Source organism: Actinospica sp. (assembly GCF_035552695.1).
Taxonomy (GTDB): domain Bacteria; phylum Actinomycetota; class Actinomycetes; order Streptomycetales; family Catenulisporaceae; genus Actinospica.
Map to the genome: position 1 here is coordinate 1 of NZ_DASZKT010000079.1, position 55,134 is coordinate 55,134.

Consider the following 55,134-nt stretch of genomic DNA (forward strand, 5'->3'; position numbering starts at 1 on the left):
GTCCGGCCTGGGCGGCGAAGACGATGCGTAGGTGCGACCGAGGAATCGTGGCCGGATCAGGGAGCGGGTCGAGGGCCGAGTCTGGCAAGGCCGAGGAGGGAGTCGCCCTGGGTTTGGGCGGCGACCGCCGAGAACGCCGCCAGGCGAGAGCCATCGACCCGCGAGCCCGGCCACCATTCTTCGGTCGTCCTGTGGACGTTTGGGCAGACCGGGGCACCCCTGACGGGTGACGAGAGCTTGACGGGAGGCACCCGGACGGGAGACGGTTCCTACCATGAAGGGCGAGCCCAGTTGCCCGCGGTGCGGGAATCGCGTCCATGCTCCCGGAGATCCCTCGGCGCACCTGCCGGTGGTCCCGGATTCCCTCGTGGGTGCGGTGCCTGACACCGTGCCCGAGGATCTCGCGACGCTGCCCGCCGCAGCGCTCCCGCTGGGCGGCAACGCCTCGGTCGACCTGTGGCACTGCGAGGTGCACGGCGCCGTCCACCCGGTGCAGCCGGTGCTTCCGCCGGACGCGGAGGGCCTGGCCGAGGTGATTCAGCACTCGCAGGTGCCGCTCTGGCTGCCCTGGCCGCTGCCCGGCCAGTGGCGCTTCTCAGGACTCGCCTACGTCGGCGACCGGCTGGACGGCGCGCGGGCCACCGTGGTCGCGATCAGCGGGCCCTCGCCCTTCGGCGGCGAGGGCGACCTGCTGCTGATCGCCGAGGAGATGGGCATCGGCATCGGCGCCCGCTTCGCCGGACTGCCCGGGCCCGATCCCGGCCCGATCTTCGAGGACACCGCGGCGCACGCCAAGGTCTTCGCGGCCGGCCGGCCCACCCCGATGTGGACGGTGCCCGGCACCGGCGACCGCGCGGTGTTCGTCGGCGAGGCGCGCGGGATGTGGCTGTGGATGGTGCTCTGGCCCGCCGTCGACGGCGCCGTGATCTACGACGACGTGGTGCTCACCGACCTGCGCGACGCCCTCGCCGAGATACCGCACCTGCCGCTCGGCACCCTCTCGTCGCGTTTCTTCGGCTGACTCGAAGTGAGCTGGCGTCGGTCTCCCGGTAACCTGGGCGAATGCGGATCGACCTGCACACGCACAGCAGTTGCTCGGACGGCACCGACACGCCCTCCGAACTGATCGCCAACGCCGCCGCGGCGAAGCTCGACGTGCTCGCGCTCACCGACCACGACACCACGGCCGGCTGGGACGCGGCGGCCTCGGCGGGGGAGCGGCACGGCGTGCGCGTCGTGCCCGGCGCCGAGATCTCCTGCCGCTTCGGCGGCAAGGGCGGGATCCAGGTGCACCTGCTGGCCTACGGCTTCGACCGCGGCGCCCCCGAGTTCGCCGCCGAGCGCGCCCTGCTGCGCGACGACCGGGAGCACCGGGCCGAGCTGATCACCGAGCGCTGCCGCGAGCTCGGCGCGCCGATCACCTGGGAGCAGGTGCAGCGGATCGCGCGCGGCGCCGCGATCGGCCGGCCGCACGTGGCCAGCGCGCTGGTCGAGGCGGGCGTGGTGCCGAGCGTGGACGCGGCCTTCTCCAGCCTCTGGCTCGCCGACGGCGGCCGCGCCTACGTGGAGAAGTACGCCCTCGACCCCGTGCACGCGATCCGCCTGGTGCGCGACGCGGGCGGCAAGACGGTCTTCGCGCACCCCGCGGCGGCCAAGCGCGGCCGGACCGTGACCGAGGCGCAGATCGCCATGCTCGCCGACGCCGGGCTGCACGGCCTGGAGGCGGACCACCCGGACCACGACGAGCCGACCCGCGAGCGTATGCGGGCCCTGGCCCGCGACCTGAACCTGGTGGCCACCGGATCCAGCGACTACCACGGCACCAGGAAGACGGTCGTCCTCGGACAGTGCACCACCGATCCGGAGGCGTTCGCCGCGCTGTTGCCCGACTACGCCTGAGCGCTCGTACACTGCTCCGCAGCGCCGGATCTCCTGCCGATTTCGGGGCGATCGGCCTCCGGTCCCTGTTCCACAGCGCCGGATCTCCTGTCGATTTCAAGCGAACGGCCCCCGATCCCCGGGCCGAATCTCTGGAAACTCCTGCCCTTCCGAGTAAAGGCCCTCATGTTCAACGCGACCCTGTTCGGCACCAGCCTCGTGACGCTGTTCGTCATCATGGACCCGCCCGGGACCGTGCCGATCTTCCTGGCGCTGACCTCGGGCCGCTCGAAGAAGGACCGGCGGTCGCTGGCGCTGCAGGCCGCTTCCGTGTCCCTCGGCGTGATCGCCTGCTTCGCCGCCTTCGGCCAGCAGATCCTCAAGTACCTGGGCATCAACGTCGAGGCGCTGGAGGCCTCGGGCGGGCTGCTGCTGCTGCTCGTCGCGCTGCAGCTGCTGACCGGCAACGCGGACGAGCCCTCGGAGACCACCGACGTCAACGTGGCCCTGGTCCCGCTCGGCACGCCGCTGCTGGCCGGTCCCGGCGCGATCGTGGCCGTGATCGTGTTCGTGCAGCAGATCCACAAGTTCGGCGACTTCCTGGCGGTGGCCGCCGCGATCGTGGCCATCCACATCGTCATCTGGCTGACGATGCGTTACTCGGTGTACATCCTGCGGCTGATCAAGGACTCCGGGGTCACGCTCGTCACCCGGATCGCCGGTCTGCTGCTCGCCGCGATCGCCGTGCAGATGGTCGCCAACGCCGTGCACTCGTATCTGATCGCCTGGCACGCCGTCCACTGACTAGGATTCTGCGCATGGTCGACGACGACTCCACGGAAGGGCGGCGCGCCGAACTCGAGATGCGCGCCTCCGACACCGACCGCGAACGGGTGGCCGATCGGCTGCGCACGGCGGCCGGGCACGGGCGGATCACGATCGACGAGCTCGAGGAACGGCTCGACGCCGCGTACGCGGCGAGGACGTACGGCGAACTCGTACCGCTGACGGCCGACCTGCCGACGGAGGACGCGCGCCCGGGCCTCGCACCGGCACCGGCTCCGGTGCGCTCGAGCGCGCTGGTCGTCGGCGAGCAGCAGCGCCATGACCGGGCGACCGCGGTCGCGATCATGTCCGGGTCCAAGCTCGGCGGGCGGTGGATCGTGCCGAGGCGGGTGCGGGCCCTGGCGTTCTGGGGCGGCTCGGTGATCGACCTGCGGGACGCGCGCTTCGAGACCGGCACCACCGTCATCACCGCCACCGCGATCATGGGCGGCGTGCAGATCCTGGCGCCGGAGGACGTGCACGTGAAGGTCACCGGGGTCGGCATCATGGGCGGCTTCGCGGAGAGCCGGTCGAACGCGACGGGCCTGCGCGAGGCGTCGGTGGTGGTCGAGGTCCGCGGCCTCGCGTTCTGGGGCGGCGTGCACATCAAGCATGTGGAGCGAGACAAGAGGGAGATCGAGTCCTGATGGAGCTGCGAGACGCGATCCGGTACCGGCGGATGGTGCGCACCTTCGACCCCGCGCGGCCGGTCCCGCGCGAGGCCCTCGAGCGCATTCTGCACGCGGGCACCCGGGCCCCCTCCGCGGGCTTCTCCCAGGGCCAGGCGTGGCTGGTGCTCGCGGGCGAGGACCTGGCTCGGTTCTGGGAGTTCGGCATCGGCGGCGCGGGCGAATCCGCCGCCGCCACGGCCCCGCTGGTGCTCGTCCCGTTCTCCTGCAAGGACGTGTACCTCGCCCGCTACGCCCGCTCCGACAAGGGCTGGACGGACCGCGACGAGGCGCGCTGGCCGGTGCCGTTCTGGCACATCGACACCGGAATGGCCGCGATGCTCCAGCTGCTGACGGCGGTGGACGAGGGCCTCGGCGCCTTCTATTTCGGCATCATCCCCGAGCAGGTGCAGCCCTTCCGCGACGCGTACGGCGTGCCGCCGGAGTACGAGCCGATCGGTGCCATCGCGATCGGCTACGACGCCGAGCCCGAGAAGCGTGACCTGCGTTCGCGCCGTCGTCCGATCGAGGACCTCGTGCACTACGGCAGTTGGGGCGGCAAGCAGCAGTGACGGAAGCGGTTGACGCGGAGTCAGAGCCGGAATCCGGCGGGGAGTCGGGCGAGCAGTCGGACGCGGCGTCGGCGGCCGTCCGGGACTCCAAGTTCCTCTCCGGCGTGCTGCGCCACAACCCCGGAAAGATCGGCATCGAGCTCGACGCCGCGGGCTGGGTCGACGTCGATGTGCTGCTCGCCGCGCTCAAGCGCCGCGGCCGCCGGATCGGCCGGGCGCGCCTCGACTTCGTCGTCGAGCACAACAACAAGAAGCGGTTCGAGTATGACGAATCCGGCACGCGGATACGCGCGAGCCAGGGCCACAGCGTCCCCGTGGAGCTCGGCTACGAGCCGACCGTCCCGCCGGAGACGCTCTATCACGGCACTGCGACCCGCTCGCTGGATTCGATCTTCGCCGAGGGCCTGGTGCCCGGCAGCCGGCACCACGTCCACCTCTCGATGGACGTCGAGACCGCGACGAAGGTCGGTTCCCGGCACGGCAAGCCCGCGGTCCTCCGCGTCGCCGCGGCACGCATGCACGCCGACGGCCAAGTATTCTTCCGCAGCACGAACGGCGTCTGGCTCACCGAGCACGTCGCGCCGGATTATCTGACCCCGGCGTCCCCCACTTCCGTCAGCCCTCTCGCTTAGCCTGAGAGGCATGCCAGATCGCAACGCAGCACGACCCGCCGTCCCCGCCCGCATCAGCCTGGTCACCCTGGGCTGCGAGAACCTGCGGACCCTCACCGAGTTCTACGTGAGCCTCGGCTGGCCGCGGGTCGTGCCCGCGGACGAGGGCGTCAGCTTCTTCCGGCTGGCCGGATCGATCCTCTCGCTCTACCCCGAGCCCGACCTCGCCGCCGACGCGATGATCCCGCTGGAGCGCTCAGCCACCGAGTTCCGCACCCGCTCCAGCCTCGCCATCAACGTCGCCTCCGCCGCGGAGGTCGACGCCGCGCTGGCCAAGGTCGCCGAGGTCGGCGGACGCGTCGTGAAGCAGCCCCAGGAGGCCGTCTGGGGCGGCTACTCCGGCTACTTCGCCGATCCCGAGGGCAACCTCTGGGAAGTCGCGCACAACCCCTTCTGGCCCCTCGACGACCGCGGCCTGCCGGTCATTCCCGAGTCTGAATGATCTTCGCCGCCTCCTCGACCCGCGCGTGATACTGCTTCCACCAGGCCTCGTCCTGGTCCGGGATGTTCGGGAAGCGCACGTTGAGGCCGGCGGATTCGTCGATCTGCTCGCGCACGATGTCGGCGTGCCCGCCGTGCCGGTTGATCTCGGCGATGACGTGGACCAGGATCCGCTGCAGGGTCACCGCGGCCCGCTCCTCGGGCCACCACGGCACCCGGCCGGGCGCGTCCAGGTCGAGCGCCTCGATGGTGGCGTCCGCGTGCTCCCAGACCCGCTGGTAGAGCCCGAGGATCTCCGCCGTCGACTCCTCGGCCGTCGCCCACATGTCGGCGTTGACCTCGGCGCCCTCCACGAACCAGGGCAGCGGCTCGGGGAACGGCCGGTCGAACACGATCCCGAAGTACTCCGCGCTCACGCTCGCCACGTGCTTCACCAGTCCGAGCAGGTTGGTGCCGGTCGGCGTCAACGGCCGCCGCATGTCGTACGGGGACAGGCCCTCCAGCTTCCACACCAGCGCCTCCCGGGCGCTGACCAGGTAACGCCGCAGGACCGCCTTCGGCTCATTCGCCGCGACTTCGCTATCGCTCATGCCGGCGAGTCTGCCAGCCGGCACCGACAATCGGCGCTCTTCGGCCGCGCGTGAAATCAATGCGACACGCCCGAAAGTCGCCGATAATAGTGATCTTCATACCACTGAAGTAGGGTGCGGGGCCACGAAGTCCGTCCACGGCTTGTACTGGCAAAAAAGGATCCCCGGGTGCGCATCGGTTTCTTCAGCGACCGCTACTTACCATTCACCGATGGAATTGCCTGCTCCATGGAGGACGCGCGCCGCGAACTCGAAGATCTTGGACACGAGGTCTACATTTTCGCGCCCAGCCCTGATCGGCGGTACTGCGAGCAGGCGCCGCGCGTCACCCGCTTCCCCGCCGTGAAGGGCATCTGCTTCGACGACTACCGGTTCAGCGTCTTCTATCCGCCGCGCACCCGACGGCAGGTCGACAAGCTCGAACTCGACCTGGTCCACTTCCACACACCCGGGCAGATCGGCATGTTCGGGGCCTACTATGCGCGGCGATACGACCTGCCACTCGTCACGACGTACCACACGGATCTGTACGAATACGTCACGCATTACCCGGGCGTGCTGCCGGGCGTGGTCGCGCTCTCGATTCTGGCGCCGTACGTCACCGGCGGCGGCTCCGGAGAGCGACGGATATCCAGGTCCTGTGTGCGGCCGGAGCGCAGCATCGACCGGTGGAACCAGAAGGTCGTGGAACGCGGCATGACCCTGATCCACAACAGCTGCGACCTGGTCATCACCCCGTCGGTCAAGATGACGGCGCAGCTCGGCGGCTGGAACACCACCAGCCGGATCGCCACGCTGCCCAGCGGCGTCGACGAGATCCCGTCGACCGCGGCCGGTGTGGCGGCGGCCCGGCGGGAGCTCGGAATCGGCGAGGACGAGCAGGTCGTGCTGTACGTCGGCCGGATCGGCAGCGAGAAGAACCTCAGCCTGCTGATCGACGCGTTCACGCACGTGGCACGGCGCGGCGATCGCGCCCGCCTGGTGCTGATCGGCCCCGGCGACGAGGACGACAAGTTCCGCGCTCAGGCCGCCGCCACCGCGTGCGCCGACCGGATCACCTTCACCGGCCGCAAGAACCGCGCCGACCTGGGCGCGTACTACAGCCTCGCGGACGTGTTCGCCTTCCCCTCGACCTGCGACACCCAGGCGCTGGTCGTCAACGAGGCCGCGTGGGCCGCGACGCCCGTCGTCATGGTGGATCGGAACATCAGCCAGATCGTCGAGGACGGAGTCAGCGGCCTGTTCGCGGACGGCACACCCGAGGACTTCAGCGAGAAGATCAGCGTTCTGCTCGACGATCCGCAGCGCGCGGTCGCGATGGGCCGGGCAGGCCGCGAGCGTGCCGCGAAGCTGACCGCCCGCACCCAGGCCGCCAAGCTCTCCCGCCTCTACGAGGAGACGGCGAGCCGGTACGCGCCTACGCTCGAGACGTCCGGGGTCGAAGCCGACGTCGAGGTTGAGGTCGAGGAGGCCCGAGCCGCCGCCTGAGCGTCACCGGCCCGGACGCCAGCGGTTGCCCGGGCGCGCCGGGCGTGGTGCGCTGGGTCCGAACACGACCAGCGAGGATGTGCGATGGTACTGCCGGTCAGGCCGCCTATCGAGCCGATGCTCTCCAGGTCCGCTGCGACGGTGCCGACCGGTCGGTACCTCTACGAACCCAAGTGGGACGGATTCCGCTGCCTGGTGTTCCGCGACGGTGACGAGATCGAGTTGGGCAGCCGCGGCGGAAATCCGCTGACGCGCTACTTCCCGGAGCTGGTCGGCTTCCTGGCCGAGGCGCTGCCGCCGCGCTGCGTGCTGGACGGGGAGATCGTCGTCGTGCACGGCAGCCGGCTCGACTTCGACCGGCTCACCGACCGCATCCATCCGGCCGAGTCGCGGATCCGGCTGCTGGCCGAGGAGACGCCGGCGACATTCGTGGCCTTCGACGTGCTCGCGTCCGGCGACGAGGACCTGACGGGCCGCCCGCTGGCCGAGCGGCACGAGGTGCTGACGCAGCTGTTCGCGCCGCATCCGCACGTACGCGTGTCGCGCGCCACCGAGGACGTCGACCTGGCCAGGACCTGGTTCGACAGCTTCGAGGGCGCCGGACTCGACGGCGTGGTCGCCAAGCCGCTGGACGACGCGTATCAGCCCGGCGTACGCGCGATGGTGAAGGTCAAGCACGAGCGCACGGCCGATGTCGTCGTGGCCGGTTATCGGCTGCACAAGAGCGGCCCGGTCGTCGGATCGCTCATGCTGGGCCTGTACCTCGAGGACGGCGTGCTCAACTACGTCGGCGGCGCGAGCGCGTTCACCATGGCCCGGCGCGCGGCACTCGTCGACGAACTCGCGCCGCTGGTCGTCAACGAGGGGGAGGACCATCCCTGGCTCGGCGAGGACGACGGCGCGCATCGGCGCCCTGGCGCGCTCAACCGGTGGAACGCGGGCAAGGACAGGTCCTTCGTGCCGCTGCGCCCTGAGCGGGTCTGCGAGGTGCGCTACGACCAGTTGCAGGCGGACCGGTTCCGGCACAGTGCGCGCTTCCTGCGGTGGCGGCCGGACCGGCAGCCCGAATCGTGCGGCTACGACCAACTGGACCTGCCCGCCGCCTACGATCTCGCCGACGTGCTCGGACCCGGCGCTTAGTCGGCGCTTGGTCCGAGCGGGTAGCTCGAATGACTGGTCCGAGTGGCTGGTCCGAGCAGCTAGTCCGCGTGGCGTGCCTTGGACGGCTGCACGCGCTTGGGCTCCCCGGGCATCTTCGGGAACTCGGGCGGATACGGCAGGTCTCCGAGCCCGCGGTCCCGCTCGTCCCGCTCGGCCATCTCCAGCAGCGCGTCCAGGGTCGCCGGCGCGTCGTCGATGCCCTCGTGCGCGTCACCGCGCTCGGCGATCAGCCCGGGGACCGTGCGTACGGTGAAGTCCTCCGGGGTGACGTCGGGCAATTCCGGCCAGCGCACCGGCATCGAGACCCGGGCGTCCGGCACGGCGCGGGTGGAGTAGGCGGCGGCGAGCATCCGGTCACGGGCCATCTGGTTGAAGTCGACGAAGATCCGCGCGCCGCGCTCCTCCTTCCACCAGGACGTCGTGAACAGCTCGGGACGGCGCCGTTCCAGTTCGCGCGCGAACGCGATGACCGCGCGCCGCGTCTCGATGAACGACCAGCGCGGTTCGATGCGTGCCAGCACGTGCAGACCGCGGCCGCCGGAAGTCTTCACGAACGGCACCATGCCCAGCTCCGTGAGCAGCGCCTGCGCCTCGGTCGCGGCCTCGACCGTCTCGGCGAAGTCCGAGCCCGGCTGCGGGTCCAGATCCACGCGCAACTCGTCGGGATGGTCGGTGTCCTCACGCCGCACCGGCCACGGATGCAGTTCCAGCGCGTTCATCTGCACCGCCCACAGCACCGTCGCCGGCTCGGTCACGCAGACCTCGTGACCGGTGCGCCCGCTCGGAAAAACCACCTCCGCCGTCTGCACCCAGTCCGGAAGGCTCTTGGGCGCGTGCTTCATGTAGAACGAGCTCCCGCCATCCAGTCCGCCCGGAAAGCGATTCAGCGCCATCGGCCGCCCGGCGAGCGCGCGCAACAGCCCTTCAGCCACCGCGATGTAGTACTCGGCGAGCTCGAGCTTCGTAATCCCGACAGCCGGGTAGCAGACCTTTTCCGGCGACGAGATGCGCACCTGGCGCCCCGCGACCGTGACGAACACTTCGGTGCTGGCCATGACCGCAGGCTAAGCGCTCCGGCCTGTCTGCGCACGCGGAGTTCGCCTTCCGGGGTGGACGGCGCGGCTTCCGCAGCGCCTCCGGGGCGCATCAGCCTTACGCTTTCGAGGACGGCGGCCGACCGCTTCCGTCCCGCTTCCGAAGCGCTAAGGAACAAGCCTGATGACCACTCGAGCCGTATCCGACCCGGCCCTCGTCGAGATCGATTCCGGCCTGGTCCGGGGACGGCGCGAAGGCGGGCTGCTCGCCTGGCGTGGCATCCCGTACGCCGAAAAGCCTTGTGGCCCGCTGCGTTTGCGCGCACCGCAGCCGGCCGAACCGTGGGAGGGGACGCTGGAGGCGGGCGCGTACGGCCGTTCCCCGATGCAGCAGACCGGGGGAGCGCTGCTCGCCGCGCTGGGTCCCGTGCCGAGGAACGGAACGACAAGCGAGGACTGCCTGACGATCAACGTGCTGCGGCAGGAGCAGGAAACCGACGCACGGCGCCCGGTCATGGTGTACATCTTCGGCGGCGCGAACGCGATGGGCACCTCGGCCACCGCCACCTACAGCGGACGGGACCTTGTCGCCAATGGGGACGTCGTCTTCGTCACCTTCAACTACCGCGTCGGGGTGTTCGGCTTCGTCGACTTCACGGCGTTCGCCACGGAGACCGAACCGATCGAGTCGAACCTGGGGCTGCGCGACCAGGTCGCCGCCCTGCAGTGGGTACGACGCAACATCAGTCGGTTCGGCGGCGATCCCGAGAACGTCACCGTATTCGGAGAGTCGGCCGGCGCGATCGCCGTGACCACGCTGCTGACCCTGCCCGCCGCGGCAGGGCTCTTCCACAGCGCCATCGCCGAATCCTCGGCCCCGGGCGCCATCGCCAGCCGCGAACAGGCGGCCGAACGAGCCGCACGCCTCGTCGAAGCCCTCGGCGCCACCCGCGCCGACGCGGCCGACGTACTGCGCCGCACCCCGGCGGGAGAACTGATGGACACGGCCACGCGGGCGTTCGCCGACGACACGAAGCGAACCCCGGGCCAACTGGTCTACAGCAGCGTCGTCGACGGCGAATTCCTACCCGACCACCCGATCAACGCCTTCGCGGCCGGCAGGTCGCACCCCGTGCCGCTGATCATCGGCACCAATGCGCGCGAAGGCTCCGTCTTCGCCAAGACACGCGACAACGTGCTGCCGACCACGCCCGAACTGCTCGACAGGTACTTCGAGCTCACCGACCCGGCGGCCCGGGACCACGTCGCCGCACGCTACCCGGGCTACCCGTCCAAGAAGCGCGCGGTCGAGATGTCAGGCGACCTCTTCTTCTGGTATCGCTCGGTCCAAGTCGCCGAGGGTCACAGCCAGGTCGCGCCCGTCTGGATGTACCGGTACGACCACACCACCCCGCTGCTGCGGCTGCTGGGCCTCGGCGCGACCCACAGCGTCGAACTCGCCGCCGTGTTCGGAGTATCAGCCCCCGGAGTCCCGAGGGCCCTCACCCTCCTCGGCGGACGGCGGTCACTGGCGAAGGTCTCGGAGCGCGTGCAGAGAACCTGGCTCCGCTTCGCCACCGCGAACGGCGTCGCCGACGCATGGCCGCAGTACATCCCGGAAACGCGCACCACCCTCGTCATCGACACCAACGATCGGCTGGAGAACGACCCGAACAGCGAACGACGCCGCGCTTGGGACATCCACGCGGACGTCGTCGCATAGTCCGTAGTCGCCACACGTCAGGGTTGCTTGCCTTCGTCGATCCAGCGCTGGAATGTCTCGACGTACTCCGCGGGCCACGCTCCATCGCAGGGCATGGTGCCGGCACGCACTCGCTGTGCGATCGCATCGGCATGTCGGCTGACGTCGTCGTGGGCCCACAGGTCGAAGGCGCCGCGCATCGACTGACGGTCGAACCGCCGAAAGAGCGGCTTGATGTGCTGCTCGAACCGGACGGCTTCGGCGGGTGCGGGCAGGACGGGCTCGTCAGGTCCAGATTCTTCCCCCGCGCCCTCGCGGTCCCCATCCGTGTGTGGCGCTAGGGCGGAGATGCGCGATCCGGGCGCGCCGGCCGCGGTCTGCCAGTCCCAGTGCGGCATCGGCATGTTCTGCGGGGGCTTGGATTCGGTCTGCGAGTTCTCGACCGCCAGGCGCGAACCCCACTCGATGTAGGCGCCGAAGGCCGAGCGGAACTCCGCGTCGTTGGGCAGACCGGCCTCGCGGGCGGACTGCTGGATCAGGGCGACCCAGCGGGCCCGCTGCTCCTCGGTCAGGTGCTTGCCGACGTGCTGGGAGAGCATGCGCGGATAGCCGCCGTATTCGCTGCTGTAGCTCTTCGGACCGCAGAAGACCTCGGCGAGCCAGGCGGCCACTCGCTCGGGGTGGTCGGCGGACATGGTGGCGAACAGCGGCGCGAGCAGCGGGTCCTGGGGCACGTGCTTCTCGTAGAACAACCGGGTCATCCTGACGAGGGCGGGCAGGCCGCCGGCCCACTCGAAGATGCTCGGCTCGTGATCGGCATCCGGTACCGGATCGCGGAACTCGACGTAGTAGTGCGCGCCGCTGCAGAACGGTTTGTTCTGCGAATGTCCGCAGCGGCACAACGCATAGTGCTCGCGTGAGGCGCCCTCGGCGCGCGGGTGGTCTTCCCCGTCGTGGCCGGTCAGCTCGATCGCGCCGGTGATCCGGTACGGGCCGTCCGCGGTGACCGTGATGGTCGGCTCGCGGGTGCCATGGTGGTCGGTCTCCTGGCGTGCCTCGTGCCCGTCTACGGCGTAGGACAGCGCTCCTGACGGGCAGTCACGCACCGCGCGGATGATCTCGTCCATCCGACCGCCGCTGGGCGTGACGAAGGGCTCGCTGCCGCTGTGGAACACGGTGTCGAGCCGGTCGGTGCAGTAGCCGGCGTGCTGGCAGATGCCGCGGTTGTCGAGGACGGTGACCTGCTGGCCGACGTAGGTGTCGCGCCGGTCCGGCACCCGGTCGGGGTCTTTCGCATCGGTGAAACCGGTCCTGGCGTGGGCGCCGTCGCAGAACGGCTTGTGCCCGGATCTCCCGCAGCGGCACAGCGCGGTCTGGGGCGTAGTCGCGATCGGCACGCCGAGCCCGTCAAGCACCCGCCGAGCGTTGGTGACCAGGTACGGACCGTTGGCCGCGACCTGGATACCGGCGGCCAAGCCGGACTGCAGAGCTTCGAGTTCTGCGAGGCGTTGTGTCGCGACAGTCTCGTCGGCCAAGCTCAGAGCCAGGCCCTGGAGCGCGGCGGTGGCTTCCGCAAGAGCCGCGTCGTGCACGGCCCGGACCCGAAGCCGGGTCGCCATCCCGGCCAGCCGCCACAGTTCCGCGTCGACCTCGGCCGACGCGGGCAGGTCGCCGCCTCCGACGGCAGCCTGCGGCGGCTGCGCCGCGGCGGTCTGCCCGAGCGGTCTCAGGACACTGTCACGCAGCCGCGTGCCGATCTCCTCGAGCCGCTCATCCTCGTGCGGCTGGAGCCGGGACGCCAGCAGCGACCCCGCGGCCAGCAGCGACTCCCGTACCCGCGCGTGCTTGATGTCGTTCTCGGTCTCGTGGGCCATAGTCTCCCTCTCATGGCGCAACTTTCAATACAATACTGTATTGTATTGCCTTCTGGAATGATAGCCTCCCGAGCGTGGCAACGGCTGGAGAACACCGCGGGCGGGCCCGGGACCCGGAGATCGACACGCGGATCCTGACCGTGGCGAACCGGCACCTGGCCGGCGTCGGGTACGAGGCGATGTCGCTGACCGCGGTGGCCCGCGAGGCCGGCACCACGCGCCAGGCGCTCTACCGCCGCTGGCCCACGAAGGCCGCGCTGGCCGCCGCCGCCCTCGAGATGAGCGCGGACGCCGGGCCCGCGGCGTCCTCCCGCGACCCGCTGGCGGACCTGGCGGCCGAACTCTCCGACTTCCAGCGCGGCGTCTCGCGCCCGGGTCGGCTCTCCCTGGTCGGCACGATGCTGCAGGACAGCACCGCCCCCGCGCTGCGCGCCCGCTACCAGGCCCAGATCATCGCCCCGCGCCGGGCCCGCCTGCTGGGCATCCTGCGCCGGGCCGGGACGTTGGGCCTGATCGACCCCGAGGCCGACCTTGAAGTGGCCATCACGCTGTGCACCGGCTCCTGGTACGCGCGCGCCCTGGCCGGTCTCGAACCGCCGGAGAACTGGCCGCAGCGCACCGCCGCGCTGGTCTGGCGCGCCGTCGGCGGGAGCCTGGAATCAACGAACCGTCAGGAAAGCTAGTACACGCACGCCGCGCGAGATCATTCTGGTCCACGATGGGCCCATGACCGATCTCATCGACCTGGCCGGCAAGACGATCATCGTCACCGGTGCCTCCTCCGGAATCGGCGCGGCGACCGTGCGTCGACTGCATGCCGCCGGTGCCCATCCCGTACTCGCGGCGCGGCGCGCCGACCGGCTGGCCGCGCTGAGCAAGGAACTCGACGGCGCGCTGGCCGTCCCCACCGACGTGACCGACCCCGCGCAGGTGCGCGACCTGGTCGCCGCCACCCTCGACCGGCACAAGCGCATCGACGGACTGGTCAACAACGCAGGCGCCAGCATCGCCGGACGACTCGACCAGGTCGATCCGGTCGAATTCGGCCAGATCCTGCAGCTCAACACCGTCAGCCTGCTGACGATGACTCAGGCCGTGCTGCCCGCCATGCGAGAACAAGGCTTCGGACGCATCGTGAACGTCAGCTCCGGCACCACCCGGTACACCGCCGTCGGCCACGGCGCCTACGCGTCGACCAAATCAGCGGTCAACATGCTCAGCGCCGTGCTGACCCAGGAACTGGCCGGCGACGGCATCGCCGTGTCGCTGCTGCTGCCCTCGATCACCGCCACCGAATTCGGCGACAGCATGTTCACCCTCGGCGCGTCGCCCCGACCGGGCTTGGTGGTGCAGAGCGCTGACTACGCCGCCAGCGTGGTGCTGCGAATGCTGCGCACCGGCGAGGAATCCTTCGACATCCCGCACGGCCCGGAACAGCCGGACGTCGCTCGGGTGCCCGACCGGTCCGCCTGATCACTCATCAGGCTGCGGGCTTGGCCGCGTCGATGATGGCGCGGAGATAGGCGATGGCGGCGTCGTGCCGCTCGGGCGACGGCAGGTGCGTCGTGAACGCGATGAAATGGGCGGCGATCACCGCCTGCACGGCTGCCAGGCACAGCTCCATCGTGGGGTGATCCTCAGGCAGCCCGACCTGGGCGATGAGCGCTGCCCGGCCCACCTTCGTGGCCTCGGCCAGGCGCGCATTGGCCAGGGCGAGCAGGTCCGGGTTCGCCGCCCACATCGCATCGGTGAGCCCCATGAGCTCCGGGTCGAAGAGCTGCTCCTCCTCCGAGAGCCACCCGTCGAGCACCTCGGCCAGGTCCGTGTCCGAGGCCGCCGGCAGGGCGCCGGTCAGCCGCGCGGCGATCTCGTCGGCGAAGGACGTGGCCAAGTCCAGCTTCGACGGGAAGTAGCCGGTGACCGTCCGCACGGCCACCTCGGCCTCCTCGGCGATATCGGCCAGCGTGGTGTGCTCGAAGCCGCGTTCGGCGAACAGCCGCATGGCGGTGCGCTGAATCAGCGCGCGCCGCTTCGCCTTCGACCTTTCGCGCAATCCGGGGGCACGGTCCGGCGCGGGGCTCGGAGGGGTCGGAGAGGCCGGTGGCATGCGGCCATCCTAGGCCATGCGGCAAACTTGCCAGCAAAGGCAAAAATGCCTAGTGTGGCAAGCATTGGCCCTGGGAGTGCGGGCAGCGTCGCCCGCAGCGCATCCGGCCCTGTCCCCGTGCGAGGAGTTGCGACGCGATGTCCGTCTACCTTTACCGATTGGCCCGCTGGTGCTTCCGGCGACGCTGGGCCGTGCTCGGCACCTGGCTCGTCGCGGTGCTCGCCACCGTGGTGATCGCCCAGGCCAGCGGCGGTAAGACCAGCAACACCTTCACCATCCCGGGCACCGAGGCGCAGCAAGTCGTCTCCGTGCTGCAGCAGAAGCTCCCGGCCGCCTCGGGCGGCTCGACGCAGGTCGTGTTCGCCGCGCAAGACGGTTCGGTCTCCGACGCGGCCAACACCGCGGCCATCGACAAGGCCATTGCGCAACTGCACAAGCTGCCGCAGGTCGTCGCCGTCACCAACCCGTTCCAGACCAAGTCGATTTCGCCGGACGGCAAGGTCGCGCTCGCCACCGTCGCCTATGACGTCGCGGCGTCAGACGTGAAGGCCAGTACGGTCAACGATCTCGAACCGGCGGTCTCCGCGGCCCAGCACGCGGGGATCGAAGTCGAGTTCAGCGGCGGGGTCTACCCGCAATCGAGCTCTGGCGCGGACTCCGAGGTCCTCGGCCTGCTCGTGGCCCTGCTGGTGCTCATCCTCACCTTCGGCTCACTGCTCGCGGGCGGCCTGCCGATCATCACGGCGCTGTTCGGCGTGATCATCTCGATGATGGGGCTGACCGCGCTCTCCGCCGTCGTCCAGATCGCGTCCGCCTCCACCTCGGTGGCGACGATGCTCGGCATCTCCTGCGGCATCGACTACGCCCTGTTCATCCTCTCCCGGCACCGCGCCTACCTCGTCGAGGGCTACGAACCGGAGGAGGCGGCCGGACGTGCCGCGGGCACCGCGGGCAGTTCGGTCGTCTTCGCCGGTCTGAGCGTGGTCATCGCGCTGTGCGGACTGGCCGTGGTCGGCATCCCCTTCCTGACCGTGATGGGCCTGGCGGCGGCCGGAACCGTGCTCGTCGCCCTGCTGATCGCGCTCACCCTGCTGCCGGCCGCGCTCGGCTTCGCGGGCAAACGCGCCGCGCGCTTCTCCCGCATCCCCGGTCTGCGTCGCGCCGAGAAGGCGACCGTCACCTCCGTGACCGAACCGGCCAGGCTCACCGGCACCCGCTACGCCGCCTGGGTGGTGCGCCACCGCTTCCCTGTGCTGATCATCGGCGTGCTCATGCTGCTCGCCCTTGCCCTGCCGGCCCTGCACATGGACCTCGGCATCCCCGGCGCGAGCTCCGAGCCCACCAGTCAGACCGACCGCCGCGCCTACGACCTGACCACCGGGCACTTCGGCCCAGGCTTCAACGGACCGCTGACCATCCTCGCCGAGAACGTCACGAGTTCCGCCGAGGCCCAGCAGGTCGCCACCGCACTCGGCGATCAGCCCGGCGTGGCCGCCTCCACCGTCTCGACCGTCACCGACGGCATCGCGCTCATCAGCGTCGTTCCGACGACTGGACCCAACGACCAGTCGACCACGAACCTGGTCAACCACATCCGCGCCGACCGCGCGCGGTTCGAGGCCGGCACCGGCGCCCGCATCCTGATCGGAGGCGCCACCGCCACCAACATCGACGTCTCCAGCAAACTCGGCAGCGCCCTGCCCGTCTTCCTGATCACCATCGTCGGCCTGGCGTTCCTCCTGCTGACCTTCGCCTTCCGCACGATCCTCGTCCCGCTCAAATCCATCCTCGGCTTCCTGCTCTCCGCGGCCGCCGCCCTCGGCGCGCAGGTCGCCGTGTTCCAGTGGGGCTGGTTCAAGAAGGTGTTCGACATCGAGCCGAGCCAGACCCTCAGCTTCCTGCCGATCATCCTGCTCGCGGTCCTGTTCGGGCTGTCCAGCGACTACGAGGTCTTCGTCGTCTCCCGGATCAAGGAGCACTTCACGAAGACCGGCGACGCCCGCGAGGCAGTCGTGTACGGCACCGGCCGCTCCGCCCGTGTCGTCACCGCCGCGGCCCTGATCATGACGGCCGTCTTCGCGTCCTTCATCTTCACGGACAACCCGACCACCAAGGCGATCGGCTTCAGCTTCGCCATCGGCGTCCTGCTCGACGCCTTCGTCGTCCGGCTCACTCTCGTGCCCGCGCTCATGGCCATCGTCGGCGAACGCATCTGGTACCACCCCAAGTGGTACGCCAAGCACGTCCCCGACCCCGACCTCGAGGGCGAAAAACTCGAGGAGAAGCTGGGAGGCCGGCCTCACGCCCCCGTGTCGGCCGACGGCCCGGCGCCGGCGGTGACGGGATAGGAGACGAACGCGAAGCGCGTGGAGTCGGGACTCCAGCTATTGACATTGATGGTGCCCTGCCCGCCGAACAGCGGCACCCGGGCCAGCGGCGTGGACCAGTCCGCGACATCGACGAGGACGAGCTCCACGCCGAGGTTCTCCGGGTGCCCCTCGGTGCCGGCCGGAAACTGCAGGTATACCGCGAGGCATCCGTCCGGCGAGACGTGCGGGAACCAGTCGACGGTGTCGGTGGAGGCGAGCCGCTCGACCTTGTCGGTGGAGGGATCCGCACTCGGCACTCTGGCCAGTTGAGCGTGTCCCGGCCTGGGCGCCCAGCGTTCGGTGTTGAAGTAGATCCATTCGCCGTCGGGAGACCACTCGGGCCCGTCGACGTGGCCCGCACCCGTCTCCAGCACCGTGACAGGGCCGCCGTCAGCGGGAATCAGCGCGAGCCTGGACGGCCCGCCCGAGGCGTCGATCCGCACGAAGCCGAGCGTCGTGCCGTCCGGTGAGACTCCGTGCAGATAGTGCCACACGCCGTCCTCGCTGGTGACCTGACGTACGCCGCCGCCGTCCAGAGACCCGCGGTAGATGTGGCCATCCTCCGCCGACATGAAGATCGAAGCGCTGCCGGGATCGAGCACGTGGTCGTTGTTGATGGCCGGCAGGCCCTCATAGGCGATGCGGCGGGGTTCGCCGGGGGAGTCGAGCGGAAACGCCCACAGCCCGCCGCCCCCGTTGAGGTAGAGCGTCCCACCGTTGCCGCCCCAGTTGGGTGCTTCGAAGAGCATGTCGTCGAACTCGGCGACGACCGTGTCCGTGCGCGATTCCACATCGAACACGTGCAGGCGGCACTTCTGACCCGGTGTCAGGACCCGCCCGAGGGCAGCAGTGGTCATATCTCGGCTCTCCTGTCAGTCCTGTGTGTCCGCCGGCAACAGGTGCTCGACGGTGGGTTCGCCTTCGGCCAGGTCGTCCGCTCGCTGCTGGAACTCGGCGTCGGCGCCGGTCAGTCGGCTTTCGTGTTGGTGGAGGTGTTCTTCCCACGAGGGCAGTTCGAAGACCTCGACGAACAGGTCCGCGTCGGCGCCGTCGCGGTAGGTGCTCCACCGCGTCGCGCCGGTGCGTCGCCGCGAGAGTCCGACCAAGTCCATCGCCTCGAGGAACGCCGCATGGTCCGGCTCGGCGACCCGATACCGCTTGACCACGAGCACCGGACCGCCGTCGGGTTCGGGTTCGAATACCAGGTTCGGGGTCGGCCAATGCGCACTCGTGGTGCGGTCCAGCTTCCCGGTCAGCGCACGCAGCGGCAGCCAGCGCACGCTCAACGCCGTCGCGCCCAGGAGCGCCGCGGCCGCCGCGAGGACCGGTTCGCTGCCGAACGGACCGGCCAGCGCTCCCCAGGCGAGCGAGCCGAGGGCCTGGCCGCCCATGAACACGAGCAGGTAGGCGGCGAGAGCGCGGGCGCGCACCCACGCGGGGAGCGAGAGTTGCAGCGCCGAGTTGAGCGTCGAGAGCGAGACCAGCCAGGCGACGCCTGTCAGCACCATGACGACCGTCACTACCGCCACGTTGGAGACGACGCCGAGGATCAGCGTGCCGCCGCCGAACACCAGCGCAGAAGCCACCAGCAGCCGGTTCGCCGAGAGGTGGGTGCGCAGCCGAGACAGGTACAGCGCGCCGAGCACGGCTCCGACGCCCAATGCCCCCAGCAGCAGGCCGTATCCGCCCGCCCCGAGACGTAGCCGGGAACTCGCCACGACCGGCAGCAGCGCCCACAGCGCGCTGCCGGGGACCACGAACAGCGCCGAACGAATCAGGATCCGCCGCACCGAAGGCGCGTTGCGCACATACCGGGTGCCGGCGTGCAGCGCGGCCAGCGCACGCTCGGGCCGCGCCGTTCCCGCCTGCGGCCGGCGGTGCCACATGGCCACGGCCGCGACCACGCCGAGGAAGGACACTGCGTTGATCGCGAAGACCGCCGCCGGACCGGTCGCGGCCACCAGCACTCCGGCGACCGCGGGCCCGACCGCCCGGGCGAGGTTGACGGTGAGGCTGCCGAGCGTCGCGGCGGCCGGGATCTGCTCGCGCGGCACCAGCTCCGGCTGGATCGCCTGCCAGGCCGGTCCCGTCAGCGCCTGCCCGCAGCCGAGCAGGAACGTCAGGACCAGCAGCACCGCGGGAGTCGTCAGCCCCACGGCCGTCAGCCAGGCCAGCACGCCGGCGACCACCGCCATCCCCAGTTGCACGACCAGCAGCAGCCGGCGCCGATCGAGTACGTCGGCCAGCACCCCCGCGGGCAGCGAGAACAGCATGACCGGCAGCAGGCTGGCGGTCTGCACCGCCGCCACCAGCGTGGTCGACGTCGTGTGCTCGACCAGCAGCCACTGCGCCCCGACCGTCTGCATCCAGGTGCCGACGTTGCTGCCCAACTGCGCGAACCACAGCGCCCGGAAAACCCCGTCGCGCAACGGCGCCCAAGCCCCGGTCGCCGGCCCGGCCGCAGAACCGGCCGAATCCGGAACCGATGAAGCAGAACTCTTCACGTCCACTCTTCCCGCCGCACGTATCCGCCGAGGGCAGTATGCCCGTCAACCTCGGCACCTCGTGCCACTGTGTCCGGTTTGCGCGGGAGGGCGATATGTCCGCACCGGCGGCCTGGGGTTGTTGGCGTGGCGTGTCCAGAGCGAACGGCCCCCGCGCGCCTGTCGTGGAACCGGGGCGAGAACTCGTTCTTCGTCTCGCTGCGCGGCGAAACCACCGACGAGGTCACCACGTACTGGACGAAGCTGTCCGACGGCGCGACCGTCCTGCAGCCGCTCGGCCCCGCACAGTGGGCGCCGCTCGACGGAATGCTCACCGACCGGTTCGGCATCACCTGGGTCGTGGAGGTCGTCAGCGAATACGCCGCGTCCTTACCGCCGAAGCCCGGGGCGGCAATCCGCCCCGGGCGACCAGGGACCCGAGGAACCAGAACGCCTGCCGCGTGTCGGTGCCCGTGAACGAGGGCGGCGCGGCCCCGCTCATGTGGTCGGCTGACGGCGTTCGGCGAGCCAGACGAGTGCCGCGAGCGCGGTCAGCAGCGCAGCGAAAAGGGCGACGTCGGACCAGCCTCCGCCGGCCAGGATCACGCCGGTGACCGCGGAGGACATGGCGCCGCCGGCGAAGACGGCAGTCATGTAGACGGAGTTGGTGCGGGCGCGGGCGCCAGGGTGCAGGGCATAGACGTCGCGCAGGCTGAGCACGTGGTTGCCCTGCACGGCGAAGTCCAGCAGCACCGCCGAGATCACGAGCAGGAGGACGCTGCCCGAGCCGAAGGCGGCGAGCAGCAGCGCGGCCACACCCAGCAGCGTGGCCACGCCGCGTCCGGCGACCGCGTGGCCTCGGTCGCCGAGGCGGCCGGCGATCGGGGCGGCCGTCGCCCCCGCCGCGCCGACGAGCGCGAAGACGGCGACCTCCGCCTGATTGAAGCCGTGATGCCGGATCAGTTCGTCGGCGATGGCGGTCCAGTAGGCGGTGAACGCGCCGAACATCAGCGCCTGCGACAGGGCCCGGCGCCGCAGCACCGGCTCGGTGCGCGCGAGCGTCACCGAGGAGGCGACCAGCCGCGAGTAGCTCGCGGAGTGGTCCGGCTGCCGGTGCGGCAGCAGACGGACGAGAGCGAGCGCGGTGAGCAGCATGACCACCGCGGAGATCGCATAGATGCTGCGCCAGCCCCAGGCCGCCGCGGCCAGGCTGGCCACGGAGCGCGCGAGCATGATGCCCAGCAGCAGGCCGCCGGTGACCTGGCCCACGTACCTGCCGCGGGTCTCTTCCGGTGCCAGGTGCGCGGCGAGCGGCACCAGCACCTGGGCGACCACCGAGGCCAGGCCGACCAGCGCGATCGCGATGAGGAAGACCGCGAAGTCCGGAGCCAGTGCCGCGACCGCCAGCGCGACGGCGGTGACCACGAGCGTGCGCGAGGCGAGCGCGCGGTTCTCCCGCAGGTCGCCGAGCGGGAGCAGGAAGGCCAGGCCGAGCGCGTAGCCGACCTGGGTGAGCGTGACGATCAACGCCGCGGTGCCGTTGGACACCCCGAAGCTGTGGCCGATCGGGATGAGCAACGGCTGCGCGTAGTAGAGGTTGGCGACACTCGCCCCGCAGGCGAAGGCCAGCACCAGCATGATCAAGCGCAGACCCCGGGATTCGCCCGTCGGCGTCGACGGCGACGCGGTCGCTTCAGGTGCGGGTGCCGCCGCGGAATCCGCGGCGGCGGGCGGGCGGCCGTCGCTGGAGGGCAGTTCGGTCCGCGTCATGTCAGTGCAGCTCCCGTGAGTAAGTAAACGATGCGTTTACCTGGAACCGTGCCTGCTGCCGGGATATTCCCGGGCTTGCCGACGGAATGGGGATACGCTGCGGCTACACCTGAGAGAGGGACGGCGGCCGTGAACCAGACCCCGCGGGAAGCGCGTGACCGGGACGAACGTGGCTGGCGGCCGCGTACCGAGCAGTTGCGCGACCGCGTGCTGACCGCCGCCGGCGAGCTCATGTTCGAGGGCGGCCTGGCCACCGCGACCATGGAGGCGATCGCCGCCCGCGCCGGGGTGAGCAAGCGCACGCTCTACAAGTACTGGCCCTCGCGCGGAGCCGTCGCCCTCGAGGGGTTCATGCGCAGCGCCGCCTCGTCCTGGTCGCTGCCGGACGACGCCTCGGCGACCGAGTCGCTGACGGTCCTGGTGGTCGGTGCCGCCCGGCTGTTCGCCGGCACTCCGGCGGGGTCGCTGATGCGCTCGCTGGTCGCGGACGCGCAGTCGCAGGACGAAGTCGCCACGGCGATCCGCGAGCAGTGGCTGCGACCGCGGCGCGTCGTCGCCGCGGACCTGATCCGGCGAGGCGTGGCCGAGGGCGAGTTCCGCGCCGACATCGACATCGAGATCACCCTCGACCTGCTGTTCGCGCCGGTCTATTACCGGCTGCTGCTCGGTCACGAGCCGATCACCGACGCTTTCGCCGCCGCGGCGGTCGAGCATCTCGTCGCCGGGCTGCGCCGCTGACGTCGGCCGGCCCGCTAGGGGTGAGTGAGCCGTTCGCCCTAGCGATCATCCCAGGTCAGCGGCTTCCGACCTGGGATGATCTCATGCTCCTGATATTCTGTTTCCGCAGGTCGGACCACTGACTAGATGTCGTAGTAGAGCTCGAACTCGTGCGGGTGGGGGCGGAGGCGGATCGGGTCGATCTCGGCGGACTGCTTGTAGGCGATCCAGGTCTCGATCAGGTCGGGGGTGAAGACTCCGCCGGCGGTGAGGTAGTCGTGGTCCTCCTCGAGGGCGGCGAGGACGGCGGGCAGGGAGCCGGGGACCTGGGGGACGGCGGCGTGCTCGTCCGGCGGGAGCTCGTAGAGGTCCTTGTCCACCGGGGCCTGCGGCTCGATCTTGTTCTTGATGCCGTCCAGGCCGGCCATCAGCATCGCGGAGAAGGCGAGGTACGGGTTCGAGGACGGGTCGGGCACCCGGAACTCGATGCGCTTGGCCTTCGGGTTGGCGCCGGTGATCGGGATGCGGATGCAGGCCGAGCGGTTGCGCTGCGAGTAGACCAGGTTCACCGGGGCCTCGAAGCCGGGGACGAGGCGGTGGTACGAGTTGACCGTCGGGTTGGTGAACGCGAGCAGGCTGGGCGCGTGCCTGAGCAGGCCGCCGATGTAGTAGCGCGCCATGTCCGCGAGGCCCGCGTAGCCGATCTCGTCGTAGAACAGCGGCGAGCCGTCCTTCCACAGGCTCTGGTGCGTGTGCATGCCCGAGCCGTTGTCGCCGAACAGCGGCTTCGGCATGAACGTCGCGGTCTTGCCGTGGCCCCAGGCGACGTTCTTGACGACGTACTTGAACAGCATCACGTCGTCGGCCGCGGCCAGCAGGGTATTGAACTTGTAGTTGATCTCCGCCTGGCCCGCGGTGCCCACCTCGTGGTGCGCGCGCTCGACCTCGATGCCCACGCCGCGCAGCGCGAGCACCATCTCGTCGCGCAGGTCCGCGTAGTGGTCCACCGGCGGCACCGGGAAGTAGCCGCCCTTGTACCTGACCTTGTAGCCCTGGTTGCCGCCCGGCTCCTCGCGGCCGGTGTTCCACCAGCCCGCCTCGGAGTCGATGTGGTAGAAGCCGCCGTTGACCTTGGTCTCGAAGCGCACGTCGTCGAACACGTAGAACTCGGCCTCGGGGCCGAAGTACGCGGTGTCGGCCACGCCGGTGCCCTTGAGGTACGCCTCGGCCTTCTTCGCCACGTTGCGCGGGTCGCGCGAGTACTGCTCGCCGGTCAGCGGGTCGTGGATGAAGAAGTTGACGTTGAGCGTCTTCTCCTTGCGGAACGGGTCGATCCGGGACGAGGTCACGTCCGGGAGCAGCTGCATGTCGGACTCGTGGATCGCCTGGAAGCCGCGGATCGAGGAGCCGTCGAACATGACGCCCTCGGTGAAGAAGCGTCCGTCGACGGTGTCGGCCGGCACGGTGAAGTGCTGCATGACGCCCGGCAGGTCGCAGAACCGGACGTCGACGAACTTGACGCCCTCGTCCTTGAGGTACTTGGTGACCTCATCGGGATTGGTGAACATCGATCCTCCTTAGCAAGGCCCCGCCTCGGAGGAAATCCGGGGCCGCAACGGTGCTCCAGCTCCAACTTAGTGTCCGAAAAGTTACGGTGGAGCGGTTACCCGCAGGTGTCCTTATCGTTTCTGCCATGTTACGCGGCTGATCAGCGGCCCCCGCGCGTCGGGCCGCCCCGAACGGGCGATAACGTGGTGTCATGACTGAGCAGAAGGCGGCCCGCGACGCCGCCCCGGGCGCGTCCTCGACCCGTGCCGCGCTGGGGGGCTGGCTGGAAGGCCCGCTCCCGAAGGACCAGGAGGCGGGCGAGTACCGCGGGGAGCACCTGGGCCTGCCGGAGTCCGGTCCGGGCTCGCTCGCCGGGCAGGGCCGCCGGCTGGGCGCGCTGCTGGTGGACTGGATCATCGCGTATCTCGTCGTGGCCGCGTTCGGCTGGCACCCCTCCTCGGCGCAGGGGCAGTGGGGCGTGCTGGCCATCTTCGCCGCCGAGCACCTGGTCCTCATCTCCACGCTCGGCTTCACCATCGGCAAGCGGCTGTTCCGGCTGCGCGTCGGCAAGCTGGGCGGTCCGCTGACGCCGCTGAACGTGATCGTGCGCACCCTGCTGCTGATGCTGGTGATCCCCGCGGTGATCTGGGACCGGGACGGCCGCGGACTGCACGACCGGCTCGCCGGGACCGTCGAGCTCCAGAGCTGAAGCCCCGCGACCCCGGTACGGAGCACGCGGCGTCGGACCACGGCGAAGGCCCCTGACGTGATGTCAGGGGCCTTCCGCCGTCCTACGGGCCGGTGAACTTCGACTCGGTGAGCTCAGCGCATGCCGCCGCGCTGGGTCCGGGCGCCCTTGGGCAGCGGACCCTTCGGCATGTTGGCCATCGGGCCGGTCTTGGTCGCTATGGCCTCGAGCCGCTTGCTGTACTCGGAGGCCTGCGCGCTGGTCAGGTTCCGCTTGCGCAGGCCGCGCCGGGTCAGCGTGGTGACGAGCTTGGTCAGCGGGGTCTGGCCGGCCGCCACGTCCGGGCCGACGATGACCTCCTCCATCGCCACGTCCGGGCCGAGGTAGCGGGACACCGCCTTGCGCTCGTTGGTGAGCAGCTGCTTGACGCGGCTCGGGTCGCCCTCGGCCAGCAGGATGATGCCGCCGGTGCCGATCAGCCGGTGCACCATGTCCTGCTGCCGGTTGAACTGCACCATCGGGGTCAGCTGCCAGTTGCGCTTGAACCGGCGGTCGGAGTCGAGCACCGAGTACGCCGCGCCGGGCTGCCCGTCGATCTGCTTGTACTGCGCGCGCTGCACCCGCCGGGAGAGCGTGATGGTGGCGGCGAGCACGCCGCAGAGCAGGGCCAGGATGATCGCGATGACCAGCCCGAAGACCGACCCGCCGACCAGCAGGTAGAACAGCACGAAAACGACGGCGGCCGCGCCGAGGCTCCAGCCGAGCATGACGACCGTGAGCTTCGGGTCGAGCCGCTTCGTCAGCTTGTACGCGTAGCCGAACTGCGCCAGGCGGCCGGTGGGCGGCGGCGCGTTGAGGAGGTCATCAGAGGACGGGTTGGCCATAGTGAGAAGGATACGGTCCCGAGCGGGCGCCGACCTAACCTGGGGCGCCTTCGGAGCCGGGGACGCGCGCGCTCAGACCCGCTCGTCCTGTTCCGTCGGCGCGGCCCACGCCTCGCGCGCCTCGGCGCGCTGCCTGGCCCGCTCCCGGTCCCGCTGCACGGCCGCCCAGGCGTTGGCCCGCGCGACGACCATCGCGTCGCCGCGGAAGACCAGTTTCTCGACCGTCGAGAGCACCGTGCGCACCGCGGCGCGCCGTCCTGACGTCGAGGGCGTCGTCACACTCACACGTGTCGTGGTCATCGTCGTCATCGTCAGTCGGACCCCCAGTCCTCCGCTCGGTGGCGGTGCGGCGCTCTTTCGCCAGCGGCGGCAATGCCGAGTCTAGCCGGATACCGCCCATCATCAACACCGGGAGTTACCGGGCGTGTCGTTTCCGGTAACCAACGGGTTAAGCGAATGCAGGTGACGATCAGCGCGACCGCGATGTGGCCTGATCGGAGATTTCTCGCGTTGTTCCCATTGTCTCAGATCAACTGGGCCGTTCGGACCATTGAACAGCCTTTTGATATCAGATGACGGGGATCGGCGCCGCGGCGGGCCGGCGCGCCTCGATCGCCTGCTGGTAAAGCCTTCCGGCGCGGTACGAGGAGCGCACCAGCGGCCCGGACATGACGCCGGAGAAGCCGATCTCCTCGGCCTCCGCCTGCAGTTCGATGAACTCCTCGGGCTTGACCCAGCGCTCCACCGGGTGGTGCCGCGGCGACGGACGCAGGTACTGCGTGATGGTGATCAGCTCGCAGCCCGCCTCGTGCAGGTCGCGCAGCGCCTGCGAGACCTCCGCGCGCTCCTCGCCCATGCCCAGGATCAGGTTGGACTTGGTCACCAGACCGTCCTCGCGGGCGCGCCGGATGACCTCCAGCGAGCGCTCGTAGCGGAAGGCCGGGCGGATCCGCTTGAAGATGCGCGGCACCGTCTCGACGTTGTGCGCGAGCACCTCGGGCCGCGAGGAGAAGACCTCGGCCAGCTGCTCGGGCACCGCGTTGAAGTCCGGGATCAGCAGTTCGACGCCGGTGCCGGGCATCGCCGCGTGGATCTGCCGCACGGTCTCCGCGTACAGCCAGGCGCCGCCGTCCTCCAGGTCGTCGCGGGCCACGCCGGTGATGGTGGCGTAGCGCAGGCCCATCGAGGCCACCGACTCGGCCACCCGGCGCGGCTCGTCGCGGTCCAGCTCGGCCGGCTTGCCGGTGTCGATCTGGCAGAAGTCGCAGCGCCGGGTGCACTGCTCGCCGCCGATCAGGAAGGTCGCCTCGCGGTCTTCCCAGCATTCGAAGATGTTCGGGCAGCCGGCCTCCTGGCAGACCGTGTGCAGGCCCTCGTCCTTCACCAGTTGGCGCAGCGCCGTGTACTCCGGGCCCATCTTCGCCCGGGTCTTGATCCACGAGGGCTTCTTCTCGATCGGGGTCTCGCTGTTGCGGACCTCGAGGCGAAGCAGCTTTCGGCCCTCTGGGCTCACCGTGGTCACTGGAACACCGTCTCCTTGCAGATCAGAATGAGCTACAGCCTACGCCGCGACCTTGTTGCGCACCCGGTCGGTGGCCGCGCCCTTGGGCTCGGTCAGCAGGTGCAGGTGGCGCTCCACGATCGGGAGCACCTCCTCGATGGCGACCCGGCGGCCGAGCTCGCGGCTGAGCGTGGTCACGTCCGCGTCCGGGATGCCGCACGGCACGATGCGGCTGGTCCAGCCGAGGTCGTTCTCGCAGTTGAGCGCGAAGCCGTGCATGGTCACGCCCTGGGCGAAGCGCAGGCCGAGCGCGGCGACCTTGCGGTCCTGCTCGCCCTCGTGCTTCGCGAGCACCCACACCCCGGAACGGCCCTTGACCCGGTCCGTGACGAGGCCCAGTTCGGCGCAGACCTCGATCAGCACCTGCTCGACCCGGCGCACGAAGTCGACCACGTACACGCCCTCGGGCAGCCGCACGATCGGATAGCCGACCAGCTGCCCCGGACCGTGCCAGGTGATCTTCCCGCCGCGGTCGACCTCGACCACCGGCGAGCCGTCCCACGGCCGGTCCTGCGGTTCGGTCCGCCGCCCCGCGGTGAACACCTCGGGGTTGTGCTCGAGCAGCAGCACCGTGTCCGGGGCCTCGTCCGCGACGCGCGCCGCATGGATCTCGCGCTGGGTCGTCCAGGCGCTGTGATACTCGACCCCGTCGGCGCCGAAGCCGGCGTGGATGATTCGTAGTGCAGTATCTAACTCGCGCGCGTTGACGGTCACCGTTCCACGATACGACGCGCGCGGGCCGACGAGCCGGGGGTGCGCTGAAAGCTGTCCGGTGACCAGGCCGGGGGTCGAAAGCACCTTGTGATCTGCGTCACCTGGCTGACAGGCTGTCCGCTATGGGGATGGTGAAGTCACTATTGCGGATACCGAGCGGGCGCCGGGGGAAGTGGGCGGTGCTCGCGATCTGGCTGATCATCGGCGTGTTCGCCTTCGGCACCGCGAGCAAGCTCTACAACGCCGAGCAGAACAACGCGGATGCCTACCTGCCGCACAGCGCCCAGTCCACGCAGCTGCTCGACTACATCGAGCACGCTCCGGGAGCGCCGCCGAACACCGACACAGCCACGATCCTGTACGTGAACGAGTCCGGCATCGGCCCGGCCGACCAGGCCCGCGTGCAGAGCGACATCGCGGCCTACCAGCGCACGGTCCCGGGCCTGGGCGGGAAGGTGGGCCGGCTCGAGCCCTCGAGCGACGGCAAGGCGCTCGCCGTCACCGTGCCGGTGAGGATTCCGGAGACCGGCAACTTCGACTTCACCCCGGCGACGAACGCGATCAAGGCCGTCGCGCAGCCAGGCGGCAAGGTCGACCAGGGGGACCTGCAGGTCTACATCGCGGGCGGCTTCGCCCTCGATTCCGCGGCGAACAGCGCCTTCAACGGACTCGACACGAAACTGCTCTTCGGCGCCGGCGCGGTCGTCATCGTGATTCTGCTGTTGACCTATCGCTCGCCGTTCCTCTGGCTGCTCCCGGTCTTCAGCAGCGTCTTCGCGCTGCAACTCGCGCAGGCGATCATGTACGAGCTCGTCCAGCACGCGGGGGTGGTCGTCTCCGGGCAGAGCGGCGGCATCCTGACCGTGCTCGTCTTCGGCGTCGGGACGGACTACGCGCTGCTGATCGTCGCGCGATATCGCGAGGAGCTGCACAACTACGAGGACAAGCACGAGGCGATGCGTGTCGCGCTCAGCCGCAGCATCCCGGCCGTCGCCGCCTCCGCGCTGACCGTCATGCTGGCCACGCTCGGCCTGCTCGTCTCGCAGCTCGCCTCGAACGTCGGCCTCGGCAAGATCGGCGCGATCGGCGTCGCCTGCTCGCTGCTGGCGATGACGACTCTGCTCCCGGCGCTGCTCGTCATCCTGCCGCGCGGCGTCTTCTGGCCGAACGTGCCGCGCTACGGCGTGGACGCGCACGCCAGGGTCGGCGTCTGGGCGCGGGTCGCCGGGCTCGTCGGGCGGGCACCGCGCCGGGTGTGGACGGCGACCGCGCTGCTGCTCGTCGTGCTGTCCTTCGGCCTGCTCGACCTGCACTCCGGCCAGATCCCGACCGCGCAGTCCTTCACCGGCACTCCGGCCGCCGTCACCGCGCAGCAGAAGCTGCAGGAGCACTACCCGGGCAAGGGCACGCAGCCGCTCCAGGTGCTCGCCACGGCAGGCAGCAGGGCGCAGGTCTCGGCCATTCTGCAGAGCGACAGCGGACTGGCCGCGGCGACGCCGGGCGGATTCCGGGCATTGCCGCTCGGCGACCGCGTCTTCTACACGGTCAGCATGGCGGAGGCCGCCGACAGCCCGGCGGCCATCGCGACCGTGAATCGGCTCCGCGGGCAACTGGGCGCGATCCCCGACGCCCACGCACTCGTCGGCGGCTTCACGGCCGTCACCATCGACGAGGAGGCGTCCGCGGCGCACGACCGCAACTGGGTGATCCCGATCGTGCTCGCGATCTCGCTCGTGATCCTCACGCTCCTGCTGCGCGCGCTGATCGCCCCGTTGCTCCTGCTCGGCAGCGTGATCCTGTCGTTCCTCGCGGCCCTCGGCGTCGCGGCGTTCATCAGCGATCACGCCTTCGGCAGACCTGCGGAAGACAACTCATATCCACTCTTTGTCTTCATCTTCTTAGTCGCTCTGGGAATCGACTACAACATCTTCCTCATGACCCGGGTACGCGAGGAGACGCACCGGATCGGCACGCGCCCGGGAATCCTGCGCGGCCTGGCCGTGACCGGCGGCGTGATCACGAGCGCGGGCTTCGTGCTCGCCGCCACATTCGGCGTGCTGATGACGCTGCCGCTGACCCAGTTCCTGCAGATCGGTTTCGCGGTCGCCTTCGGCGTGCTGCTGGACACGCTGCTGGTGCGCACGGTGCTCGTCCCGGCGCTGTGCTACGACGTGGGTCCGGCGATCTGGTGGCCTTCGAAGCTCTCGCGCGAGTCGGCCGGATCAGTACCGGGCGCCGGGGTGCTCGACGTGGACGCCGACACCGCGAGCGGCGGCGATTAGCCGCTTGTCGTAGGTGACGAACGCGCCGATCTCCGTGCCCGTCGACTCGGCGATCGTCTGCGCGGTGGCCAGGTGGATCGCGTCCAGGCTTCGCAACAGCGGGTCCTGATACGCACCGGCCGCCGCGCGGATCGCCGCGTTGAGCTCCACGCGGCTGATTCCGCTCAGGATGCGCGGAATCCGGGGCAGCGCCGCCGGATCCACCCGGCGCAGCGCGCGCTCCAGTTCGATCTCGAGCAGCACGCTGGACACCAGCGACTCGCCCTCGCGCGCGTCGAGCCAGTCGAACAGCGCCTCGGTCTCCCGCTCGTACCGCGCGAGCTTCGCGACCGCGCAGGTGTCGAGGTAGATCACCAGCCGCCCTCTTCGCGCAGCTGCGAGATCACGTCGGTCGAATCGATGGAGGGGTCTGCGGTCCTGGGCGGCCGGTCGAGCGGCGCGGCGTGGGTGGCCAGGATGACGTCGCCGTTGGCCGCGAGTTCGCGCAGCGCGGCCTCGTCCTCGGAGATGGGGGTCAGGCGGGCGACGATCTTTCCGCTGACGGACACGAGCAGCTCCTCACCCGAGCGCACGCGCTTGAGCACGGCGCTTGTGTGCTGGTTGAGTTCCCGGACCGGGATGACCTGCGTACTCATGATCTGAGTGTAGTACGCGACGTTCTACATGTCAGTGATCCCACGTCAGTGGCCGGAACGCCGACGCAGGTCGGCGAGGACGGCGTCGGCCGCCCGGGACGCGGAGGCGAGCGCGCCCTCGATGTTCGGCAGGCCGCGGTGGTCCCCGCACACGTAAAGGCCGCCGATCAGCCGCACCGGCCTGGTGAAGTTGTACGGCGCGTCCATCGCCGCGAGTGCGCGCTCACAATGCCGCACCTCGATCGTGGCCAGCGAACCCGCCGAGGCGCCGTGCAGCCGTTCCAGGCGGGCGCTGACGGCGCGGTCCAGCGCGTCGAGCTCCTTGCCGTCGTGCCCGGCGACGACCGTGCTGATCAGCGCGCGGCCCTCCGGCGCGTGGCTCGGGGCGACGCGGCTGACGATGGCGGTGCGCGCGACCGGCGAGGCGGAGTCGCCGTCGATCAGCACGGTCGGTATCCGGTCCGGGCCCTGCGGCAGTTCGTCCGCGTCCACCGCGTGCCACAAGGTTGTCAGGGGACGCATCCGCGGCTCGTGCAGTCCGGGGAAGAGCGAGACCGCGCCCATCGGATCGGTCGCGACGACGACCGCCGAGGTGCGGATCAGCCCGGCATCGGTGCTCACCCGATCCGCGTGGACCTCGTGCACGCGCGTACCGAGCAGGATCTTCTCGTGGCCCAATCGATCGGCCAGCAGCCTCACCAGTGCCTCGAAACCGCCCTCGGGCACGGCGAACCGCCCGCGTACCAGCATCCGGAGCAGCCAGTCGGTGCCGCGGATCGACGCGGCCAGGTCCTCGTCCGCGATCAGGGCCGTGAGATAACGGCGCAGGAAGCCGTCCACCAGCGTCGGCGAATAGCCGCGCACCGCGAAGGAGTCCGAGCTCGCGTCCTCCCGGCCGCCGAGCGAGGCGTCGATCGGGCTGCGGGCCAGCCGGTAGAACTCCTTGGACAGCCGCGTCTTGTCGGTCACCGTGCCGATCGGCGCGAGCAGTGTGGCCATCGCCTGCTGCGGACGCGACGGCGCGGCGCCGAATCGCAGCGCCGCGCCGTCCGCGTAGACCCGGATGCCGGGGGAGAACGAGCGCAGATGCAGCCGCGTCTCCCGGCTGGGTTCGGGTTCGGCCAGGGCGCCTAACGCGGGCCACGTGGTGTGTGCCAGATGGCCGCCGCCGACGCGGAATCCGTCGATCTCCGCCTCCCGCACCCGGCCGCCGAGCCGGCCGCCCGCCTCTGCGAGCAGGACTTCGAGCCCTGATTCGGTCAGCTGCGCCGCGACCGCGAGTCCGGAGAGCCCTCCTCCGACGACTACCACATCCGCGCGCATCCAGGCTCCCGAAAACCGGCCGACTCAGATCGAAAAAGACAGATGGTCCCCCGGCCGTCACCGACCGTTGGGGACCACCTACCCGAAGCGAGCTGTGCTAAAGGCCTCGGAGACCGACCCGTCGAATCTGTGGTGCCACAGATTACTGACTACAGGCCGGAGGCGAAGCTGTACGGCTGGAACCCGACGACCTTGCCCAGGTCGAGCTGGATCACCTCGTGTGAGGTCAGCTGGATGCTCGACGGGTCGCCGGTGTACTTCGACCCGTTGACGAAGACGGTGACAGCGCCCTTGTACGAGCCGATCTGCGTGCTGGACAGCGGCTGGTTCCACTCGGCGAAGAACTGGCCGAGCGTGTAGAGCGACTTGTTCGGCGACTCTATGTGGATCACGCCGGTGTCGTCGTGCGTGTGCAGGTAGTAGAACGCCGCACCGGAGTTCACGAACTCGGAGGACCCGTCGGCCTGGGTGCTCCACGGCTGCTCGATGCCGATGCCGTAGGGGACCGTCTTCTGCGTGCCGTTGATGTAGATCGCCAGGTGCGCGTGGATGTGGTACGCCAGCTGCTCCATCTGGTTGGAGCTCACACCGTCGATCGTCTGGCCCTTGACCCCGCCCCAGGTCGGGGCCAGCAGGTTGGACTCGCCGACCACGGAGTTGGCCGACTCGGAGGCCGCGGTGGTGGCGGCGTCCTTGTTGTTGGTGTGTATCGCCAGCACGGCCAGGCCGGCGATGAGCAGTGCCACCAACACGCCGATGCCCACGCCGAAGCCGGTCTTGCGGCGCTTTTCGGCGCGCGCCATGGCCGCTTGCTTCGCCGCCAGTTCGGCACGGCGCTGAGCGGCGTCCTTCTTATTCTGCTGCGTGGCCATGCTTCTCCTCGGATCCCGCGACGTTCGCCGGATAACGATACTGGCGGCTGCTGAGAAGACGCCAAACGGCGGGGAGGTCGCGATCACAATTCGGTCACGACACACCCGCCGTCGGTGACGAACCGGGGCTAATTCGTTACAAATGCCCGGTTCGTGTGCTTACAGGCCGAGCTCTCCGTCGAAGTTGCCCTCCTCGAGGCGCGACTTCACCGCGCCCAGGAACCGGGCCGCGTCCGCGCCGTCCACCAGGCGGTGGTCGTAGCTCAGCGCCAGGAAGACCATCGAGCGCACCGCGATGACCTCGCCGAGCAGCGGGTCGCTGACCACGGCGGGCCGTTTGACGACCGTGCCGGTGCCCAGGATGCCGACCTGCGGCTGGTTGATGATCGGGGTGTCGAACAGGGCGCCGCGCGAACCGGTGTTGGTCAGCGTGAAGGTGCCGCCGCCGAGCTCGTCCGGGGAGACCTTGTTGTCCCGGGTGCGTCCGGCCAGGTCCGCGATGGAGCGGGCAAGGCCCGCCAGGTTGAGGTCGCCGGCGTTCTTGATCACCGGGACCAGCAGGCCGCGCTCGGTGTCCACCGCGATGCCGAGGTTCTCCGAGCCGTGGTACGTCACGGTGCCGGCCTCGGTGTCGATGGACGCGTTCAGCTGCGGGTACTGCTTGAGCGCCTCGATCGCCGCGGACGCGAAGAACGGCAGGAAGGAGAGCTTGACGCCCTCGCGTGCCTCGAACTCCTTCTTGGCGCGGTCGCGCAGCCGGGCGATCGAGGTGATGTCCACCTCGACGACCGTGGTCAGCTGCGCGGAGACCTGCAGCGACTCGACCATCCGCTTGGCGATGACCTGGCGCAGCCGGGAGAGCTTCTCGGTGCGGCCGCGCAGCGGGGAGATCGCCGGAGCGGACGGCGCGGGCGCGGCTGGCCTCGCCGGGGCGGCCTGCGGCACGACCGGGACCAGCGCCTTGGCCGCCTCGATCACGTCCTGCTTGATGATCCGGCCGCCGATGCCGGTGCCGGTCACGTCGTTCAGGTCCACGCCGGACTCGGCGGCCAGCTTGCGCACCAGCGGGGTGACGTACGGGCCCGGGCCCTCGTCGTTCACCGGGGCGCTGACGGGCGCCTGGACCGGCGCGGCGGGGGCCGGAGCCGGGGCGGGTGCGGCGGCGACCGGAGCGGGTGCCGGGGCGACCGGAGCGGGCGCCGCGGCGCGAACCGGGGCCGGAGCGGGCGCAGGTGCGGGAGCGGGAGCCGGGGCGGGCGCGGGTGCCGGAGCGGCGGGCGCGGGCGCTGCGGCCGGAGCCGGAGCCGCACCGGGTGCGCCGATGACCGCGAGCGTGGTGCCGACGTCCACCGTCTCGTCCTCGCCCACGTTGATCGCCACGATCACGCCGGACGCCGGGGACGGGATCTCGGTGTCGACCTTGTCGGTGGAGACCTCGAGCAGCGGCTCGTCCGCCTCGACCGTCTCGCCGACCGACTTCAGCCAGCGGGTGACGGTGCCCTCGGTCACCGACTCGCCGAGCGCCGGCAGCACCACCGGGGTGCCGGAGACCGGGCCGGCCGGAGCGGACGGGGCGGCGGGCGCGGGAGCCGGGGCCGCAGCGGGCGCCGCGACGGGGGCCGGCGCGGCCGCCGGGGTCGGGACGGGTTCGGCCGCGGGGGCCGGGGCGGCGGGGGCACCAGGGGCCGGGACGGCCTCGCCGGGCGCGCCGATCAGCGCCAGTTCGGCGCCGACGTCGACCGTCTCGTCCTCGCCGACCTTGATCGAGATGACCACACCCGCCGCGGGCGAGGGGATCTCGGTGTCGACCTTGTCGGTGGAGACCTCGAGCAGCGGCTCGTCGACCTCGACCGTCTCCCCCTCCTTCTTCAGCCACCGGGTGACGGTGCCCTCGGTGACCGATTCACCGAGCGCGGGCATCGTGACGGATACCGGCATGAGTTTCTCCTGGTTCGTTCTCAGATCGCGGACGGAGTCGGGGGACGGGTCAGTCGTGCACGTGCAGCGGCTTGCCCGCGAGGGCCAGGTGCGCCTCGCCCAGCGCCTCGCCCTGGGTCGGGTGCGCGTGGATGAACTGGGCGACGTCCAGCGGGGTGGCGTCCCAGTTGTAGATCAGCTGGGCCTCGGCCACCAGCTCGCCGACCCGGTCGCCGACCATGTGGATGCCGACCACCCGGTCGTCCTCGCCGGCCACGCCCTGGATCTGCACGAGCTTGACCTCGCCCTGGGTCTTGAGGATCTTGCTCTTGCCGTTGCCGGCCAGGTTGTACGACAGCGTCTTGACGTGCTCGGCGCCGAACTTCTCGGCCGCCCTCGCCTCGGTCAGGCCGCAAGAGGCGACCTCCGGGTTCGAGTACGTCACCCGCGGCACGCCGTCGTAGTCGACCGGGCGCGGGTTCAGGCCGGCGATGTGCTCGGCCACCAGGATGCCCTCGGCGAAGCCGACGTGCGCCAGCTGCAGGGTCGGGATCAGGTCGCCGACCGCGTAGACGTTCTGCACCGAGGTCTGGCAGTACTCGTTGACCTTCACGTAGCCGCGGTCCGTCTGGACGCCGGCCTGCTCGAAGCCGAGGCCCGCCGAGACCGGCCCGCGGCCGACGGCGACCAGCAGCAGTTCGGCGTCGAAGTCCTTGCCCTTGGCGGTGTGCACCCGCACGCCGGTGTCGGTGTAGTCGACGCCGGTGAAGCCGTTGTCGATCTCGAACTTGATGCCGCGGCGGCGGAAGGCGCGCTCGAGCAGCTTCGAGGAGTTCTCGTCCTCCAGCGGGACCAGGTGGGGGAGGAACTCGACGATCGTGACCTCGGCGCCGAAGCTCTTGTAGACGGACGCGAACTCGCAGCCGATCACGCCGCCGCCGAGGACGACCACCGAGGCGGGCACCCGGTCCAGCTTCAGCGCGTGGTCGCTGCTGATGATCCGCTGGCCGTCGATCTGCAGGCCGGGCAGCGACTTGGGCGCCGAGCCGGTGGCCAGCACGACGTTGCGGCCGGTGTAGACCTCGCCGTTCACGGTGACCTGGTTCGGCGCGCTCAGCACGCCCTCGCCCGCGACGAAGGTGATCTTGCGGGCCTTCACGATGCCCTGCAGGCCCTTGTAGAGGCCGGCGACGACGCCGTCCTTGTACTTGTTCACGCCCGGCATGTCGATGCCGTTGAGGATCGTGTTGACGCCGAAGGACGCGCTCTCCCGGGAGAGGTCGGCCACCTCGGCCGCGTGCAGCAGCGCCTTGGTGGGGATGCAGCCGCGGTGCAGGCAGGTCCCGCCCACCTCGGCCTTCTCGATCAGCGCGACGTTCAGTCCGAGGTCGGCGGCGCGGAATGCGCAGGCGTAACCGCCGGAACCGCCCCCGAGGATCACTACGTCGAATACGTTCCCGGCCTCAGCCACTTGTCCGTCTCCTCGCGTGTTCACGCCGTTTTCCGCGCAGCCCGGCGGATCCCTGTCCTGCCGTATGCGCGTCCTGACCTTGTCCAGACCCGCCACCATGGGAGACCGAATGCTGGCACACTGGCTGGCATCGGCGCCCGGCGCGAGTTGTCAATGGGAAGCTTAATCCGCTTTCCGACCCGGTCGCCTCGCCGGGCGCGGACCGCCACGCGGGACCGGCGGGGACCCGCGCACGCGCGTGTCGACGCAGCGAACAGGCCTGTCCGCAATCCGGTCGGGGGGCCGGGGTGCCGGATCGTGGAGTCGAGGGAGTGATGAGCGTGGCCGTCTTCCGCCGCCGCGGCGCCCGCGCAGGTGAGGGCCGCGTGGACGGCCGTGTGTACCGGGACGGGGAGGAGCACCTTACCCGCTTCGCCCGGACACGCACCGGGGTGGAGGCATTCGTCGAGCCGCGCACGGCTGTGACAGATACCACAATCGTGCTGGTCGCGGCCAGCGGGGAGTGGACCCGTCGGCGTGTCCCCGGCCCGCAGGCGGCCCACCAACTGGCGCACAGGCTGGGCATTCCCGCCTACGACGCGGCCGTCGTCGGCTACCCGCAGCGGATGCGGGACTGGAACTCGCGGCTGGCGGCCGAGGCGAGGGCCCGCCGCGAGCCCTGATTCCGCAGACGACGGCGACCGGAATGCGGACAGGGGCGCGGTGGCGGTAACCGCGCCCCGCTGTCCTGAGCCGTCAGTACAAACCGTTGGCCGCGTCGTCGGCAAGCTGCACCAAGGTGCGCACCGCGAATCCGACCGCGCCCTTCGGTACGTAGCCGTACGGGCCCGACTCGTTGAAGGCCGGGCCCGCGATGTCCAGGTGCGCCCAGGCGATCTGCCCGCCCTCGGCGCGCTCGCCGACGAACTCCTGCAGGAACAGCCCGGCCACGAGCATGCCGCCCATCCGGTCGCCGATGTTGGCGATGTCGGCCACCTGGGTGTCCATGGTCTTGCGCAGGTGCGCGGGCAGCGGCATCGGCCAGAAGTCCTCGCCGGCGCGCTCGGCCGCGGACTCGACCTGCACCCGGAACTCCTCGTCGTTCGCCATCACGGCGGCCGTCCGGTGGCCCAGCGCCAGCACCTGAGCACCGGTCAGCGTGGCCACGTCGACGATCGCGTCCGGCTGCTCGGCGCTCGCGGCCACGATCGCGTCGGCCAGCACCAGGCGTCCCTCGGCGTCGGTGTTGAGCACCTCGACGGTCTTGCCGCCGAACATGGTCAGCACGTCCGAGGGGCGGATCGCGTTGCCGCCCGGCATGTTCTCGGCCAGCGCCGCCCACGCGGTGACGTTCACCGGCAGGCCGAGCCGGGCCACGGCCAGCGCCGCGTGCAGCACGGCCGCCGCACCGGACATGTCGGACTTCATGGTCTCCATCGCGTTGGCGGGCTTGAGCGAGATGCCGCCGGTGTCGAAGGTGATGCCCTTGCCGACGAAGGCCAGCTTCCGCTGCGCCTCCGGGTGCGTATAGCTCAGCTTGACCAGGCGCGGGCCGCGGGTCGAGCCCTGGCCGACACCGGTCAGGCCGCCGTAGCCGCCCTCGCGCAGCTGCACGTCGTCGAGCACTTCGATGCTCAGCGAGCCGACGCCCGCGTTGCGCACCGCGTCCTCGACGGCCTCGGCGAATGCCTTCGGAAACAGGTGCGACGGCGGCGTGTTGATCAGGTCGCGGGTCGCGTTCACGGCCTCGCCGAGCACCTGGGCCCGCGCGGCCGCGGCGCGCGCGTCGTCGTCCGGGGCGGTTGTGGTGACGAGCACGATCTCGCCGACGGGCGCCTTGCGGTCGGCCGCGTCCCCGGTCTTCAGACCGTCGTAGGTGTACGCGCCGTACGCCGCGCCCTCCGCCGTGGCCGCCAGCACCTCGGCGCCCGAGTCGGCGAGCGCGATCGCCGCCTTCGCCTTGCCGGCCAGCGCACGCACCGCCGCGCCGACCGCCTTGCGCAGGTCCTCCAGCCCGCTCGCGCCGACGACCTCGCCGTCGCCCGCGTCACCCAGCCCGACGACCAGGATCAGCGGCGCGGCCAGCTTTCCGCCGCTCGCCACCCGGGTGGTCTCCTCGGCCGCGCCGGTCGCGCCGAGGGTCGAGAGGGTCTCCGCGAGCGTGCCGCCGAGCGCCTCGTCCACCGCGGCGGCGCCGGGGGAGAGCGCGATCCCCGTGCCGTCCTTGTAAACGCCGACGATCAGGGCGTCGGCCGCCGCGTCGGCCACCGGGCCGGACTGGATGGAGATCGTGGTCACCTGGATACCCCTGCTGGTTCGAGAGAGTGGGACTGAGGGCGGATCAAGGTCCGCCGGACTCCGGCATCGTAACCGGGCCCCGTCACAGTCGCGATATCGTCGTGGGCATGACAACGCCGTCCCTGTTGACCTCCCCCCTGCACGCCCGCCACCTCGCCCTCGGTGCGAAGCTGGCCGACTTCGGCGGCTGGGAGATGCCGATCGAGTACTCCGGCACCGTGGGCGAGCACGCCGCGGTGCGCGAGCGGGTCGGCGTGTTCGACGTCAGCCACCTGGGCAAGGCGACCGTCGCCGGCCCCGGCGCCTTCGACTTCGTCAACCGCGTGCTGGCCAACGACCTGCGCCGCATCGGCCCCGGCAAGGCGCAGTACACGCTCTGCTGCGACGAGGCCACCGGGGGCGTGGTGGACGACCTGATCGCGTACGTGAAGTCGGAGGACGAGGTCTTCCTCATCCCGAACGCCGCCAACACCACCGAGGTCGTGCGCAGGCTCACCGCCGCCGCGCCCGCGGGCATCACGGTCACCAACCAGCACAAGGACTTCGCCGTGCTCGCGGTCCAGGGCCCGGAATCCGAGTCGCTGATCAAGACCCTCGGCCTGCCCACCGATTTCGACTACATGGCCTTCGCCAACGCGACCTGGGACGGCCGCCCCCTCACCGTCTGCCGCACCGGCTACACCGGCGAGCACGGCTACGAACTCGTCTGCCGCTGGGACGACGCCGACGCCCTGTGGCAGGCGATCCTCCGCGCCGGCGAGCCCTTCGAGATCAAGCCGTGCGGACTCGGCGCCCGCGACACGCTGCGCACCGAGATGGGCTACCCCCTGCACGGCAACGACCTCTCGCTCGACATCACCCCCGTCCAAGCGCGCGCCGGCTGGGCCGTCGGCTGGAAGAAGGACGAGTTCTGGGGCCGCGAGCCGCTCGTCAAGGAGAGGACGGAAGGCCCGCGCCGGATCCTCTGGGGCCTCAAGCAGGTCGACCGCGCCATCCCCCGCCCCCACATGGCGGTGCACGCGGCCAACGACGCGTCCGTCGCCGACGACGTCATCGGCGAGGTCACCAGCGGCACCTTCTCCCCGACCCTGAAGCTCGGCATCGCCCTAGCCCTGCTCCCGCCCACCACCTCCGAGGGCGACGTCGTCTACCTCGACGTCCGCGGCCGCCGCGCCGCCTTCACCGTGGTCAAGCCCCCGTTCGTGAAGGTGTCTACGAGGTAGCCGCCGCGGCCGGGACGTGGGGGATGGCGGCGTTGGGGTCTTGGCCGGCGAAGGCGAGGGCGATGACGAAGCCGGCTACCTCTTCGAGTTGGCGGGCACGGTGGAGGGGGCCGATGACGGCGGGGTGGGCGCCCGCGTCGCGGGCGAGGTGGGCGGCGACCTCGAGGGCGTGCGGGTCGTCGCCGGCCATGGCGACTGTCACGGGCTCGCGGGATTCGGTCCACTGGGCGGCCGGGAAGAGGTGGAACGCCTTGACGACGTGGGCGCCGGGGGCCCAGTCGGCGACGTGTTCGGCGATCGCTCGGCCGTCGGTGGTGAGCAGCGTGCCGACGCCGTGCTCGACGGCGTTGGTGGGGTCGAGCACGGGGATTCCGGCCAGTGAGCCGTCTCCGGCGCCGGCCGCGTGCAGGATGTCGGCCAGGCCTTCCCAGGCGACGGCGAGCAGCACCGCGTCGCGCTCGTCGACGGCTTCGCGCGGCGATACGGCTCGTGCGGTTGATCCGATTCGTTCGGCGGCGGCCTTGGCGTTCTCCGGCGAGCGGCCGCCGACCAGTATGTCGTGACCGGCGCGGGTCCAGGCCGTACCGAGGCCGACGGCCAGGGTTCCGGTCCCGAGGATTCCGATACGCATCTCAGCTCCCTGTCGTGTGATGATGTGACATCGCCACGGTACGAGAGCCGAGACGCACCGATCGGTCGGAAACGGGCGACTACCATGCGAAGGGTGCCCCAAGACCAATGCGAGAGAGTCCTGGTGGACTGCCGCCTCCGCGCCGTGACCGAACTGTTCACCCACACCTGGGACCCCGTCGTGCTCGCCGGGCTGAGCGAGGGGCCGCTTCGGCGCGGCGAGTTGCTGCGGCTCGGCGGAGGAATCAGCGACAAGATGCTCTCTGAGACACTGCGCCGCTTGCTTGCCAACGGATTGATTGAGCGCGAGAGCTATCGGAGTGCGCCGCCGCGCGTTGAATACCGGCTGACCGCATTGGGCGTGAGCTTGGTCGAAGGGCCGCTGCGGGAGCTTGGGCGCTGGGTCGGGGCGCACGGCGATGCGCTGCTCGAAGCGCAGGAGAGGGCGCTCGCCGGCTAGCGGCGGCTCATAGCTCAAGGCTTACGGGTCGCGGGAGGCTTACGGGTCACGGGTTAGCGCACTGCCATCACCAGCAGCGCGGCTGCGGCGGCGGTCTCGACGAGGGCGCCGAGGACGTCGCCGGTGATGCCGCCGAAGCGGGTGACGCAGCGGCGCAGCAGGAGTATCGCGCCGGCCACGCCGATGGCGCACGCGGCGGCTGCGAGGAGCGCGTCGCCTAGGCCGCGGATGTAGCCGAGGCCGAAGCAGGCGGCGATGCACGCGGCGGAGACAAGAGCTGCGCCGCGGATCGGGACGGAGCCCGCGACCCAGGCGCCGAGGCCGTCGGGGCGGGCGCTCGGCACGCGCGGGGTGCAGGCCAGAGTGACTGCGAGACGTCCCGATATCGCAGCCACGATGATGGCGAGGCCGCCGCGATGGTGCGCGTACGCCGAGGTGATGGCCGCGATCTGCAGAGCCAGCACCAGAAGCAGCGTCACGACGCCGAACGGGCCGATGTCAGACCGCTTCATGATCTCGAGCGCTTGCTCGCGCGGCTTGGCCGAGCCTAGGCCGTCGGCCACGTCTGCCAGGCCGTCGAGATGCAGGGCGCGCGTTGCGCCGGCGTACGTCGCTATGGCCGCGACCGCCGCGAGGAACGTCGAGTCCGTATACGCTCGCGCAGCCCAGCCGACGGCCGCCGCGACGACGCCGATTCCCGCGCCCACCAAGGGGGCGCAGGCCATCGCGCGTCCGGCGGTGTTCCGGTCCGCGGCGTCGACGCGCACCCGCAGGATGCTGAGCGTGCCGATCGACAGTCGCAGACCGGAGAGCCAGGAGCCCATCTAGAGCGCGCTGCGTACCGTCGGCTCGGGCAGTCCGGCATCGGCGTACGACGGCGTCTCCGCGAGCACGCTCACCGCCGCGCGCACCAGCGGCAGCGCGAGCAGCGCCCCGCTGCCCGCACCGGCCCGCACCTTGAAGTCCAGCAAGGGCTCCAGGCTCAGCCGGTCCAGCGCCTTGCGGTGCGCGGGCTCCGGCGAGAGCTGCGCGGCCAGGCACCACTCCGGGGTACGGAACGCGATCCGCTGGGCCAGCAGCGCGCACGCCGTCGCGCCGATTCCGTCCAGCAGCAGCGGGGTACGCCGCGCGGCCGCCTGCAGGATGAAGCCGACGCAGGCCGCGAAGTCCGGGCCCGCGCTGACGGCCAGCAGCTCCAGCTGGTCCGCGAGCACCGGCCGGGCCAGCCGCAGCGCGTCGCGCACCGCCGCGCACTTGACCGTCCAGCCCGGGTCGTCGATGCCGCTGCCGCGTCCGGTGACCGCTGCCGCGTCCGACCCGGTCAGCGCCGCGACCAGCACCGCCGCGGGGGTCGAGTGCCCGGCGCCGAGCAGCGCGGGGATCAGCAGGTCGGCGCCCGCGTCGATCTCCGCGTCCGCGAGTCCCCGGCCGAGCGCGAACGCCGCCTCGGCTTCTTCCCGGGTGCACGCGCGGTCCACGTCGATCCGGCCCGTCCCCTGCCGCACCCGTCCGGCGGTCACCTCCGCGGGCACACCCGCCTCGGTCAGCTCCGCGACATCGCAGTCCACGGACACGTCCAGCAGCCGCACCCCGACCTCGTTCGACCGCGCGAGCACGCTCGCCGGACCGCCGCCCTGTGCGTACAGCCGGACCAGCGCCGCGGTCGTGCCCGGCGGCTGCGCGGTGACCCGGTGTCCGTGCGTCTCGACGGCCGCGATCCCGTGGTCGCCCGCGAACAGCACCAGACGCGGCCGCTCGATCGGCCGCGGCGGGCACTGGTCCTGCACCGCGGCCAGCCAGCACGCCACCTTCTCCAGCGTGCCGAAGGACGCCGGCTGCAGCGCGAGCCCCCGCGTCCAGCGCTCGACGGCCTCGGCCTTCTTCGCGTCGGCCGGGCGCAGCACGTTCTCGGAGAGCTTCTCCAGGTCTGTCTTATCCATCGTGGCGCTCACTTTAGCCGCAGCGGCAGGCCCGCGACGACGAGCCAGACGGCGTCGGCCGCGGCCGCGAAGGCCTGGTTGAGCCGCCCGAGCTCGTCCCGGAAGCGGCGGGTGCCGGGATCCGGCGGGACCAGGCCGAAGCCGAGCTCGTTCGAGACGGCCACGACCGGTCCGGGACACGACTCGTACGCGGCGATCAGACCCCGCGTCAGCTCGCCGAGCTCGCGCGGCGCGCTGCCGGACGCCCAGATCCCCTCGTCCCACGCGGAGACCGTGTCCATCGCGGAGGTCAGCCACAGCGTCAGACAGTCGGCGAGCACCGGCCCCTCGGCCGAGCGGAACAGCTCGGCGAGCGCGGCGGGCTCGTCGCCGGTCTCCACGGTCCGCCAGCCGCCGGGCCGCTGCGCCTGATGCCGCGCGATCCGTTCCGCCCACTCCGGATCACCCGGATAGCGCGGCGCCGTGGCCGCGTAGGTGACCGTGCGCTGATCCGCGGTCTCGGCCAGCATCCGCTCCGCGAAGGTCGACTTGCCCGAGCGCGCCCCGCCGAGGATCAGCGTGCGACGCGCGGCCTGCCGGGTGTCCACTGTTAGCTCCTGGGTAGTCTTGCCGCATGGCATTCACGTGGCGTTACGAGAACACAGCGGGCGAACAGGTCGAGCCGATCGTCGCCGTGGAGGGCGAGCGCGCCGCCTTCCCGAACCAGGGCGACGCGGAGTCCTGGATCGGCGAGAGCTGGCCCGCGCTGCTCGCCGCCGAGGTGGACCAGGTCAGACTGCTCGAGGACGGCGAGGTCGTGTACGGGCCGATGTCGCTGCACGAGGACCTGCCGGCCTAGCCCGCGTCCCGCCCGCAGGCCTCCGCCGAGGCGGAGGCCTGGCAATGCCCGGCTACGGCCGCGCGGCCGGGGAGACCGTCTTCGCCGGGTCGCGCTCGACGACCGGGTCGAGGATCTCGTCGATCCGCTTGAGCAGGCCCGCGTCCAGCTTCACGCCCACGGCCTTGACGTTCTCCGCCACCTGCTCGGGACGCGAGGCCCCGATGATCGCGGCGGCCACGTTCCGGTTCTGCAGCGTCCAGGCGACGGCCAGCTGAGCGAGCGTCAGCCCGGACTCCTCGGCCAGCGGCACCAGCCGCTCGACCCGGGTCAGCACCTCGTCGGTCAGCATCCGCTTGATGAACGCGCCGCCGTTCTCGTCCGTCGCCCGGGAACCGGCCGGCGCCGGCCGGCCCGGCTTGTACTTGCCGGTCAGCACGCCCTGCGCGATCGGCGACCAGACGATCTGGCTCAGCCCCAGTTCCTCGCAGGTCGGCACCACCTCGGCCTCGATCACCCGCCAGAGCAGGTTGTACTGCGGCTGGCTGGAGATCAGCGGCACGTGCAGCTCCTTGGCCAGACCGGCCGCCGCGCGGATCTCCTCGGCCCGCCACTCCGACACGCCGATGTACAGCGCCTTGCCCTGCCGCACCACGTCGGCGAAGGCCAGCATCGTCTCCTCGAGCGGCGTCGAATGGTCGTACCGGTGCGCCTGGTAGAGGTCCACGTAGTCGGTCCGCAGCCGGCGCAGCGAGCCGTCGATCGACTCCAGGATGTGCTTGCGGGAAAGGCCGCGGTCGTTGCGGCCCGGGCCGGTCGGCCAGTAGACCTTCGTGAAGATCTCCAGGCCGGCGCGCCGCTCGCCCTTCAGGGCGTCGCCGAGCACGCTCTCGGCCTTGGTGCCGGCGTACACGTCGGCCGTGTCGAAGGTGGTGATCCCGGCGTCGAGCGCCGCGCGCACGCAGGCGTGCGCGGTCTCCGCTTCGACCTGGGAACCGTGGGTGATCCAGTTTCCGTAGGCGATTTCGCTGATCATCAGGCCGCTACGGCCGAGGTGTCGGAACTCCATGGGCACACTGTATGCCCGGGGCTTACCGGATCCGCCTGCCGGATCGCCTGCCCAGCCGCTCAGCGGACCTTCGGCTCGCCCCGCATCGTCACCCGCGGCTTGGGCTGGCGCAGGAAGCGCGGCATGACCGCGCGGGAGAAGGCGTAGAAGCCGGTGCCGCGCACCTCGTCCGGGCCGAACGTGGCCGCCACCTGCCGCTTCACCCGCTGCCCGAGCAGCACGCCGAGCCCGATGCCGAGGACGACCACGATCTCCATCACGAAGGAGCTGTAGATGTAGATCGAGGTGTTGCGCATCAGCAGGGTGGCCCAGCACAGGATGACCAGCGGCATCAGCATCTCGAGCAGCCGGATCCGGCCGTCCACGTAGTCGCGCACGAAGGCCTTCGCCGGCCCCTGGTCGCGGACCGGGTAGTGCCGCTCGTCGCCCGCGCGCAGCGCCTGCCGCGAGCGGTCGTACGAGGAGCGGTTGGCGCTGCGCTCCGCCCGGCGCCGCTCCTTCGGGTCGGCCGGCAGGGCACCCAGGCGAAACTTGCGCGCCGCCTCGGCCTCCTTGCGGGTGGGCGTGGGACGTCCCTTGGTGGACGTGCCGTTCATCACGGGCTCGGCCGGAACCGCGTCGGCCGGGGTGGCGTCGGCCACCTGCTTGGAGGAGTTGCGTCGGAACACGTATGGAAGCGTAAACGCTCCGGGCCCGGGTACATAACCCGCCGCGATGGCCCTGTAAGCCCGCGAGGGAATATCGTGGGTGCATACCAGTCTCAACGTGAGCTAGAGCGCACCTTTATCGAAGGGGGAGCTGGAGGGCTGATGGCCGACGGAGTAATGAAGCGGATGTCCTTGATCTTCAAGTCCAAGGCCAATAAGGCGCTGGACAAGTACGAGGACCCGCGCGAGACGCTCGACTACTCGTACCAGAAGCAGATGGAGCTGCTGCAGAAGGTACGGCGCGGTGTCGCCGACGTCGCGACGTCCCGCAAGCGCGTCGAGCTGCAGATGAAGAAGCTCCAGCAGGAGGGCGACAAGCTCGAGGGCCAGGCCCGCAAGGCGCTGGAACTGGGCCGCGAGGACCTCGCCCGCGAGGCCCTGACCCGGCGCGCGAACATCTCGGCGCAGATCGGCGACCTGAACGCGCAGTACGAGTCGCTGCAGGGCCAGGAGGAGAACCTGGTCCGGCAGTCCAAGGCCCTCGAGGCCAAGGTGGAGGCCTTCCGGACGCAGAAGGAGACCATCAAGGCGACCTACACCGCGGCTCAGGCCCAGGCGCAGATCGGCGAGGCGTTCTCCGGCATCTCCGAGGAGATGGGCGACGTCGGGATGGCGATCCAGCGCGCCCAGGACAAGACCGCGCAACTGCAGGCCCGCGCGTCCGCGGTGGACGAGCTGGTGGCCTCCGGTGCCCTGGACGACCCGACCGGGCTGGCCAAGGACGACATCACCCGCCAGCTCGAGGCCCTCTCGTCCGGCGGCGCGGTGGACGACCAGCTGGCCAAGATGAAGCTGGAACTGTCCGGCGGTTCGAGTGGCAACAAGGCGCTGGAGTCCGGCTCCAGCACCTCGTATGCCAACAAGACCGACGAGATCAGCGACGCCGACGTCCTCAAGGACGGTGGCGCGGCATGATCGTGCGGATCCTGGGCGAGGGTCAGCTGGTGTTGCAGAAGGAAGCGCTCGACGAGCTCAACGAGCTGGACAACGCGCTCATGTCGGCCGTCGAGGCCGGGGTGCCGGGTCCGTTCGACGAGGCGATGGAGGCTCTGCTCGGCAAGGTGCGGGAGCTCGGCTCTCCCCTCCCGGTCGAGGAGATCAAGCCGAGCGACTTCATTCTGCCGAGTGCCCATTCCAGCCTGGACGAGGTGCGCGACCTGCTCTCCTCCGACGGGCTGATCCCGGGCTGAGCTCGACCCTGCTTCTCGCTTCGGCCGTTCCCTTCAGCGAACGTCCCCCCGCACTTCGCGCGGGGGGACGTTCGCGTTCGGCCGGGCGGGGTACAACGTGGGCGGATTCTTGGCGCTTCTTCAGGCGGACGCGGCGCCGCCGGGGGAACCGTCCCCACATCAGATTCGTTGGAACGGACAGATTCGCCGGAATGCGGCGACGTGAACGCGGGAAAGGGCGGAAGCAGTGGCCACCAAGACGAGGTTTGCTCCGGACCGGGGGCTCACCTCCCGGATGGTGCTCGTGATGTTCCTCATCGGCTTGCTCGCGGTGGCGTTCATCGCGGCGCTCATCGCCTTCGTTCCGACGCAGAGCCTGCCGATCGTGCTGATCATCGCCGCGCTGATCCTCGGCGCCCAGTTCTTCTTCTCGGACAAGATCGCCACCTTCGCCATGGGCGCCCGCGAGGTCAGCCCGGAGCAGGCGCCCGAGCTGCACGCGATCGTCGACCGGCTGTGCGCGATGGCGAACATGCCGAAGCCGCGCGTGGCCATCTCCGACACCCCGGTGCCCAACGCCTTCGCCACCGGCCGCAACCCGAACAACGCGGTGATCTGCGTGACCACCGGCCTGATGCGCAACTCGAACCTCACCAAGGAGGAGGTCGAGGGCGTCCTGGCGCACGAGCTCTCGCACGTGGCGCACCGCGACGTGCTGGTGATCACCATCGCCTCGTTCCTCGGCATCCTGGCCGGCATGGTCGCGCGGATGGCCTTCTGGTTCGGCCTCGGCGGAGACCGGCGCAACGACCGGGACGGCAACGCGGCGATGGCCCAGCTGGTCATCATGCTGGTCTCGATCGTCACCTACGCGATCTCCTTCCTGCTCGTCCGGGCGCTCTCCCGCTACCGCGAGCTCGCCGCGGACCGGGCCGGCGCGCATCTGACGGGCAATCCGATGGCGCTGGCCTCCGCGCTGCAGAAGATCACCGGCGACATGGCCAAGATCCCGCAGCAGGACCTGCGCGCCGCCGAGCCCTACAACGCCTTCTACTTCGCCCCGGCGCTGGCCAGCAAGGAGTCGCTGATGGCGCTGCTGGCCACGCACCCGAGCACGGAGAAGCGCGTCGAGCAGCTGATCAAGATCTCGGACCAGCTCGGTTCGAACCAGATCAGCCGCTGAGCCCCGGCCGCCGAGCCCCTGGTGGGGAACGGCTTCAGCGGAACGTCACGACTGGATAGGGTGGGGCCATGGGTCTTCTCGACACGCTTCTCGGCCGCAGCAAGCCGGTGCAGCCGAACCTCGACCAGCTCTTCGGGCTGCCCTCCGCGGCGCTGACGCTCGAGGTGAACGGCACCTTCCGGCCGACCGGCTACGGCTCGGTGTGCTACCGCAAGGCCGAGGGCGTGGCGTTCAGCCAGGTCGAGTCGGACGTCGAGGAGCTGCTCGAGGGCATCGACGGGCCCGAGGTCCAGGTGAGCAAGGACAAGTACGGCTACACCTGGCTGCTCTGCCAGCGGGCGCAGGACGATATGACGAGCCTGGTCAACGACCTGCACGCGGTCAACTCGGCCCTGCAGGACAACCTCTTCGGCCCCTACCTGCTGTGCACCCTGGTGAGTTTCCAGGACGACCGCGGCCGGAAGCTGGCGCTGATCTACCTCTACAAGCAGGGGACCTTCTACCCCTTCGCGCCGCTGACCGAGCCGCAGCGGGACAACACGCTGGAGCTGCAGATCAAGTCCCAACTGGGCAACGACCTGCGGCTTGAGAAGGATTTGTCCCGCTGGTTCCCGGTCTGGGGCGCGCCCGGCCTGTAGCGGTCTCTTCAGTTCCGACTCAGACCACGACCACACACGTCACACCTCTGCCACGATTCGGCTTCCGACTTGCCAGCCGGGCGGTCCATACCGCTAGGCTCGGTCCCCGTCGAGGCGCCCTGACCTGGGCACCGCTGCGCGGTTGTGCGGGACCGTGGAGGAATACGAGCGATGGTGGCTGGGCCGGTGACCGGTGCCGAAGGTGACGAGCAGACGGGTAGCGACGTGCCCGATCTGCGAGTCTGGCCGGAGTTCGGGATTCCCGCGCAGCGGGCCGAGGAAAGCTCGACGGAACCGAGGGCGCAGCCGTCTCCGGCCGCCGAATTCGGCGCCGTTCCGCCGGCCCCGCCCATGGTGGAACCCGCTCCGGGGATCGAAGAGTTCGAACCCGCGTCGGGCGCGGAGACTCAGCCGGATCCCGCGCCGCGGACGCTCCGCTCGGTCCGTTCGCACCGCTCCCGGATGCGGCGTCAGACGTCGAACGGCGTCATCGTGCTCGCCTGTCTGGCCGTCATCTTCCTGGTGCTGCACCGCTTCCTGCCCGACGCGGGCGGGATCGGGTCGCTGCTGGAGACGTGGCTGCCGTGGACCGGCCTGCCGATACTCCTGCTGTTCGTCATCGCGGCGATCGTGCACACCAAGCGGGCGATAGTCGTCACCCTGGCCGCGGCGCTCGTCTGGACCGCGCTCTACGGGCCCACGATGCTGCCGCGCGGCAGCTCCGCCACCGCTCAGCTGCGGATCTTCAGCGAGGACGTGAACGGCGACGCGCAGGAGGCCACGGCCTCCGGGACGATGGCCATCGCCCAGCACGCCGACATCGTGGCGCTCGAGGACATGTACCCCTCGGTCTCCGAGTCGAACGCCGTCAACGCGCTCAACTCCGCGTACAGAAACCACACCGCCGAGTACGAGTTCGGGCTCTGGAGCGCCTACCAGATCGTGAACGCGCAGCCGATCGCGCTCGGCACGACGCAGACCGCACAGTCGCTCGCGCTGGGTGCGCAGGACGCCGGGCTGGCCGCCTCCGCGTCCGGCGCGCCGATCATCGGCGCGCTCAAGGCCACGCTGAAGACACCCGAGGGCGCGCTCACCGTCTACCTCGTGCACCTGCCGCAGCCGGTGCTGGGCGACCAGGGCTTCGCCAAGGTCCGCGACCAGGCGCTGACCAAGTTCGCCCAGTTGGTCGGGGCGGACCACTCGGCCCGGATAGCGGTCATCGGAGACGTCAACGTGGCCGCGACCGACCGGCAGTTCTCCCAGCTGACCGGGGCCGACGCGCTGACCAGCGCGCAGCAGGCGGCGGGGAGCGGCTTCGGCTTCACCTGGCCGGCGGAGTTCCCGGTCGTCCGGCTCGACGACGTGCTCACCCACGGGCTCAAGCCGCTGCGCTCGGTGGTGCTGCCCGCGATCGCCAAGGGGCAGACGCACCTGCCGATCCAGGTGGACCTCGACTACTGAGACTCCTGAGCCGGGGCTGGGCCGCGGCCGATCTACGGCAGCGCGAGCATCTGCTCCAGTGCGGCCTGGGCCAGCGCGGCGGTGTCCGGGGCGACGGTGATCCGGTTGACCGGCTTGCCCGCGACCAGCGACTCGAGCGTCCAGACCAGGTGCGGCAGGTCGATCCGGTTCATCGTCGAGCAGTAGCAGACCGACTTGTCCAGGAAGACGATCTGCTTGTCCGGGTGCGCGTTCGCGAGCCGGCGCACCAGGTTCAGTTCCGTGCCCAGCGCCCACTTCGTGCCGGGCTCGGCCGCCTCGATGGTCTTGATGATGTACTCCGTCGAGCCCACGTAGTCGGCCTTCTCCACGACCTCGTGCCGGCATTCCGGGTGCACCAGCACGTTCACGCCCGGGACGCGCTCGCGGACCTCGTCCACGCACTCCTCGGTGAACCGGCCGTGCACGGAGCAGTGGCCGCGCCAGAGGATCATCTTCGCGTCGCGAAGCTGATCCGCGGTCAGTCCGCCCATCGGCCTGTGGGGGTTGTAGAGCACGCAGTCGTCCAGGCTCAGGCCCAGCTGACGGACGGCCGTATTGCGGCCGAGGTGCTGGTCGGGCAGGAACAGCACCTGCTCGCCCTGCTCGAAGGCCCAGGTCAGCGCGCGCTCGGCGTTGGACGAGGTGCAGATCGTGCCGCCGTGCTTGCCGGTGAACGCCTTGATGTCGGCCGAGGAGTTCATGTACGAGACCGGGATGACCCGGTCGGCGATGCCCAGGTCCGCCAGCACGTCCCACGCCTGCTCGACCTGCTCGGCCGTGGCCATGTCGGCCATCGAACAGCCGGCGGCCAGGTCGGGCAGCAGCACCTGCTGGTCGTCGCCGGTCAGGATGTCCGCGGACTCGGCCATGAAGTGCACGCCGCAGAACACGATGTACTCGGCGTTCGGGCGGTTCGCCGCGTCCCTGGCCAGCTTGAACGAGTCGCCGGTGACGTCGGCGAACTGCACGACCTCGTCGCGCTGGTAGTGGTGGCCGAGGATGAACACGCGGTCGCCCAGCGCCTGCTTCGCGGCCAGCGCGCGCGCCACCAGGTCCGGGTCGCTCGGCGCGGGCAGGTCGCCGGGGCACTCCACGCCGCGCTCGCTGCGCGGGTCGGCCGCCTGTCCGAGCAGCAGCAGCGCGAGCGGCGTGCCGGCGGGCTCCGCGAAGCTTGGGGCCGGACGGGGGCTGCGATCGGTGGTCGTCACGTCCTCGTGCTCCTTGCTCGGGCCGGCCCCGGGGACCGACCGCCTTTATCGTCTAACTGACGTTAAGGCATACTACCCTACGGATATTCCCGCTGAGCGGGACGGCCGCCGTGTGATATACGCCCCGTCCGAGGATGTGCGACGATAGAGAGCGAAGGACGGCTGGCACCTAGCACCGATGCTCGGAATACCACGCCGTCGTTGCGACGTTGATCCGAGAGGGCAACGACCCGACGGACCGTACTGAGATAGGGGTTGGCACGATGTCGGTAGAGGTTGAGATCAGCAGCACCAAGGTCGATGGCATCATCCTCACGGCTGAGGCCGCGGCCAAGGTCAAGAACCTGCTGGAGCAGGAGGGCCGTGACGACCTCTCGCTGCGCGTCCAGGTCCAGCCTGGTGGCTGCTCCGGCCTGCGGTACCAGCTGTACTTCGACGACCGTTCGCTGGACGGCGACGTGGTGTCCGAGTTCGGCGGCGTGCACGTCGTCACCGACCGGATGAGCGCCCCGTACCTGGTCGGCGCCAGCGTCGACTTCGTCGACACCATCGAGAAGCAGGGCTTCACCATCGACAACCCGAACGCCACCGGCTCCTGCGCCTGCGGCGAGAGCTTCAACTAGGCTCACAGGGTTCCAGCGCTTCGAGGCGCACGCGGCAGCAGCCGCGTGCGCCTCGCGCTGTGTACGGGGTGGTCCGCGGGCGGAGCGGCGGTGCGCGGCGCAGCGAGCACCCGCGAGAGCCGGGGGAGGACTTTCGGTGGGATCCAAGGAAAACGGTAGGGCCTCCGGCGCCGCTACCCACAAACGACGACGGAGGCCCTACCTCCTGCGGACCCGGAGCACCCGCGGCAATTCAGCGGGTGGCTGCCCTCCGTATATGGCCCGCCACAGCGTCCACGTCGCCGGGGGGAGAGCGGCGCGGGCGCAGGCTTATGTTTTCCCTACCCCATAGTTGTACCCGGACTGGAGCCGTTCCATCACTCAAAGTGATGAACTCGTAATCCCGTTGGTCTCGACTCGGGATTCAGCCCACCGCCTCGAGCTCCGGTGTCCCGGTGCTGAGTACCACTACACCAGATAAGACGGTCGGATGTCGTGAAAGGTTCCGGGTTTCCTGCTGATTCTTTCCTGTGGGTTTCTCAGCTAGTTCCCAGACTAGCCGATCGCTAACCAAGCTGGGCCGATGCGATCGGCTGACCGTTCGCCAGGTCGATGACCTGGCGCCCGTCCAGCGGCGCGGAGAGCTTGGCCGTCACGAGCATCCGCGTGACATACATCGGACAGATGCGGCCGCCTGCGGGTACGTGTACGAGGCCCACGCCGACGCTGCCGCTCGATTGCTGCAGCACGACGTCGTACTGCCCGCACGCCCCGCCCTGCGACTCGATGCCCAGGTAGAGCGTGCGTCCGTCCGCACTGTGCGCCGCGCTCTGGAACGCGGAGTATTTGGTGCCGGCCGGCGCCGTCGACTGCTGGGAGTTCGGGGTGACCGGAATGCCGCCGCCCGGCAGGGGCTGGGTGCTCGTGGCCGGCCCCGTGCCGGACGTCGCGGTCGTTCGCGACGAGCCGGAGGGCGACGCGGACGCTGAAGCGGACGGCGACGCGGTGACGGCCGCCGAGCCCGAGGAGCTGCTGCCCGCGCTGACGCTGACCGACTTGCTCGTCGAGGCGCAGGCCGTCGCCCCCGCCAGCAGCAGCGCGCCGGCCGCGCCCGCGGCCAGTGCCGAGCCGAACCTGCGTCGGTGCCTCAACGATCGGGTGCTGCCTGTCGTCATCGCTGTCCCTTCTCGGTGGGCCCTTCTTCCGCCGGCCCCCTGGTGCTCACGGCTCTTCTCTGACGCACCGGCTCGCCTGCGGGTTCCGCGCCTCACCGCAATCGCCTGACCAGGTACGCGAGCGCCGAGTCCGGCGCGCCGCGGAGCGGTTCGGTCCCGAGGAAATCCTGCCCGGTCATCCGGCACCAGGCGGGGATGTCGAGCCGCGCGGCGGGGTCGTCGGCGAGTACCCGCAGCACCCCGCCGACCGGTACGCCGCCGATCCGCTTGCCGAGTTCGATGACGGGCAGCGGACAGAGTTTGCCGAGCGCGTCGATGACGACGGACGCGTCGGCGGATTCGCCCGGCTCCGGCTCGGGCTCCGGGGTCGACTCTCGTCCCAGCTCCGGCTCGGGCCGCGCGGCCCGGACCGCGTCCGGCAGCGCGTCGAGGAAGCGTTCGACGTCTTCTCCGCGCGCGTCCCAGGGCAGCGACACGCGGATGTTCCCCTGCGACAGGACGCCCATCGCCTCCAGGACGTGACTCGGCGTCAGAGTCGAGGCCGTGCAGGAGGATCCGGACGAGACGGAGAATCCGGCGCGGTCGAGTTCGAGGAGCAGCGCCTCGCCGGACGCGTAGAGACAGGAGAACGTGAGGATGTGCGGGACACGGTCGTCCGGGTCGCCGACGACCTCTACATCCGGTACCAGTTCGGGGATCCGCGCGCGCAGCAGCGTCGTCAGCTCCCGATGATTCAGTCCCGCCTCCTGCGACTCCGCGCTGCGCGCCCGCAGGGCCGTGGCCGCCGCGAGGATCGCCGGGACGTTCGGCGGGCCGGGGGCCCAGCCCCGCTCCCGCTCGTCCTGCGGCCAGTCGGCGGCGAAGCGGCTTCCCTTGCGCACGGCCAGGACCCCGACTCCGGTCGGGCCGCCCCACTTGCGCGCGGATCCGGCCAGCACCGACCAGCCCGACGGCACCGGCTCACGACCGAGCGAGACCGCGGCGTCGACGAGTAGCGGCACTTCGTACTCGGCCGCGAGGGCAGCGACCTCCGTGAGCGGCTGCCGGGTGCCGACCTCGTGATTGGCCGACTGGACCGCGAGGAAGCCGACGGGACCCGGCTGCGCTAACAATTCGGTCAAGAGATCGAGGCGCACCCGGCCGTGCACATCCACCGGCGCGAGTTCCAGCTCGCCGCCGTTGCGCGCGGCGGCCAATTCGCCCGCATGTATAACGGACGAGTGCTCGACGGCGCTCAGCACGAGCCTCCGCCCGGCGCGCGCCCGCCCCTTCGCCAGGCCGAGCACGCCGTGATGCACCGCCGCCGTGCCCGAACCGGTGAAAACCAGCTCGTCGGCGCGGCATCCGAGCACCTCGGCGGTCGCCTCCCGGGCCGCGTCCAGCAGCATCCGCGCCCGACGCCCCTCGCGGTAGAGCCGGTCGGGCCCGGCCCAGCCCTCGTCCAGCGCGGCCAGGTACGCCTCGCGGCCCGCCGGGTCCAGCGGCTCCCCGCTCGCGGCGTCGAAGTAGACCATGGACCGAGCCTAGCCAGAGAGTGCGCGTGTCCGCCGCCTGACGATAGATCATCAGCGGGATGATGGGGCGACAACTTGTCCGAATAGCCCCTTGTGGCCAGTCATTAGACCGTATGCATGAGCTCCAATGACCCCTCCCGCGAAAGGGGGGTACCTGCCCGCAGGTGGTCCGCGTGGCTGGAGTAGGGTTTGGCCGCAGCATTGAATCAGTGATCCCCAGCCCGCGTAGCCGGGCACCGCCGCGAGCGCGACCCACGAAGCGGGCGCGGCGGAACGGGGCGAGAGATCGGGAAGGTACGTTGAGTCAGCACGGCTCTGAACGCAGACCTCTCCCGCCGCGTGAGAGCACGGGGCGGGCGCGCGTCGACGCGTCAAGAAAGCGGCGCCTGGTCGCCCGCACGACGCTGGCCGGCGTCGTCCTTGTTACCGCCTCGGGCTGCGCCGACAACGCCTTCACCCGGCTCGGCCTGCCCGAACCGGCCTCCACGGAAGCCCCCACCACCCTGCACCTGTGGCAGGGCCAGTGGATCACCGCCTTCGCGGTCGGCGCCCTGGTCTGGGGACTGATCATCTGGTGCTGCTTCGCCTACCGCCGCAAGCGGCACGGCATCGAGGTGCCCCCGCAGACCCGGTACAACCTGCCGCTGGAGCTGCTCTACACGGCCATTCCGCTGATCATGGTCGGCGTGATCTTCTACTTCACGGCCAAGGACGAGACCTCGCTGCTGCAGATCAACAACAAGCAGTACACCTCGATCAATGTCGTGGGCCGGCAGTGGAGCTGGACCTTCAACT

General features: G+C 70.5%; 55 protein-coding genes and 1 pseudogene (1 of these 56 only partly in view). 28 read left to right on the forward strand and 28 right to left on the reverse strand.

What is annotated here, in order from left to right:
* The first annotated feature begins 376 nt into the window (after window positions 1-376).
* The 7 genes from VG296_RS10425 to VG296_RS10455 all read left to right on the forward strand — a co-directional run bounded on the left by VG296_RS10425 (window position 377) and on the right by VG296_RS10455 (window position 5,056).
* Window positions 377-1,021, forward strand: coding sequence for a DUF6758 family protein (locus VG296_RS10425; protein WP_325565432.1), 645 nt, complete (start codon window positions 377-379; stop codon window positions 1,019-1,021).
* A gap of 41 nt (window positions 1,022-1,062) precedes the next feature.
* On the forward strand, window positions 1,063-1,899 hold the full coding sequence (locus tag VG296_RS10430) for a PHP domain-containing protein (RefSeq protein ID WP_325565433.1): 837 nt from the start codon (window positions 1,063-1,065) through the stop codon (window positions 1,897-1,899).
* A 165-nt stretch (window positions 1,900-2,064) separates the two neighbouring features.
* On the forward strand, window positions 2,065-2,682 hold the full coding sequence (locus tag VG296_RS10435) for a MarC family protein (RefSeq protein ID WP_325565434.1): 618 nt from the start codon (window positions 2,065-2,067) through the stop codon (window positions 2,680-2,682).
* Window positions 2,683-2,696: 14 nt separating this feature from the next.
* Window positions 2,697-3,350 (forward strand): DUF1707 SHOCT-like domain-containing protein, encoded by a 654-nt coding sequence (locus tag VG296_RS10440; protein ID WP_325565435.1) that lies wholly within the window; start codon window positions 2,697-2,699, stop codon window positions 3,348-3,350.
* The gene (locus tag VG296_RS10445) at window positions 3,350-3,943 is read left to right on the forward strand and encodes a nitroreductase family protein (protein ID WP_325565436.1); all 594 of its coding nucleotides are present in this window, start codon (window positions 3,350-3,352) and stop codon (window positions 3,941-3,943) included. The genes VG296_RS10440 and VG296_RS10445 overlap by 1 nt, the downstream gene beginning before the upstream one ends.
* The gene (locus VG296_RS10450; RefSeq protein ID WP_325565437.1) at window positions 3,940-4,575 is read left to right on the forward strand and encodes an RNA 2'-phosphotransferase; all 636 of its coding nucleotides are present in this window, start codon (window positions 3,940-3,942) and stop codon (window positions 4,573-4,575) included. The genes VG296_RS10445 and VG296_RS10450 overlap by 4 nt, the downstream gene beginning before the upstream one ends.
* A gap of 10 nt (window positions 4,576-4,585) precedes the next feature.
* Window positions 4,586-5,056: a VOC family protein gene (locus VG296_RS10455; RefSeq protein ID WP_325565438.1), complete on the forward strand. Its 471-nt coding sequence runs from the start codon at window positions 4,586-4,588 to the stop codon at window positions 5,054-5,056.
* Here VG296_RS10455 and VG296_RS10460 read toward each other — a convergent pair.
* Window positions 5,037-5,645, reverse strand: a complete 609-nt coding sequence (locus tag VG296_RS10460; protein ID WP_325565439.1) for a DinB family protein — start codon at window positions 5,643-5,645, stop codon at window positions 5,037-5,039. The two genes, VG296_RS10455 and VG296_RS10460, sit on opposite strands and share 20 nt — an antisense overlap.
* Window positions 5,646-5,813: 168 nt before the next feature.
* Here VG296_RS10460 and VG296_RS10465 point away from each other — a divergent pair, with 168 nt between their 5' ends.
* Window positions 5,814-7,133 carry a glycosyltransferase gene (locus tag VG296_RS10465; protein WP_325565440.1) on the forward strand — a complete coding sequence of 440 codons (1,320 nt, stop codon included), beginning with the start codon at window positions 5,814-5,816 and terminating at the stop codon, window positions 7,131-7,133.
* Window positions 7,134-7,217: 84 nt separating this feature from the next.
* Window positions 7,218-8,273: an ATP-dependent DNA ligase gene (locus VG296_RS10470; protein ID WP_325565441.1), complete on the forward strand. Its 1,056-nt coding sequence runs from the start codon at window positions 7,218-7,220 to the stop codon at window positions 8,271-8,273.
* Window positions 8,274-8,332: 59 nt separating this feature from the next.
* Here the strand turns inward: VG296_RS10470 and ligD are convergent, their stop codons facing one another.
* A complete protein-coding gene (gene ligD, locus VG296_RS10475; RefSeq protein WP_325565442.1) occupies window positions 8,333-9,349 on the reverse strand; it encodes a non-homologous end-joining DNA ligase in 1,017 nt (338 codons plus the stop codon).
* Window positions 9,350-9,512: 163 nt separating this feature from the next.
* Here ligD and VG296_RS10480 point away from each other — a divergent pair, with 163 nt between their 5' ends.
* Window positions 9,513-11,051 carry a carboxylesterase/lipase family protein gene (locus VG296_RS10480; protein WP_325565443.1) on the forward strand — a complete coding sequence of 513 codons (1,539 nt, stop codon included), beginning with the start codon at window positions 9,513-9,515 and terminating at the stop codon, window positions 11,049-11,051.
* A gap of 17 nt (window positions 11,052-11,068) precedes the next feature.
* Here VG296_RS10480 and VG296_RS10485 read toward each other — a convergent pair whose 3' ends face one another.
* The gene (locus VG296_RS10485; RefSeq protein ID WP_325565444.1) at window positions 11,069-12,904 is read right to left on the reverse strand and encodes a CDGSH iron-sulfur domain-containing protein; all 1,836 of its coding nucleotides are present in this window, start codon (window positions 12,902-12,904) and stop codon (window positions 11,069-11,071) included.
* Window positions 12,905-12,978: 74 nt separating this feature from the next.
* Here VG296_RS10485 and VG296_RS10490 point away from each other — a divergent pair, with 74 nt between their 5' ends.
* A complete protein-coding gene (locus tag VG296_RS10490) occupies window positions 12,979-13,587 on the forward strand; it encodes a TetR/AcrR family transcriptional regulator (RefSeq protein ID WP_325565445.1) in 609 nt (202 codons plus the stop codon).
* A 43-nt stretch (window positions 13,588-13,630) separates the two neighbouring features.
* The gene (locus tag VG296_RS10495) at window positions 13,631-14,377 is read left to right on the forward strand and encodes an SDR family oxidoreductase (protein WP_325565446.1); all 747 of its coding nucleotides are present in this window, start codon (window positions 13,631-13,633) and stop codon (window positions 14,375-14,377) included.
* 7 nt (window positions 14,378-14,384) lie between these two features.
* Here VG296_RS10495 and VG296_RS10500 read toward each other — a convergent pair whose 3' ends face one another.
* Window positions 14,385-15,011, reverse strand: a complete 627-nt coding sequence (locus tag VG296_RS10500) for a TetR/AcrR family transcriptional regulator (RefSeq protein WP_325565447.1) — start codon at window positions 15,009-15,011, stop codon at window positions 14,385-14,387.
* Window positions 15,012-15,148: 137 nt separating this feature from the next.
* On the opposite strand from VG296_RS10500, the gene VG296_RS10505 reads away from it, so the two are divergent.
* The gene (locus tag VG296_RS10505) at window positions 15,149-17,359 is read left to right on the forward strand and encodes an MMPL family transporter (protein WP_325565448.1); all 2,211 of its coding nucleotides are present in this window, start codon (window positions 15,149-15,151) and stop codon (window positions 17,357-17,359) included.
* On the opposite strand, the gene VG296_RS10510 is transcribed toward VG296_RS10505, so the two are convergent.
* Together VG296_RS10510 and VG296_RS10515 are read right to left on the reverse strand one after the other, a co-directional pair.
* The gene (locus VG296_RS10510; protein WP_325565449.1) at window positions 17,311-18,237 is read right to left on the reverse strand and encodes a hypothetical protein; all 927 of its coding nucleotides are present in this window, start codon (window positions 18,235-18,237) and stop codon (window positions 17,311-17,313) included. The genes VG296_RS10505 and VG296_RS10510 overlap by 49 nt on opposite strands.
* Before the next feature lie 15 nt (window positions 18,238-18,252).
* Window positions 18,253-19,884 carry an MFS transporter gene (locus tag VG296_RS10515; RefSeq protein ID WP_414641082.1) on the reverse strand — a complete coding sequence of 544 codons (1,632 nt, stop codon included), beginning with the start codon at window positions 19,882-19,884 and terminating at the stop codon, window positions 18,253-18,255.
* Window positions 19,885-20,034: 150 nt separating this feature from the next.
* Between VG296_RS10515 and VG296_RS32780 the strand changes: the two are divergent.
* Window positions 20,035-20,250 (forward strand): annotated as a pseudogene (locus VG296_RS32780) (VOC family protein); the annotation flags it as partial.
* 111 nt (window positions 20,251-20,361) lie between these two features.
* Here VG296_RS32780 and VG296_RS10525 read toward each other — a convergent pair.
* Entirely contained in the window at window positions 20,362-21,633 is a 1,272-nt protein-coding gene (locus tag VG296_RS10525; RefSeq protein WP_325565452.1) for an MFS transporter, read from the reverse strand.
* 129 nt (window positions 21,634-21,762) lie between these two features.
* Here VG296_RS10525 and VG296_RS10530 point away from each other — a divergent pair, with 129 nt between their 5' ends.
* Window positions 21,763-22,371, forward strand: a complete 609-nt coding sequence (locus tag VG296_RS10530; RefSeq protein WP_325565453.1) for a TetR/AcrR family transcriptional regulator — start codon at window positions 21,763-21,765, stop codon at window positions 22,369-22,371.
* A 122-nt stretch (window positions 22,372-22,493) separates the two neighbouring features.
* On the opposite strand, the gene glnA is transcribed toward VG296_RS10530, so the two are convergent.
* Window positions 22,494-23,918, reverse strand: a complete 1,425-nt coding sequence (glnA, locus tag VG296_RS10535; RefSeq protein WP_325565454.1) for a type I glutamate--ammonia ligase — start codon at window positions 23,916-23,918, stop codon at window positions 22,494-22,496.
* Between the two features lie 191 nt (window positions 23,919-24,109).
* Here glnA and VG296_RS10540 point away from each other — a divergent pair, with 191 nt between their 5' ends.
* The gene (locus tag VG296_RS10540) at window positions 24,110-24,607 is read left to right on the forward strand and encodes an RDD family protein (RefSeq protein WP_325565455.1); all 498 of its coding nucleotides are present in this window, start codon (window positions 24,110-24,112) and stop codon (window positions 24,605-24,607) included.
* 113 nt (window positions 24,608-24,720) lie between these two features.
* On the opposite strand, the gene VG296_RS10545 is transcribed toward VG296_RS10540, so the two are convergent.
* From VG296_RS10545 to lipB, 4 genes are all read right to left on the reverse strand, one after another.
* On the reverse strand, window positions 24,721-25,470 hold the full coding sequence (locus VG296_RS10545) for a DUF4191 domain-containing protein (RefSeq protein ID WP_325565456.1): 750 nt from the start codon (window positions 25,468-25,470) through the stop codon (window positions 24,721-24,723).
* Window positions 25,471-25,542: 72 nt separating this feature from the next.
* Window positions 25,543-25,770, reverse strand: a complete 228-nt coding sequence (locus tag VG296_RS10550; RefSeq protein ID WP_325565457.1) for a hypothetical protein — start codon at window positions 25,768-25,770, stop codon at window positions 25,543-25,545.
* Window positions 25,771-26,038: 268 nt separating this feature from the next.
* Window positions 26,039-26,992, reverse strand: a complete 954-nt coding sequence (gene lipA, locus VG296_RS10555; RefSeq protein ID WP_325565458.1) for a lipoyl synthase — start codon at window positions 26,990-26,992, stop codon at window positions 26,039-26,041.
* A 39-nt stretch (window positions 26,993-27,031) separates the two neighbouring features.
* Complete coding sequence (lipB, locus tag VG296_RS10560) at window positions 27,032-27,745, reverse strand: lipoyl(octanoyl) transferase LipB (protein ID WP_349259519.1); 714 nt, start codon at window positions 27,743-27,745, stop codon at window positions 27,032-27,034.
* A gap of 122 nt (window positions 27,746-27,867) precedes the next feature.
* On the opposite strand from lipB, the gene VG296_RS10565 reads away from it, so the two are divergent.
* Entirely contained in the window at window positions 27,868-30,027 is a 2,160-nt protein-coding gene (locus VG296_RS10565; RefSeq protein ID WP_325565460.1) for an MMPL family transporter, read from the forward strand.
* On the opposite strand, the gene VG296_RS10570 is transcribed toward VG296_RS10565, so the two are convergent.
* From VG296_RS10570 to lpdA, 6 genes are all read right to left on the reverse strand, one after another.
* A complete protein-coding gene (locus tag VG296_RS10570; RefSeq protein WP_325565461.1) occupies window positions 29,968-30,381 on the reverse strand; it encodes a type II toxin-antitoxin system VapC family toxin in 414 nt (137 codons plus the stop codon). The two genes, VG296_RS10565 and VG296_RS10570, sit on opposite strands and share 60 nt — an antisense overlap.
* Window positions 30,378-30,662 carry a type II toxin-antitoxin system prevent-host-death family antitoxin gene (locus VG296_RS10575; RefSeq protein WP_325565462.1) on the reverse strand — a complete coding sequence of 95 codons (285 nt, stop codon included), beginning with the start codon at window positions 30,660-30,662 and terminating at the stop codon, window positions 30,378-30,380. The genes VG296_RS10570 and VG296_RS10575 overlap by 4 nt, the downstream gene beginning before the upstream one ends.
* A 45-nt stretch (window positions 30,663-30,707) precedes the next feature.
* Window positions 30,708-31,985, reverse strand: coding sequence for an FAD-dependent oxidoreductase (locus VG296_RS10580; protein ID WP_325565463.1), 1,278 nt, complete (start codon window positions 31,983-31,985; stop codon window positions 30,708-30,710).
* Window positions 31,986-32,134: 149 nt separating this feature from the next.
* Window positions 32,135-32,857, reverse strand: coding sequence for a hypothetical protein (locus tag VG296_RS10585; protein WP_325565464.1), 723 nt, complete (start codon window positions 32,855-32,857; stop codon window positions 32,135-32,137).
* A 159-nt stretch (window positions 32,858-33,016) separates the two neighbouring features.
* Entirely contained in the window at window positions 33,017-34,795 is a 1,779-nt protein-coding gene (sucB, locus tag VG296_RS10590) for a 2-oxoglutarate dehydrogenase, E2 component, dihydrolipoamide succinyltransferase (protein ID WP_325565465.1), read from the reverse strand.
* A 49-nt stretch (window positions 34,796-34,844) separates the two neighbouring features.
* Window positions 34,845-36,245 (reverse strand): dihydrolipoyl dehydrogenase, encoded by a 1,401-nt coding sequence (gene lpdA / locus VG296_RS10595; RefSeq protein WP_325565466.1) that lies wholly within the window; start codon window positions 36,243-36,245, stop codon window positions 34,845-34,847.
* 314 nt (window positions 36,246-36,559) lie between these two features.
* On the opposite strand from lpdA, the gene VG296_RS10600 reads away from it, so the two are divergent.
* The gene (locus VG296_RS10600) at window positions 36,560-36,907 is read left to right on the forward strand and encodes a hypothetical protein (RefSeq protein ID WP_325565467.1); all 348 of its coding nucleotides are present in this window, start codon (window positions 36,560-36,562) and stop codon (window positions 36,905-36,907) included.
* Window positions 36,908-36,980: 73 nt separating this feature from the next.
* Here VG296_RS10600 and VG296_RS10605 read toward each other — a convergent pair whose 3' ends face one another.
* On the reverse strand, window positions 36,981-38,522 hold the full coding sequence (locus VG296_RS10605) for a leucyl aminopeptidase (protein WP_325565468.1): 1,542 nt from the start codon (window positions 38,520-38,522) through the stop codon (window positions 36,981-36,983).
* 107 nt (window positions 38,523-38,629) lie between these two features.
* Between VG296_RS10605 and gcvT the strand changes: the two genes are divergently transcribed.
* Entirely contained in the window at window positions 38,630-39,745 is a 1,116-nt protein-coding gene (gcvT, locus tag VG296_RS10610) for a glycine cleavage system aminomethyltransferase GcvT (RefSeq protein WP_325565469.1), read from the forward strand.
* Here gcvT and VG296_RS10615 read toward each other — a convergent pair.
* Complete coding sequence (locus VG296_RS10615; protein WP_325565470.1) at window positions 39,735-40,376, reverse strand: NADPH-dependent F420 reductase; 642 nt, start codon at window positions 40,374-40,376, stop codon at window positions 39,735-39,737. The two genes, gcvT and VG296_RS10615, sit on opposite strands and share 11 nt — an antisense overlap.
* 84 nt (window positions 40,377-40,460) lie before the next feature.
* Between VG296_RS10615 and VG296_RS10620 the strand changes: the two genes are divergently transcribed.
* Window positions 40,461-40,835: a helix-turn-helix domain-containing protein gene (locus VG296_RS10620; protein ID WP_349259518.1), complete on the forward strand. Its 375-nt coding sequence runs from the start codon at window positions 40,461-40,463 to the stop codon at window positions 40,833-40,835.
* A 53-nt stretch (window positions 40,836-40,888) separates the two neighbouring features.
* On the opposite strand, the gene VG296_RS10625 is transcribed toward VG296_RS10620, so the two are convergent.
* The 3 genes from VG296_RS10625 to cobU are packed head-to-tail and all read right to left on the reverse strand — an operon-like array spanning window position 40,889 to window position 43,362.
* On the reverse strand, window positions 40,889-41,659 hold the full coding sequence (locus tag VG296_RS10625; RefSeq protein WP_325565472.1) for an adenosylcobinamide-GDP ribazoletransferase: 771 nt from the start codon (window positions 41,657-41,659) through the stop codon (window positions 40,889-40,891).
* Window positions 41,660-42,775: a nicotinate-nucleotide--dimethylbenzimidazole phosphoribosyltransferase gene (locus VG296_RS10630; protein ID WP_325565473.1), complete on the reverse strand. Its 1,116-nt coding sequence runs from the start codon at window positions 42,773-42,775 to the stop codon at window positions 41,660-41,662.
* A gap of 8 nt (window positions 42,776-42,783) precedes the next feature.
* A complete protein-coding gene (gene cobU, locus VG296_RS10635; protein ID WP_325565474.1) occupies window positions 42,784-43,362 on the reverse strand; it encodes a bifunctional adenosylcobinamide kinase/adenosylcobinamide-phosphate guanylyltransferase in 579 nt (192 codons plus the stop codon).
* A gap of 26 nt (window positions 43,363-43,388) precedes the next feature.
* Between cobU and VG296_RS10640 the strand changes: the two genes are divergently transcribed.
* Window positions 43,389-43,613 (forward strand): hypothetical protein, encoded by a 225-nt coding sequence (locus VG296_RS10640; protein ID WP_325565475.1) that lies wholly within the window; start codon window positions 43,389-43,391, stop codon window positions 43,611-43,613.
* A 52-nt stretch (window positions 43,614-43,665) separates the two neighbouring features.
* Here VG296_RS10640 and VG296_RS10645 read toward each other — a convergent pair whose 3' ends face one another.
* Both VG296_RS10645 and VG296_RS10650 read right to left on the reverse strand, forming a co-directional pair.
* Window positions 43,666-44,661 carry an aldo/keto reductase family protein gene (locus tag VG296_RS10645; protein WP_325565476.1) on the reverse strand — a complete coding sequence of 332 codons (996 nt, stop codon included), beginning with the start codon at window positions 44,659-44,661 and terminating at the stop codon, window positions 43,666-43,668.
* Between the two features lie 59 nt (window positions 44,662-44,720).
* Window positions 44,721-45,329, reverse strand: coding sequence for a DUF3043 domain-containing protein (locus tag VG296_RS10650; protein ID WP_325565477.1), 609 nt, complete (start codon window positions 45,327-45,329; stop codon window positions 44,721-44,723).
* A gap of 156 nt (window positions 45,330-45,485) precedes the next feature.
* Here VG296_RS10650 and VG296_RS10655 point away from each other — a divergent pair, with 156 nt between their 5' ends.
* The 5 genes from VG296_RS10655 (at window position 45,486) to VG296_RS10675 (ending at window position 49,819) form a co-directional block, all read left to right on the forward strand.
* Window positions 45,486-46,283, forward strand: coding sequence for a PspA/IM30 family protein (locus VG296_RS10655; RefSeq protein ID WP_349259520.1), 798 nt, complete (start codon window positions 45,486-45,488; stop codon window positions 46,281-46,283).
* Entirely contained in the window at window positions 46,280-46,558 is a 279-nt protein-coding gene (pspAA, locus tag VG296_RS10660) for a PspA-associated protein PspAA (protein ID WP_325565479.1), read from the forward strand. Before VG296_RS10655 ends, pspAA begins: the two co-directional genes overlap by 4 nt.
* 226 nt (window positions 46,559-46,784) lie before the next feature.
* Complete coding sequence (htpX, locus tag VG296_RS10665) at window positions 46,785-47,720, forward strand: zinc metalloprotease HtpX (RefSeq protein WP_325565480.1); 936 nt, start codon at window positions 46,785-46,787, stop codon at window positions 47,718-47,720.
* A gap of 68 nt (window positions 47,721-47,788) precedes the next feature.
* The gene (gene pspAB / locus VG296_RS10670; protein WP_325565481.1) at window positions 47,789-48,358 is read left to right on the forward strand and encodes a PspA-associated protein PspAB; all 570 of its coding nucleotides are present in this window, start codon (window positions 47,789-47,791) and stop codon (window positions 48,356-48,358) included.
* A gap of 171 nt (window positions 48,359-48,529) precedes the next feature.
* Window positions 48,530-49,819 carry an endonuclease/exonuclease/phosphatase family protein gene (locus VG296_RS10675; protein WP_325565482.1) on the forward strand — a complete coding sequence of 430 codons (1,290 nt, stop codon included), beginning with the start codon at window positions 48,530-48,532 and terminating at the stop codon, window positions 49,817-49,819.
* A 32-nt stretch (window positions 49,820-49,851) separates the two neighbouring features.
* Here VG296_RS10675 and nadA read toward each other — a convergent pair whose 3' ends face one another.
* Window positions 49,852-51,048, reverse strand: a complete 1,197-nt coding sequence (gene nadA / locus VG296_RS10680) for a quinolinate synthase NadA (RefSeq protein WP_325565483.1) — start codon at window positions 51,046-51,048, stop codon at window positions 49,852-49,854.
* A 263-nt stretch (window positions 51,049-51,311) separates the two neighbouring features.
* On the opposite strand from nadA, the gene VG296_RS10685 reads away from it, so the two are divergent.
* A complete protein-coding gene (locus tag VG296_RS10685; RefSeq protein ID WP_325565484.1) occupies window positions 51,312-51,671 on the forward strand; it encodes an iron-sulfur cluster assembly accessory protein in 360 nt (119 codons plus the stop codon).
* Between the two features lie 545 nt (window positions 51,672-52,216).
* Here the strand turns inward: VG296_RS10685 and VG296_RS10690 are convergent.
* Both VG296_RS10690 and VG296_RS10695 read right to left on the reverse strand, forming a co-directional pair.
* The gene (locus VG296_RS10690) at window positions 52,217-52,825 is read right to left on the reverse strand and encodes a hypothetical protein (protein ID WP_325565485.1); all 609 of its coding nucleotides are present in this window, start codon (window positions 52,823-52,825) and stop codon (window positions 52,217-52,219) included.
* 92 nt (window positions 52,826-52,917) lie between these two features.
* Window positions 52,918-54,339 (reverse strand): cysteine desulfurase/sulfurtransferase TusA family protein, encoded by a 1,422-nt coding sequence (locus tag VG296_RS10695; RefSeq protein WP_325565486.1) that lies wholly within the window; start codon window positions 54,337-54,339, stop codon window positions 52,918-52,920.
* Window positions 54,340-54,638: 299 nt separating this feature from the next.
* On the opposite strand from VG296_RS10695, the gene coxB reads away from it, so the two are divergent.
* A protein-coding gene (gene coxB, locus VG296_RS10700) for a cytochrome c oxidase subunit II (RefSeq protein ID WP_325565487.1) crosses the window boundary here: on the forward strand, window positions 54,639-55,134 show its 5' portion. It continues 506 nt past the right edge of the window; the window shows 496 of its 1,002 coding nt (coding positions 1-496); the start codon lies at window positions 54,639-54,641; its stop codon lies beyond the right edge, outside the window.

What these genes read in the sequence shown, in the direction of transcription:
- VG296_RS10430 (WP_325565433.1), top strand. Translation starts at nt 1,063, where the DNA reads ATGCGGATCGACCTGCACACGCACAGCAGTTGCTCGGACGGCACCGAC.
- VG296_RS10435 (WP_325565434.1), top strand. Translation starts at nt 2,065, where the DNA reads ATGTTCAACGCGACCCTGTTCGGCACCAGCCTCGTGACGCTGTTCGTC.
- VG296_RS10440 (WP_325565435.1), top strand. Translation starts at nt 2,697, where the DNA reads ATGGTCGACGACGACTCCACGGAAGGGCGGCGCGCCGAACTCGAGATG.
- VG296_RS10445 (WP_325565436.1), top strand. Translation starts at nt 3,350, where the DNA reads ATGGAGCTGCGAGACGCGATCCGGTACCGGCGGATGGTGCGCACCTTC.
- VG296_RS10455 (WP_325565438.1), top strand. Translation starts at nt 4,586, where the DNA reads ATGCCAGATCGCAACGCAGCACGACCCGCCGTCCCCGCCCGCATCAGC.
- VG296_RS10460 (WP_325565439.1), bottom strand. Translation starts at nt 5,645, where the DNA reads ATGAGCGATAGCGAAGTCGCGGCGAATGAGCCGAAGGCGGTCCTGCGG.
- VG296_RS10470 (WP_325565441.1), top strand. Translation starts at nt 7,218, where the DNA reads ATGGTACTGCCGGTCAGGCCGCCTATCGAGCCGATGCTCTCCAGGTCC.
- ligD (WP_325565442.1), bottom strand. Translation starts at nt 9,349, where the DNA reads ATGGCCAGCACCGAAGTGTTCGTCACGGTCGCGGGGCGCCAGGTGCGC.
- VG296_RS10480 (WP_325565443.1), top strand. Translation starts at nt 9,513, where the DNA reads ATGACCACTCGAGCCGTATCCGACCCGGCCCTCGTCGAGATCGATTCC.
- VG296_RS10485 (WP_325565444.1), bottom strand. Translation starts at nt 12,904, where the DNA reads ATGGCCCACGAGACCGAGAACGACATCAAGCACGCGCGGGTACGGGAG.
- VG296_RS10495 (WP_325565446.1), top strand. Translation starts at nt 13,631, where the DNA reads ATGACCGATCTCATCGACCTGGCCGGCAAGACGATCATCGTCACCGGT.
- VG296_RS10500 (WP_325565447.1), bottom strand. Translation starts at nt 15,011, where the DNA reads ATGCCACCGGCCTCTCCGACCCCTCCGAGCCCCGCGCCGGACCGTGCC.
- VG296_RS10505 (WP_325565448.1), top strand. Translation starts at nt 15,149, where the DNA reads ATGTCCGTCTACCTTTACCGATTGGCCCGCTGGTGCTTCCGGCGACGC.
- VG296_RS10510 (WP_325565449.1), bottom strand. Translation starts at nt 18,237, where the DNA reads ATGACCACTGCTGCCCTCGGGCGGGTCCTGACACCGGGTCAGAAGTGC.
- VG296_RS10525 (WP_325565452.1), bottom strand. Translation starts at nt 21,633, where the DNA reads ATGACGCGGACCGAACTGCCCTCCAGCGACGGCCGCCCGCCCGCCGCC.
- glnA (WP_325565454.1), bottom strand. Translation starts at nt 23,918, where the DNA reads ATGTTCACCAATCCCGATGAGGTCACCAAGTACCTCAAGGACGAGGGC.
- VG296_RS10540 (WP_325565455.1), top strand. Translation starts at nt 24,110, where the DNA reads ATGACTGAGCAGAAGGCGGCCCGCGACGCCGCCCCGGGCGCGTCCTCG.
- VG296_RS10545 (WP_325565456.1), bottom strand. Translation starts at nt 25,470, where the DNA reads ATGGCCAACCCGTCCTCTGATGACCTCCTCAACGCGCCGCCGCCCACC.
- VG296_RS10550 (WP_325565457.1), bottom strand. Translation starts at nt 25,770, where the DNA reads ATGACCACGACACGTGTGAGTGTGACGACGCCCTCGACGTCAGGACGG.
- VG296_RS10565 (WP_325565460.1), top strand. Translation starts at nt 27,868, where the DNA reads ATGGGGATGGTGAAGTCACTATTGCGGATACCGAGCGGGCGCCGGGGG.
- VG296_RS10575 (WP_325565462.1), bottom strand. Translation starts at nt 30,662, where the DNA reads ATGAGTACGCAGGTCATCCCGGTCCGGGAACTCAACCAGCACACAAGC.
- VG296_RS10580 (WP_325565463.1), bottom strand. Translation starts at nt 31,985, where the DNA reads ATGCGCGCGGATGTGGTAGTCGTCGGAGGAGGGCTCTCCGGACTCGCG.
- VG296_RS10585 (WP_325565464.1), bottom strand. Translation starts at nt 32,857, where the DNA reads ATGGCCACGCAGCAGAATAAGAAGGACGCCGCTCAGCGCCGTGCCGAA.
- sucB (WP_325565465.1), bottom strand. Translation starts at nt 34,795, where the DNA reads ATGCCGGTATCCGTCACGATGCCCGCGCTCGGTGAATCGGTCACCGAG.
- VG296_RS10600 (WP_325565467.1), top strand. Translation starts at nt 36,560, where the DNA reads ATGAGCGTGGCCGTCTTCCGCCGCCGCGGCGCCCGCGCAGGTGAGGGC.
- gcvT (WP_325565469.1), top strand. Translation starts at nt 38,630, where the DNA reads ATGACAACGCCGTCCCTGTTGACCTCCCCCCTGCACGCCCGCCACCTC.
- VG296_RS10615 (WP_325565470.1), bottom strand. Translation starts at nt 40,376, where the DNA reads ATGCGTATCGGAATCCTCGGGACCGGAACCCTGGCCGTCGGCCTCGGT.
- VG296_RS10620 (WP_349259518.1), top strand. Translation starts at nt 40,461, where the DNA reads ATGCGAAGGGTGCCCCAAGACCAATGCGAGAGAGTCCTGGTGGACTGC.
- VG296_RS10625 (WP_325565472.1), bottom strand. Translation starts at nt 41,659, where the DNA reads ATGGGCTCCTGGCTCTCCGGTCTGCGACTGTCGATCGGCACGCTCAGC.
- VG296_RS10630 (WP_325565473.1), bottom strand. Translation starts at nt 42,775, where the DNA reads ATGGATAAGACAGACCTGGAGAAGCTCTCCGAGAACGTGCTGCGCCCG.
- VG296_RS10640 (WP_325565475.1), top strand. Translation starts at nt 43,389, where the DNA reads ATGGCATTCACGTGGCGTTACGAGAACACAGCGGGCGAACAGGTCGAG.
- VG296_RS10645 (WP_325565476.1), bottom strand. Translation starts at nt 44,661, where the DNA reads ATGGAGTTCCGACACCTCGGCCGTAGCGGCCTGATGATCAGCGAAATC.
- VG296_RS10655 (WP_349259520.1), top strand. Translation starts at nt 45,486, where the DNA reads ATGAAGCGGATGTCCTTGATCTTCAAGTCCAAGGCCAATAAGGCGCTG.
- pspAA (WP_325565479.1), top strand. Translation starts at nt 46,280, where the DNA reads ATGATCGTGCGGATCCTGGGCGAGGGTCAGCTGGTGTTGCAGAAGGAA.
- pspAB (WP_325565481.1), top strand. Translation starts at nt 47,789, where the DNA reads ATGGGTCTTCTCGACACGCTTCTCGGCCGCAGCAAGCCGGTGCAGCCG.
- VG296_RS10675 (WP_325565482.1), top strand. Translation starts at nt 48,530, where the DNA reads ATGGTGGCTGGGCCGGTGACCGGTGCCGAAGGTGACGAGCAGACGGGT.
- VG296_RS10685 (WP_325565484.1), top strand. Translation starts at nt 51,312, where the DNA reads ATGTCGGTAGAGGTTGAGATCAGCAGCACCAAGGTCGATGGCATCATC.
- VG296_RS10690 (WP_325565485.1), bottom strand. Translation starts at nt 52,825, where the DNA reads ATGACGACAGGCAGCACCCGATCGTTGAGGCACCGACGCAGGTTCGGC.
- VG296_RS10695 (WP_325565486.1), bottom strand. Translation starts at nt 54,339, where the DNA reads ATGGTCTACTTCGACGCCGCGAGCGGGGAGCCGCTGGACCCGGCGGGC.